50 protein-coding genes and 1 tRNA gene (2 of these 51 running past the window's edge) are annotated in these 57671 nt (G+C 57.8%); 22 read left to right on the top strand and 29 right to left on the bottom strand.

Annotation, left to right across the window (positions count from 1 at the left end):
• From ACR0M2_RS17915 to ACR0M2_RS17895, 5 genes are all read left to right on the top strand, one after another.
• Positions 1–2338, top strand: the 3' portion of a protein-coding gene (locus ACR0M2_RS17915) for a 2Fe-2S iron-sulfur cluster-binding protein (protein ID WP_480706370.1). Its footprint begins 875 nt before the window's first position; the window shows 2338 of its 3213 coding nt (coding positions 876–3213); its start codon lies beyond the left edge, outside the window; its stop codon occupies positions 2336–2338.
• A gap of 127 nt (positions 2339–2465) precedes the next feature.
• Positions 2466–3332, top strand: coding sequence for an FAD binding domain-containing protein (locus tag ACR0M2_RS17910; protein ID WP_170397958.1), 867 nt, complete (start codon positions 2466–2468; stop codon positions 3330–3332).
• Positions 3329–3808 carry a (2Fe-2S)-binding protein gene (locus ACR0M2_RS17905; protein WP_170350859.1) on the top strand — a complete coding sequence of 160 codons (480 nt, stop codon included), beginning with the start codon at positions 3329–3331 and terminating at the stop codon, positions 3806–3808. Before ACR0M2_RS17910 ends, ACR0M2_RS17905 begins: the two co-directional genes overlap by 4 nt.
• Positions 3808–6063 carry a xanthine dehydrogenase family protein molybdopterin-binding subunit gene (locus ACR0M2_RS17900; protein ID WP_480706367.1) on the top strand — a complete coding sequence of 752 codons (2256 nt, stop codon included), beginning with the start codon at positions 3808–3810 and terminating at the stop codon, positions 6061–6063. Before ACR0M2_RS17905 ends, ACR0M2_RS17900 begins: the two co-directional genes overlap by 1 nt.
• A complete protein-coding gene (locus ACR0M2_RS17895; RefSeq protein ID WP_170362067.1) occupies positions 6056–6301 on the top strand; it encodes a MoaD/ThiS family protein in 246 nt (81 codons plus the stop codon). Before ACR0M2_RS17900 ends, ACR0M2_RS17895 begins: the two co-directional genes overlap by 8 nt.
• Here the strand turns inward: ACR0M2_RS17895 and ACR0M2_RS17890 are convergent.
• Positions 6298–7005: a lysophospholipid acyltransferase family protein gene (locus tag ACR0M2_RS17890; RefSeq protein ID WP_480706365.1), complete on the bottom strand. Its 708-nt coding sequence runs from the start codon at positions 7003–7005 to the stop codon at positions 6298–6300. The two genes, ACR0M2_RS17895 and ACR0M2_RS17890, sit on opposite strands and share 4 nt — an antisense overlap.
• Positions 7006–7148: 143 nt before the next feature.
• Here ACR0M2_RS17890 and ACR0M2_RS17885 point away from each other — a divergent pair.
• A tRNA-Trp gene (locus ACR0M2_RS17885) sits at positions 7149–7224 on the top strand.
• Between the two features lie 88 nt (positions 7225–7312).
• Here ACR0M2_RS17885 and ACR0M2_RS17880 read toward each other — a convergent pair.
• The gene (locus ACR0M2_RS17880; RefSeq protein WP_480567516.1) at positions 7313–7747 is read right to left on the bottom strand and encodes a hypothetical protein; all 435 of its coding nucleotides are present in this window, start codon (positions 7745–7747) and stop codon (positions 7313–7315) included.
• 298 nt (positions 7748–8045) lie between these two features.
• Here ACR0M2_RS17880 and lptF point away from each other — a divergent pair, with 298 nt between their 5' ends.
• On the top strand, positions 8046–9185 hold the full coding sequence (gene lptF, locus ACR0M2_RS17875) for an LPS export ABC transporter permease LptF (RefSeq protein WP_480648538.1): 1140 nt from the start codon (positions 8046–8048) through the stop codon (positions 9183–9185).
• Here the strand turns inward: lptF and ACR0M2_RS17870 are convergent.
• The gene (locus ACR0M2_RS17870; RefSeq protein ID WP_480706363.1) at positions 9182–10006 is read right to left on the bottom strand and encodes a LysR family transcriptional regulator; all 825 of its coding nucleotides are present in this window, start codon (positions 10004–10006) and stop codon (positions 9182–9184) included. The genes lptF and ACR0M2_RS17870 overlap by 4 nt on opposite strands.
• A 101-nt stretch (positions 10007–10107) precedes the next feature.
• On the opposite strand from ACR0M2_RS17870, the gene ACR0M2_RS17865 reads away from it, so the two are divergent.
• Complete coding sequence (locus ACR0M2_RS17865; RefSeq protein ID WP_480706361.1) at positions 10108–10698, top strand: HD domain-containing protein; 591 nt, start codon at positions 10108–10110, stop codon at positions 10696–10698.
• On the opposite strand, the gene speB is transcribed toward ACR0M2_RS17865, so the two are convergent.
• The 10 genes from speB to ACR0M2_RS17815 form a co-directional block, all read right to left on the bottom strand.
• The gene (speB, locus tag ACR0M2_RS17860) at positions 10695–11537 is read right to left on the bottom strand and encodes an agmatinase (protein WP_480706359.1); all 843 of its coding nucleotides are present in this window, start codon (positions 11535–11537) and stop codon (positions 10695–10697) included. The genes ACR0M2_RS17865 and speB overlap by 4 nt on opposite strands.
• Positions 11534–12703, bottom strand: a complete 1170-nt coding sequence (nspC, locus tag ACR0M2_RS17855; RefSeq protein ID WP_480706357.1) for a carboxynorspermidine decarboxylase — start codon at positions 12701–12703, stop codon at positions 11534–11536. The genes speB and nspC overlap by 4 nt, the downstream gene beginning before the upstream one ends.
• A gap of 84 nt (positions 12704–12787) precedes the next feature.
• A complete protein-coding gene (locus tag ACR0M2_RS17850; RefSeq protein WP_480706355.1) occupies positions 12788–14011 on the bottom strand; it encodes a saccharopine dehydrogenase family protein in 1224 nt (407 codons plus the stop codon).
• 22 nt (positions 14012–14033) lie between these two features.
• Positions 14034–15923 carry a biosynthetic arginine decarboxylase gene (gene speA, locus ACR0M2_RS17845; protein ID WP_480706353.1) on the bottom strand — a complete coding sequence of 630 codons (1890 nt, stop codon included), beginning with the start codon at positions 15921–15923 and terminating at the stop codon, positions 14034–14036.
• Positions 15924–16023: 100 nt separating this feature from the next.
• A complete protein-coding gene (locus tag ACR0M2_RS17840; RefSeq protein WP_480706351.1) occupies positions 16024–17106 on the bottom strand; it encodes a DUF1513 domain-containing protein in 1083 nt (360 codons plus the stop codon).
• A gap of 4 nt (positions 17107–17110) precedes the next feature.
• Positions 17111–18121: an imelysin family protein gene (locus tag ACR0M2_RS17835; protein WP_480706349.1), complete on the bottom strand. Its 1011-nt coding sequence runs from the start codon at positions 18119–18121 to the stop codon at positions 17111–17113.
• Between the two features lie 3 nt (positions 18122–18124).
• Entirely contained in the window at positions 18125–19666 is a 1542-nt protein-coding gene (locus tag ACR0M2_RS17830) for a di-heme oxidoreductase family protein (RefSeq protein ID WP_480706347.1), read from the bottom strand.
• On the bottom strand, positions 19626–20111 hold the full coding sequence (gene bfr, locus ACR0M2_RS17825; protein WP_480706345.1) for a bacterioferritin: 486 nt from the start codon (positions 20109–20111) through the stop codon (positions 19626–19628). Before bfr ends, ACR0M2_RS17830 begins: the two co-directional genes overlap by 41 nt.
• Entirely contained in the window at positions 20059–20352 is a 294-nt protein-coding gene (locus ACR0M2_RS17820; protein WP_170350875.1) for a (2Fe-2S)-binding protein, read from the bottom strand. The genes bfr and ACR0M2_RS17820 overlap by 53 nt, the downstream gene beginning before the upstream one ends.
• A 133-nt stretch (positions 20353–20485) precedes the next feature.
• Positions 20486–21757, bottom strand: coding sequence for an imelysin family protein (locus ACR0M2_RS17815; protein ID WP_480706343.1), 1272 nt, complete (start codon positions 21755–21757; stop codon positions 20486–20488).
• 235 nt (positions 21758–21992) lie between these two features.
• Here ACR0M2_RS17815 and ACR0M2_RS17810 point away from each other — a divergent pair, with 235 nt between their 5' ends.
• Positions 21993–22526, top strand: coding sequence for a ZrgA family zinc uptake protein (locus tag ACR0M2_RS17810; RefSeq protein ID WP_480706341.1), 534 nt, complete (start codon positions 21993–21995; stop codon positions 22524–22526).
• A gap of 31 nt (positions 22527–22557) precedes the next feature.
• On the opposite strand, the gene ACR0M2_RS17805 is transcribed toward ACR0M2_RS17810, so the two are convergent.
• From ACR0M2_RS17805 to xdhA, 10 genes are all read right to left on the bottom strand, one after another.
• Positions 22558–23616, bottom strand: a complete 1059-nt coding sequence (locus tag ACR0M2_RS17805) for a 2Fe-2S iron-sulfur cluster-binding protein (protein ID WP_480706339.1) — start codon at positions 23614–23616, stop codon at positions 22558–22560.
• Positions 23617–23628: 12 nt separating this feature from the next.
• Positions 23629–24102 carry a hypothetical protein gene (locus ACR0M2_RS17800; protein ID WP_480706337.1) on the bottom strand — a complete coding sequence of 158 codons (474 nt, stop codon included), beginning with the start codon at positions 24100–24102 and terminating at the stop codon, positions 23629–23631.
• Positions 24103–24120: 18 nt separating this feature from the next.
• A complete protein-coding gene (locus tag ACR0M2_RS17795; RefSeq protein WP_480706335.1) occupies positions 24121–25272 on the bottom strand; it encodes an aromatic ring-hydroxylating oxygenase subunit alpha in 1152 nt (383 codons plus the stop codon).
• A gap of 9 nt (positions 25273–25281) precedes the next feature.
• Entirely contained in the window at positions 25282–25545 is a 264-nt protein-coding gene (locus ACR0M2_RS17790; protein ID WP_480648519.1) for a hypothetical protein, read from the bottom strand.
• Complete coding sequence (locus tag ACR0M2_RS17785) at positions 25542–26132, bottom strand: TetR/AcrR family transcriptional regulator (protein ID WP_170350882.1); 591 nt, start codon at positions 26130–26132, stop codon at positions 25542–25544. Before ACR0M2_RS17785 ends, ACR0M2_RS17790 begins: the two co-directional genes overlap by 4 nt.
• 230 nt (positions 26133–26362) lie before the next feature.
• Positions 26363–27700, bottom strand: coding sequence for a guanine deaminase (gene guaD / locus ACR0M2_RS17780; protein WP_480706333.1), 1338 nt, complete (start codon positions 27698–27700; stop codon positions 26363–26365).
• Positions 27701–27764: 64 nt separating this feature from the next.
• Positions 27765–29366, bottom strand: a complete 1602-nt coding sequence (locus tag ACR0M2_RS17775; RefSeq protein WP_170378010.1) for a xanthine/uracil/vitamin C permease — start codon at positions 29364–29366, stop codon at positions 27765–27767.
• Between the two features lie 43 nt (positions 29367–29409).
• Complete coding sequence (xdhC, locus tag ACR0M2_RS17770; protein ID WP_480706331.1) at positions 29410–30288, bottom strand: xanthine dehydrogenase accessory protein XdhC; 879 nt, start codon at positions 30286–30288, stop codon at positions 29410–29412.
• 3 nt (positions 30289–30291) lie between these two features.
• Positions 30292–32610, bottom strand: coding sequence for a xanthine dehydrogenase molybdopterin binding subunit (gene xdhB, locus ACR0M2_RS17765; RefSeq protein WP_480706329.1), 2319 nt, complete (start codon positions 32608–32610; stop codon positions 30292–30294).
• Positions 32611–32625: 15 nt separating this feature from the next.
• Positions 32626–34089, bottom strand: coding sequence for a xanthine dehydrogenase small subunit (xdhA, locus tag ACR0M2_RS17760; protein ID WP_480706327.1), 1464 nt, complete (start codon positions 34087–34089; stop codon positions 32626–32628).
• A 156-nt stretch (positions 34090–34245) separates the two neighbouring features.
• On the opposite strand from xdhA, the gene ACR0M2_RS17755 reads away from it, so the two are divergent.
• Positions 34246–35154: a LysR family transcriptional regulator gene (locus ACR0M2_RS17755; RefSeq protein WP_480706325.1), complete on the top strand. Its 909-nt coding sequence runs from the start codon at positions 34246–34248 to the stop codon at positions 35152–35154.
• Positions 35155–35212: 58 nt separating this feature from the next.
• Here ACR0M2_RS17755 and ACR0M2_RS17750 read toward each other — a convergent pair whose 3' ends face one another.
• A complete protein-coding gene (locus tag ACR0M2_RS17750; RefSeq protein ID WP_170362091.1) occupies positions 35213–36445 on the bottom strand; it encodes a urate hydroxylase PuuD in 1233 nt (410 codons plus the stop codon).
• 101 nt (positions 36446–36546) lie between these two features.
• On the opposite strand from ACR0M2_RS17750, the gene ACR0M2_RS17745 reads away from it, so the two are divergent.
• Complete coding sequence (locus ACR0M2_RS17745) at positions 36547–37464, top strand: LysR family transcriptional regulator (protein ID WP_170350890.1); 918 nt, start codon at positions 36547–36549, stop codon at positions 37462–37464.
• Between the two features lie 8 nt (positions 37465–37472).
• Here the strand turns inward: ACR0M2_RS17745 and uraH are convergent, their stop codons facing one another.
• Entirely contained in the window at positions 37473–37826 is a 354-nt protein-coding gene (gene uraH, locus ACR0M2_RS17740; RefSeq protein ID WP_170413473.1) for a hydroxyisourate hydrolase, read from the bottom strand.
• 147 nt (positions 37827–37973) lie between these two features.
• Here uraH and puuE point away from each other — a divergent pair, with 147 nt between their 5' ends.
• Genes puuE through ACR0M2_RS17725 form a run of 3 tightly spaced genes read left to right on the top strand, consistent with a single transcriptional unit; the run spans position 37974 to position 41347 of the window.
• A complete protein-coding gene (gene puuE / locus ACR0M2_RS17735) occupies positions 37974–39386 on the top strand; it encodes an allantoinase PuuE (protein ID WP_480690122.1) in 1413 nt (470 codons plus the stop codon).
• Entirely contained in the window at positions 39383–39868 is a 486-nt protein-coding gene (locus ACR0M2_RS17730) for an ureidoglycolate lyase (RefSeq protein WP_480706323.1), read from the top strand. The genes puuE and ACR0M2_RS17730 overlap by 4 nt, the downstream gene beginning before the upstream one ends.
• A 54-nt stretch (positions 39869–39922) precedes the next feature.
• Entirely contained in the window at positions 39923–41347 is a 1425-nt protein-coding gene (locus tag ACR0M2_RS17725) for a uracil-xanthine permease family protein (RefSeq protein ID WP_170350894.1), read from the top strand.
• Between the two features lie 175 nt (positions 41348–41522).
• Here the strand turns inward: ACR0M2_RS17725 and ACR0M2_RS17720 are convergent, their stop codons facing one another.
• Together ACR0M2_RS17720 and ACR0M2_RS17715 are read right to left on the bottom strand one after the other, a co-directional pair.
• Positions 41523–42392 (bottom strand): bifunctional allantoicase/(S)-ureidoglycine aminohydrolase, encoded by an 870-nt coding sequence (locus tag ACR0M2_RS17720; RefSeq protein ID WP_170517216.1) that lies wholly within the window; start codon positions 42390–42392, stop codon positions 41523–41525.
• Positions 42393–42547: 155 nt separating this feature from the next.
• The gene (locus ACR0M2_RS17715; protein WP_480706321.1) at positions 42548–43858 is read right to left on the bottom strand and encodes a tetratricopeptide repeat protein; all 1311 of its coding nucleotides are present in this window, start codon (positions 43856–43858) and stop codon (positions 42548–42550) included.
• Between the two features lie 210 nt (positions 43859–44068).
• On the opposite strand from ACR0M2_RS17715, the gene gntH reads away from it, so the two are divergent.
• The 7 genes from gntH (at position 44069) to ACR0M2_RS17680 (ending at position 53608) form a co-directional block, all read left to right on the top strand.
• On the top strand, positions 44069–45397 hold the full coding sequence (gntH, locus tag ACR0M2_RS17710) for a guanitoxin biosynthesis MBL fold metallo-hydrolase GntH (RefSeq protein ID WP_480706319.1): 1329 nt from the start codon (positions 44069–44071) through the stop codon (positions 45395–45397).
• Between the two features lie 129 nt (positions 45398–45526).
• Entirely contained in the window at positions 45527–47284 is a 1758-nt protein-coding gene (locus ACR0M2_RS17705) for a hypothetical protein (RefSeq protein WP_480706317.1), read from the top strand.
• Positions 47281–48531, top strand: a complete 1251-nt coding sequence (locus tag ACR0M2_RS17700) for a HupE/UreJ family protein (protein WP_480706315.1) — start codon at positions 47281–47283, stop codon at positions 48529–48531. Before ACR0M2_RS17705 ends, ACR0M2_RS17700 begins: the two co-directional genes overlap by 4 nt.
• A 394-nt stretch (positions 48532–48925) precedes the next feature.
• The gene (locus ACR0M2_RS17695; RefSeq protein ID WP_170350897.1) at positions 48926–49876 is read left to right on the top strand and encodes an ABC transporter substrate-binding protein; all 951 of its coding nucleotides are present in this window, start codon (positions 48926–48928) and stop codon (positions 49874–49876) included.
• A 77-nt stretch (positions 49877–49953) separates the two neighbouring features.
• Positions 49954–50991: a quaternary amine ABC transporter ATP-binding protein gene (locus ACR0M2_RS17690; RefSeq protein ID WP_170350898.1), complete on the top strand. Its 1038-nt coding sequence runs from the start codon at positions 49954–49956 to the stop codon at positions 50989–50991.
• Entirely contained in the window at positions 50984–52573 is a 1590-nt protein-coding gene (locus ACR0M2_RS17685) for an ABC transporter permease (protein WP_170362101.1), read from the top strand. The genes ACR0M2_RS17690 and ACR0M2_RS17685 overlap by 8 nt, the downstream gene beginning before the upstream one ends.
• 54 nt (positions 52574–52627) lie before the next feature.
• On the top strand, positions 52628–53608 hold the full coding sequence (locus ACR0M2_RS17680) for an arginase family protein (protein ID WP_480706313.1): 981 nt from the start codon (positions 52628–52630) through the stop codon (positions 53606–53608).
• On the opposite strand, the gene ACR0M2_RS17675 is transcribed toward ACR0M2_RS17680, so the two are convergent.
• Together ACR0M2_RS17675 and ACR0M2_RS17670 are read right to left on the bottom strand one after the other, a co-directional pair.
• Positions 53605–54576 carry an agmatinase gene (locus ACR0M2_RS17675; protein ID WP_170350901.1) on the bottom strand — a complete coding sequence of 324 codons (972 nt, stop codon included), beginning with the start codon at positions 54574–54576 and terminating at the stop codon, positions 53605–53607. The two genes, ACR0M2_RS17680 and ACR0M2_RS17675, sit on opposite strands and share 4 nt — an antisense overlap.
• 72 nt (positions 54577–54648) lie before the next feature.
• Complete coding sequence (locus tag ACR0M2_RS17670) at positions 54649–56169, bottom strand: trimethylamine methyltransferase family protein (RefSeq protein ID WP_480706311.1); 1521 nt, start codon at positions 56167–56169, stop codon at positions 54649–54651.
• Between the two features lie 182 nt (positions 56170–56351).
• Here ACR0M2_RS17670 and ACR0M2_RS17665 point away from each other — a divergent pair, with 182 nt between their 5' ends.
• Positions 56352–57671, top strand: the 5' portion of a protein-coding gene (locus tag ACR0M2_RS17665) for a GcvT family protein (RefSeq protein ID WP_480706309.1). The gene runs 1116 nt beyond the window's last position; only the first 1320 of its 2436 coding nucleotides appear in the window; it begins with the start codon at positions 56352–56354; its stop codon lies off the right edge, out of view.

The following is a 57671-nucleotide window of genomic DNA, read 5'->3' as shown; positions in this document are numbered from 1 at the left end:
TGCCAAGAACGCCTTGAACCGCGACGTTTACGCCAAACGGCGCTATGTGGACGGCGCACATCCGTTCGAAAAGCTTAAACGCGTTGAGAGCCCTACCACTTATATCGACGAAGAAAATGTCGCCCGCGTCCCCAAGCGTGCTGACATGTTCGCCCGTGCGTTGTTTGGCGATATGGGCAAACCGCTGCAGGACGCGGCAAAGGGTGGGCATTATGTCCGCAAATCTGCCCCCAGCTTTGCGCAGCGCCGGGCGCTTGGGGCCTTCGTGCTTTTGCAGGATGGTGAAAGTGCTGAGGTGTCGCAGCCTACCGATGCCGCGCGCAATGCCGCGAATATTAAGGCCGCAAGCTATTTTCTAAGTGCCGATGCCGTTGGCCTCAGCCGGTGCCCTGAATGGAGCTGGTATTCCCACGACGCTGCTGGAGAGGAAATCAACCCCCCGCATGATCAGGCGATCAGTATGATCATCGACCAGGGGCGTGAAACCATGGAAGGGTCCAGTGGTGACGACTGGATCGCGGTCAGCCAGTCCATGCGGGCTTACTTGCGGTTTTCCCTTCTTGGCGGCGTGATTGCGCAGCAAATCCGTAACCTCGGATACAAGGCCAAAGCGCATACCGTCATGGACGGCGAAGTGCTGCAACCGCCGCTGTTGCTTCTGTCTGGTCTGGGTGAGGTCAGTCGGATCGGAGAGGTGATCCTGAACCCCTATCTGGGGCCGCGCCTGAAGTCCGGTGTGGTGACAACGGATATGCCGGTTGGCCACGACAAGCCCATCGATTTCGGTCTGCAGAGCTTTTGTGAGGCATGCAACAAATGCGCGCGTGAATGTCCTTCGGGGGCGATCACGGCCGGGCCGAAGCTGATGTTCAACGGCTATGAAATCTGGAAATCCGACAGCCAGAAATGTGCCACGTACCGGATCGGCACGTCAGGTGGGGCCATGTGCGGGCGGTGCATGAAAACCTGCCCGTGGAACCTTGAAGGTATATTTCAAGAGCGGCCCTTTCGCTGGGCCGCGATCAACCTGCCGCAAGCTGCGCCTGTATTGGCAAAGCTGGATGATGCGGTCGGAAATGGCGGTTTGAACGACGTCAAGAAGTGGTGGTGGGATATCGAACTGCAGACTGATGGTGCCTATCGCCCCACCACTCACCCGCTGAACCGGCGTGGTCTGCAAACAGACCTTGACCTGAAATACGAAGATCAGACTTTGGCCGTCTACCCCGCCTATCTGGCGCCGCACCCGTGGCCCTATCCCTTTGCGATGGACCGCGAGGCCGGGATTGCTGCCTATCAGGCGATGGTCACGGCTGAGGAATACAAGACCCGCAAAGCTGCTGGCGATATGTCGGTAATCCACCGCTACACTATTGCGGGCGACGCGCCAGTGATGCGGGTTGAGCTGACCAAAGTCGACAAGATGACGGCGGATGTGACCAAGTACGAATTTGCGGCCATCGACGGCGCGCCCTTGCCCGACTGGACCGCAGGGGCGCATTTGGACGTGCTGGTCGCGCCGGAATTCCTGCGGCAGTATTCTATGTCTGGCGATCCGTCTGACCGGTCCTCCTATCAAATCGGAGTGCTGCGCGAGGATGACGGGCGCGGCGGCTCAGCCCTTTTGCACCGCATCTTTAACGAAGGGCGCAAGGTGTTCATCTCAAAACCGATCAACCATTTCGAATTGGATGAGACGGCCACCAAGACCTTTCTGATGGGCGGCGGGATTGGCATTACCCCTATGATCGCCTTTGCCCACCGTTTGCACGCGCTGGGCAAGCCGTTTGTGCTTCATTATTCCTCCAGCACCCGTGCCAGCGCCGGATATCTGGACGATCTGGCGGCGATGCCCTGGGCGGAACATGTACATTTTCATTTCTCGGACGAAGGCACCCGCGCCGATCTGGATGCGGTTCTTTCGGGCTACCAACCGGGTTGGCACGTTTATACCTGTGGGCCGGACCGCTACATGGACAGTGTGATACAAGCGGCCGAGGCGCAGGGCTTCCCCGAGGACGCGCGGCATCTGGAGTATTTCTCGGTCCCTGAACAGCCTGAATATGAAAACCATCCGTTCACCTTACGGCTGGCAAAATCGGGTCGGGAATTGATCGTACCTGTGGAAAAGGACGCCGCACAGGTGTTGACCGAGGCGGGGATTCACGTGGACGTCAAATGCTCAGACGGCATATGTGGGGTTTGCAAATGCGGTGTGATTTCGGGAGACATTGAACATCGCGATTTCGTTCTGTCGAACCAGCAACGCGCGGATGCGATGATCCTGTGCCAAAGTCGCGCGGCGCAGCCAGACGGCGTGATCGAGATCGACCTCTGACCTCAGGTCTGGAAACGACATCGGGTAACATGAAATTTGGTCGCTCCTGCCATGGACGCGGCCATGCTGCTGCACTAACGTCCCCTCTGAACCCAGTGAATCCTGATCAACAGGTGCGAGGTATTTCATGGATTATCACAGCCCCGCCAGCTTTGCCGAAGCTTCGGCACTGGCCGCAAACGCGACGGGCATCACACGGTTTCTGGCAGGCGGCACCGATGTTCTGGTGCAACTGCGATCAGAACTTGTGACGCCCGATACGCTGATCGACATAAAGAAGATCGACGGCGTGCGCGATATCAACAGCAACGCCGACGGCAGTTGGACGCTGGGCGTCGCTGCCACTGGCGCCGAGATGAGCGAACATCTGGAACTGGGTCGCGACTGGCCCGGCGTGGTCGAGGCGATGGATCTGATCGGCTCGACCCAGGTTCAGGGGCGCGCGACGCTGACCGGCAACCTGTGCAACGGCTCTCCGGCGGCGGATTCGGTGCCTGCCATGGTTGCGGCGGGTGTCACGGTCACGGTGACCGGCCCGGATGGCGACCGTGAGGTAGCGGTCGAAGACATCCCAACCGGACCCGGTAGAACGTCGCTGGCCAAGGGCGAGTTGATCTCGGCCGTCCACATCCCCGCACGGGGCGACAATGGCGGCGACGCATACCTGCGCTTTATCCCGCGCACTGAGATGGACATTGCCGTGGTTGGCGTTGGCGTCAGCCTGCGTCTGGACGGGGACACCGTCACCGAGGCGCGCGTATCATTGGGCGCTGTCGCGCCAACCGTGCTGCTGGTTGAGGACTGTGCCAAGGCCATCGTCGGCAGCGCGCTGGACGACGCTTCATTGGACGCACTGGCCGCTGCGGCATCCGCGGCCTGCAACCCGATTGACGACAAACGCGGCACTATCGAATTCCGTACCGAGGTCGCCGGCGTTCTGGCCAAGCGCGCCGCGAAAATCGCCTATGCCCGCGCCAAGGGAGAGGAAGCATGAGCAAGTTCCACGTATCCACCACCGTGAATGGTGACGCGGTCGATTACCTTTGCGATCCGCGCGAAACCCTGCTGGATTGTCTGCGCGACAAGCTGAACCTGACTGGTGCGAAAGAGGGCTGCGGCACCGGCGATTGCGGCGCATGCTCGGTCACGGTTGATGGCCGTTTGGTCTGTTCCTGCCTGATGTTAGGGGTCGAGGCCGATGGCAAGCAGATCGAAACCGTCGAAGGCATCGCGGAGGGTGACGTTCTGCATCCGCTGCAGAAAAAGTTCATCGAGCATGCCGCCCTGCAATGCGGTATCTGCACGCCGGGCATTTTGGTCGCGGCCAAATCGCTGCTGGAGAAGAACCCCAACCCGACCGAAGAAGAGGCCCGGTACTGGCTGGCAGGCAACCTGTGCCGCTGCACTGGGTATGACAAGATCATTCGCGCCGTGATGGAAACGGCCGAAGAACTGCGGGAGGCTTCATAATGGCACTCGACGATCGTAAAACGCAATTCACCTTCGTCGGCACGCGCCCGGATCGGCCCGATGGCCTGGACAAGGTCACTGGTCGCGCCAAGTTCGGGGCGGATGTTTCTGCGCCAGGCATGCTGCACGGCGCGATCCTCCGTTCGCCCCACGCCCACGCACGGATTGTGAAGATCGACACCTCGCAGGCCGAAGCGCACAAGGATGTCAAAGCCGTCGTCACACGCGCGGATTTTGCCGAAGTGCCGTTCAAACCCGGCCTTGAGGGTGAATTCTGGAATGTTCTGGAAAATGTCATGGCGGGTGAAAAGGCGCTCTATGACGGGCACGCAGTCGCGGCTGTGGCGGCGACCTCGGCCTTGGCGGCGCGCGATGCGCTCAAGCTGATCGAAGTTGAATACGAGGTGCTGCCGCACGTCACCGACGTAGACAAAGCGATGGAGCCGGATGCGCCGGTCTTACGCGAAGGTGCTGCGGATTATTCCGTACCCGAGGGGATGCACCCGAACGTCGTGCGGTACCACGAAAGCGGGCACGGCGATGTAGAAGCTGGCTTTGCCGAAGCTGACTTGATTATCGAAGACAGCTTTGTCACCGAGGCAACCCATCAGGGGTACATCGAGCCGCATGCCTGTTTGGGCATGTTGGGCAACGACGGTAAGGGTGAGCTTTGGTGTACCACTCAAGGCCACTGGATCGCACAAAAGACCTGTGCCGCGCTATTGGGTATCGAAACCTCGCAACTGCGCGTGACTGCGTCCGAGATTGGTGGTGGTTTTGGTGGTAAAACCACAGTCTTCATCGAACCTGTCGCGCTGGCACTGAGCCGCAAGGCGAACCGCCCGGTTAAGCTGGTGATGACCCGGTCCGAGGTGTTCCGGGCCACTGGCCCGACATCCTCGGCGTCGATGGATATCAAGATCGGGATGAAGAAGGATGGCACCATCTCGGCAGCCCAAGGCGTGTTCCGCCTGCAGGGCGGGGCGTTTCCGGGCGCCCCGGGTGACATGACCGCCATGTGTGCCTTTGCACCCTATAACCTGACCAATGTCAGCCAGATTGGGTATGACGTGATGGCCAACCGCCCGAAACAGGCCGCTTACCGCGCGCCGGGTGCACCGATGGGGGCTTTTGCGGTTGAATCGGTGATTGACGAGCTGTGTAAGAAGCTGGGCCTCGATCCGATCGAAGTTCGACTAAAAAACGCCGCCCATGAAGGCACCAAAGCCAGCTATGGCCCGACGTATGAGCGGATCGGTTTGGTGGAAACGCTTGAGGCCGCGAAGGCCCACCCGCATTACTCGGCCCCGCTGAAGCCGGGGCAGGGTCGTGGGATTTCCTGCGGGTTCTGGTTCAACCACGGGGGTGAAACGTCGGTTTCGCTGGCGCTGTCCGAGGATGGCTCGGCACAGTTGATGGTGGGCACGCCCGATATCGGTGGCTCACGCGCGTCAATGGCGCTGATGGCGGCCGAGGTTCTGGGCATTCCGTATGAGAACATCCGTGTGACCGTCGCCGATACTGCGACGCTGGGGTATAACGACGTTTCACATGGTTCGCGCGTGACCTATGCAAGCGGCTTGGCAACCATCAAGGCAGCAAAACACGCGGTTAAAAAGCTGTGCGAACGAGCTGCCGCCAGCTGGGGAATTCCGGCGGATGCGGTGAAATGGGAAAACGGCTGCGCTGTACCTTCGGGTCCAAACGCGGGTGATTTCGACCCGCGCCCACTGGCCGATATCACCGCGCACATGGGTCAAACCGGCGGGCCTATCTCGGGCCATTTCGAGGCCACGCCAGAAGGCGCAGGCGTATCCTTTGGCACCCATATCGTTGATGCTGAGGTCGATCCGGAAACAGGCAAGACTGCAGTTACCCGCTATACGGTCATTCAGGACGCCGGTAAGGCGATCCATCCTACCTATGTGGAAGGCCAGTATCAGGGCGGTGCCGCGCAAGGCATCGGCTGGGCACTGAACGAGGAATATATCTATGGCGAGGATGGACGCCTGCAGAACTCGATCTTCCTGGATTACCGTATCCCTGTCGCCAGTGACTTGCCGATGATCGACACGGTGATTGTCGAAGTGCCCAACCCCGGCCATCCATTTGGCGTGCGTGGTGTGGGTGAGACGGGCATCGTGCCACCTTTGGCCGCCATCGCAAATGCGGTGTCGCATGCGGCGGGCGTTCGGATGAAGCAACTGCCGATGTCACCGCCCCGCATTCTGGCGGCGCTTAAGGACAATGGTTGAGGTTCACCTCTGGTCCAGCCTCCGGTCACTGACCGGGGGCCAGCAGGTGGTGGAGGTTGAGGCCAGGACCACAGGTGAGATGCTGCGAGAACTGGTGAAGATTCATCCGCAATTGCAGGCCCCGATTGATGCGGGGGTGTCCATCGCCATCGACGGGCGGGTCATCGCCAGCGGGTTAACCGAACCGATCCCCGAAGGCAGCGAAATCTATTTGATGCAACGGCTGAGGGGCGGTTAACCCTTAGGCGACCACGGTTCGCGCCCGACCATGCGGTCGGCTTCGGCGGTGATGTCGTTCATGTGCTGCTCAAGGCTTTGGCGCAGGGTTTCGATCTGTTCTTCCGACGCTTTGCGCGGCACGGTTTCAGTCCATTCCCGGCACAGAAAGACACCCTTATTCCGCCAGGGGCGTGGCATCAAAAGACGATCCCATGTCCCCGCCTCGCGGCCATGTTCTACCGAAAAGGTGATGCCGAACACCCGCTTGCCCGAGGTGCGCGCCCAGACCAGAGGCACAGTGGACAGTACCCGTTCGGGACCGCGCGGACCGTCCGCGGCGATGCCTATGGAAATGCCCTGCTTAATCTTGCCGATCACTTGGCGCGATATCGCAATGTTATTTGCGTTTTTGCTGGTCATGGCGATGGTATCCATGCCGAACAGTTTCTGCACTCGGCCCACCATACTACCCGCTCTTGCGGATGAGGTGATCGAACAGATCGGCCCTTTTTCCAAAGGAAAGAAATAGGGGGATTGCGCCAGCCTTTGGTGCCACAGCACCACGATCACCGGCTCACCCTGTTCGACCAACTGGTCCAGTTCGTCGTACCCGATGCGTTGCCATGTGGTGTTGCGATTGACCATCCGGATATAGCTTGCGATGCGGCGCGCAGCCCAGTTCAGAACGGCTTCGCTGTCGGCGATCTTTTTGCGGATACTCACGGATGGGGTCCCTCGTACTGACCAAACCGTGTCTTATAGAACTCAACGCCGCACGCAACTTGTTTGTCGAATGCAATTGTCGCGCGGAATCTGAAAAAGCCTCTTGAGTCCGTCGCGCGGCTGGCATATCTGAGGCGCACCTTAGGGGTATAGCTCAGTTGGTAGAGCGACGGTCTCCAAAACCGTAGGTCGCGGGTTCGAACCCTGCTGCCCCTGCCATTCCACTCAAATCGCTGTTTCAATGGATGTGCAAGAGTCGTGCGACCTGCATATGGGTTGTTGTGAGAAGTGACAGCCTGCAGAAGTCTTACGCGCACTCTTGCACGCCGATGCTTATCAGATATTCACCGGACACATACAGAAACTCATCCGGGCCCACAAACCTTGCCTTGGACATGAACCAGTTTCTTATCGGTCGCGGGTAGTACGTGGCAAGCGAAGTGCTTTTCTGGTCGAATTCCTTTTCGGTCATCTTTGTCCGGTTTACACGGTACGGGCCGTGAAACCCGAAAAGCGTTTCGGAGGATACACACACATCGTCTGCCCCCAACAGCATGGTGCAGCTGGAGTTACAGTAATCCCCGACAATGTGTATGCGCGCGTTGGTCCTGTTGGCGATTTCGATCTGAACCTTGCGGTCCAGAATCCGCCCGCCTGGATCATTGCCAACCTGTATTTCTTTCGATGCCAATGGCGTGCTCATAGTCAAGAGCACTGCCAACGCTGCGGTTAGACCTCTCATCTGCTCGTCTGCTCAAGGATGTTTTTTTTTTTGTTTTTTTTGTTTAGCAGGAATTCGAAGAGGTAGATACACAGCGCCGAGATACAGCGGGATGGGCGGGTAAGGAGGACACACCTTGATCCGAAAATAATAGTTTACAGAGGCATAGTCCGCTTGAATCGACCACGCCACAGTCTTGGGTTCAGCAAGCCAGGCCATTGCCGCGCTTTTTGTGGTGGTGACAATTGGCCAATCCCGGTTTCCTACAGCGACGGAATGACATAATGTCCGACCACCACGAACACACGTAAGAGGACCCATGTCGCGCTTTGATGGATATTTCCTGCGGCAATTGCTGATTCTGTTCGGCTTTTTCACCTTGGTTCTGGTCGGTGTGTTCTGGATCACCCGATCGGTTAGCCTGTTTGACCGAGTCATCAGCGGTGGCCAATCGGCCATGGTGTTTCTGGAATTCTCGGCGCTGACATTGCCAACGCTGATCCGCACGGTGATGCCGATGGCGGTGTTTGCCGCCGCTGTTTATGCCACCAACCGGCTGAGCCGCGAAAGCGAGATGACGGTGATGCTGGCCACCGGTTCCAGCCCATGGCGGCTGGCCCGTGCGGTATTCCTGTTTGGGTTGGTGACCGGGCTGATGATGGCAGTCATCAGCGTCTTTTTGCGCCCCGCATCGGTCGAACAGCTTGAACAGCGCCAGGCTGAAGTAGCAGGGGACGTCACCGCGCAATTGTTGAACGAGGGCGAATTCCTGCATCCCGCCTTTGGCGTTACTGTCTATATCGGCAAGATTGACCTGGACGGCACGCTGTCTGAGGTCTTCGTATCAGATCGGCGAGATGCGCTGAACCCGGTCAGCTATTCCTCAAAAACGGCCTATTTGGTCAACAATGAATCTGGGATCCACTTGGTGATGTTGGACGGGATCGCGTTGCGTTTGGATCAGGAGGGCAGAACCTTGTCCTCGACGCTGTTCGAGGACGCCTCATATGACATTTCCGCACTGACGAATTCGAATGTCATGGCCGAGCGCAGTCTCGAAGCCATCCCCACCGTTGAACTTTTGCGAGACCGCGCCGCCATCAGTACGGCCGAAGGCTTTCCCGTCGGGGAATTGGTTGACGAATTGCATCAGCGGTTTTCGTGGGTTGCCATTTGTATCGCCGTGGCAATGGCCGGGTATGCCACGTTGATGTTGGGTAGCTTTTCGCGATTTGGTCTGTGGCCGCAGATTCTGGGGGCGTTTTCGATTCTGGTCGTGCTGGAAGGCGTGCGGGGCTTTGTTTCACCCGTTGTAATCGAAGAACCGAAATTGTGGATACTGTTGTATCTGCCGGCGGTCATCGGCATCGCGGTCGCCTGTCTGTTCTTGCTGGTTGCCGGGCGGCCGTTGCTGCGCAGGCGCCACAGAGATGCCTCGAGCGCGATCTCTCAAGCCTAGGCTGTGCGCAGCTCGGTCAGGCAGGTCAGAACATCGTCGCTGGTTGTGCTGTCACGGCGGGTTACCAGATGCAGCGGCAGCAGCAGGTCAATGGCCCCGGCCACGGGTGTCAGTTGACCCGCGGACAGATGATCTCGGATGACGTATTCCGGGAAATACCCGGTTCCGCCCCGCCGCAGGACATAACGCAGGGCCATCAGGCAATTGCCCAGAAACACCGTTTGCCCCGTGGCCTGCCGCGCAGCCGAACGGACGTGGTCCTGATAGACCTCTCCCAGTTCCAGATTGACGAAAACTGGATCGTCCGTTTCCGGAGTTTTGACAAGCAACAGGCGTTCGGGGTTTAACTCGTGCGATTGCACGCGCGGATCGTTGGGTGTTTCGTGGGTCAATGCGGCGTCCAGAACATGGGTGGCGACCGCGTCGACCATGTTCAGATCGTGGTCATAGTTCAACGTCAGCAAAAGTTGCCCGAGGCGCTGTTCGAACTGAACGGCCAGATCGACTAGCAGCGGGTCCCAGATGCTCAGTTGCGCACCAAGACGCAGCGCGATCCGGTTCTGCGTTTGGGCTGGCAGCTCGCGCGATGCAAATGACCAAAGCGACAGCATCTGTTCGGCATATGGTCGGAACTGTTGCCCGAATTCAGTCAGGCTGGTGCCGCCTGCACCGCGGGTGAACAACGCCTTGCCGGTTTCTTCTTCGATCAGCCGGATACGGGCGCTGACGGCGGTTTGTGTCACGTTCAGTTTGCGCGCGGCGGCATGGAAGCCCCCGGTTTCGGCCACGCATAAAAAGGTCTCGATTGCTTTGAATTGCATGGCGATACTATTTTTTCATCAGATTGATAAAATCAATTCATTTTTTTGAGTAGGAGGGATGCGTTACTCTGATTCCAACAGATCAGCCAAAGGACCGCGCCATGCTGGACAAAAGCCACAAACCCACCTGGACCAGTTTCGAAGAGGCCACCAAGGCCGACTGGGACGCCGTCATGGAGTATGAAGAGGCATACAATGCCGCTTTGCCTGACCGGATTCTGGACGCGATCCGGTCGCTGGACGAAGACTGGACGCCCTATCCCGTGAATCGCTATCAGCACAGCCTGCAGGCCGCGACGCGCGCCTTTGAAGACGGCGCGGACGAGGAAGTCGTGGTCGCAGCACTGATCCACGACACCGGCGATATTCTGTCACCCTATAACCATGGTGAGCTGTCAGCGGCGATGATGAAGCCCTATGTCAGTGAGAAGACTTATTGGATTCTCAAACATCACTGTGTGTTTCAGGGGTACTACTACAACCATCATCTAGGCGGCGACCGCAACGCCCGCGACAAGTATCGCGACAGCCCTTATTGGGAGGACTGCCGCTATTTCTGCCATGAATACGACCAAAAGGCGTTCGACCCGGATTACCCGACCAAACCGCTGGAGTTCTTCGAACCCATGTTGCGCAGTGTCCTGAACAAGGGCGAGGGGCACATGGAGTTGAACGAGACCGCCGAGGGTTAACAGGCAGACATCAGGCGATAGACGATCTGCGCTGCGGTAAAGTCCCAGGCGGCATTGCCATTGGGGGCTAGTTCGACCACGTCGAAGCCCACGCATTTGCGGCCTTTCAGGGTATGTTCGACCAACCGCAGCGCTTGATAGTAGCCCAGCCCACCGGGCACCGGTGTCCCGGTGGCGGGCATGATGGCGGGATCCAGCCCGTCCACGTCAAAACTGACATAGACCAGCTCAGGAAAATCCTCGGGCAGGTCGACGGCGTGGATATTACCGGTGACCAATTCCTCAGCATCCACGTGGAAAACGTGATTTTTCAGGCGGCTTTGCGCTTCTTCGGTCGAAAAGGCGCGCACGCCAAACTGGGCTAATCGGATACCTTCTTCAGCGAGCAGATGCATGACCGATGCGTGGGAGTGTTTTTCCCCCTGATAGGCATTGCGCAGGTCGGCATGGGCATCGATCTGGACAATGCCTATGGGTTGACCCAAGGCGCGAGCCACACCCATCACAGCGCCGTAACTCAGCGAATGTTCGCCCCCCAAAGTGACCGGCACCTTGCCCGCGCGGATGGCGGCCTCGGTGCGCTGGGCAAGGCGCTCCATGATCTCGGACAGGGACGCATCGCAATCCACGGGCTCTTCGGTGAAAATCCCCTCGACGCAGGGCTCGGCGTGGCCGGTGGTACGTTCCAGCTCATTGCTGGCTTCGATGATGGCCTCGGGGCCTTTGGCCGTTCCCGAACCGTAAGATACCGTGCGCTCCAGCGGTACCGGGATCACGCGGAACCGGGCATCTTCGGTGCGCTCAGATGCGGTCAGTTCACTGTCGAGGAAAATGCTCATGAGAGTCGGTCCTTAAAGTCGTCATAGCCGAACTGTTTGATGATCTTCAACTCGTCCGTTTCGCTGTTCCACAGGGCGATGGTGGGCAGGGGGACGCCGTTGAACGTGTTGGTTTTCACCATTGAGTAATGCGCCTGATCAAGGAAGGCAAAACGCTGGCCGATCTCCAGCGGTTTGTTCCATGTGTAGTCTCCGATCACGTCACCGGCCAAACAGGACGGGCCGCCCAGACGGTAGGTGTGACCTGCCTCGGCCTCGTCCATCAACGCGGGGCGATAAGGGGCTTCGATCACGTCAGGCATGTGACAGGTGGCCGAGATATCGGTGATGGCAAGGTTCATTCCGTTGGTGGGCAGGTCGAGGATTTCGCCGACCAGAATACCTGCATCCAGCGCGACAGCCTCGCCGGGTTCGAGGTAAACGTCGATGCCATAGGTTTCGCGGATGCTCTTGATGAAGCCCACCAGACCCTCACGGTCATAGTCGTCGCGCGTTATGTGGTGGCCACCACCAAAGTTCAGCCATTTGAGTTGATTGATATAGGGCGCAATTTTTGGTTTTACGGCGGCCCATGTCCGCTGCAAGGGATCGAACCCCTGTTCGCAGAGTGTGTGCATATGTAGGCCATCGACGCCGTTCATGGCCTCGGCGGTCAACTGGCTAATCGGGGTACCCAGACGTGAACAGGGCGCGCAGGGGTCGTATTTGGCAATCTCGCCTTCGGAATGCTCGGGGTTGATGCGCAACCCAACCTGCACGTTTGCGGCCTGTGCTTTGGCCAAAAACCGGTCCTTTTGTGCCGAGCTATTAAAGATGATGTGGTCGGACAGCGACAGAATTTCATCCATGTCGGCGTCTTTGTACCCGGCGCAGAAGGTTGCGACCTCGCCGCCGTATTCCTCACGGCCCAGACGCGCCTCGTAAATGCCGCTGGCGCAGGTGCCACCGAGGTGCTGGCGCACCAGTGGGGCCAACGAAAACATGGAAAACGCTTTGAGCGCCGAAAGGACATGCGCGCCGGACAGGGTGCCGATATCGGAGAGGATGGTCAGGTTTCGCTCGACCGCTTTTTCATCGACCACAAAGCAGGGGGTTGGCACACGGTTCAGGTCGAAATTGCGGAAGGCTCCGGCGTCGCCAGCCTGTGTGGTCATCATGTCGGACATGTCCGGCGTTTCCTTGTGGTGGAGAGGCCGGGGGCTCTGCCCCCGGACCCCCGGAGTATTTGGCAAAAGATGAAATGAGTGGACTTAGAACTCGACCGGGCCGTCGAGTTCGTGGACTTGCCAAGGCAGGCCATGCTCATTCAGCATGTCCATGAAGTTGTCGGGGTCAAGCTGTTCCATGTTCCACACGCCGGGCTCGGACCAGTTGCCTTTGATCACCTGCGCAGCGCCGATCATGGCGGGGACGCCGGTGGTGTAGCTGACGGCCTGGCTGCCGACCTCGGCATAGCATTCCTCGTGATCGCAGATGTTGTAGATGTAATAGGTCTTCTCACCCGAGCCGTCCTTGGCCTGACCGGTAGCGATGTCGCCGATGCAGGCCTTGCCTTTGGTTTCGGCACCCAGATCGCCGGGATCGGGCAGCAGAGTTTTCAGGAATTGGATCGGGATGATTTCCTTGCCATCATGCATGACTGGATCGATGCGTGTCATGCCGACGTTCTGCAGTACGGTCGCGTGTTTGATATAGGCGTCGCCAAACGTCATCCAGAATCGGGCGCGCTCGATCTCGGGGAAATGGGTCGAGAGCGATTCCAGTTCCTCATGGTACATCTGGTACATGTTTTTCCGCCCGATGGCAGGAAAGTCGTATTCAACCTTGTTGGTCAGCGCCGGGCTATGGTGCCATTCGCCGTTTTCCCAGTGGCGCACTTCGGCCAGCACTTCACGCAGGTTGATTTCGGGGTTGAAGTTGGTGGCGAACTCCTGATCGTTCGAGCCGCCATTGGCGTCCAGAACGTCGATCTGGCGGATGGTGTCCAGCTTGTGTTTCTTAAGCCATTTGGCAAAGACGCTGGTTACGCCCGGATCGAAGCCCGATCCAAGAATGGCGGTCAGCTCAGCCTCTTTGAACCGCTCCTCATAGGCCCATTGCCAGTGGTATTCGAACTTGGCCTCATCCTCGGGCTCATAGTTCGCTGTGTCGAGGTAGTGGATCCCGGCCTCAAGGCAGGCGTCCATCAGCACCAGATCCTGATAGGGCAGGGCGAGGTTCACGAGTAGTTCGGCCCCGGTTTCCTTGATCAGCTTGACGGTGTCTTCGACTTTGTAGGCATCCAACTCGGCCGTGGCGATATCAACACCCACGCGGTCTTTCACCGCTTTGGCGATGGCGTCGCATTTCGATTTGGTCCGGCTGGCCAGAGTGATTTCGGTGAAGATGTCCGAATTCATTGCCATCTTGTGCACGGCGGCGTGGGATACGCCGCCCGCGCCGACAACCAGTGTTTTGCCACTCAAAGTACCCATGGGGGTCATCTCCTCTCTGGGGTTATTCGTAATAGGTGTAGCCGTTGATCGAGTCGCGATAGGCACTCATCAGGGTTTTGCGATCCTTGGCCATTAGAGTACCGGTCGAGATCGCCTCGTCCACCATTTTGCGGAATGCGGCAACGCAATCCTGTGGATCAAACTCGACATAGGACAGGACCTGGCTGATCGTGTCGCCCTCTTGTTCGTGCAGCAGGTCAAAGCCACCGTCAGCGCGCAGGTCGATGGTCACGACATTGGTGTCCCCGAACAGGTTGTGCAGATCGCCCAGTGTTTCCTGATAAGCACCGACAAAGAACACGCCCATCAGGTATTCCTGATCTTCGGGCAGGGAATGCACCGGCAGGCTGGGTGAGACACCGTCGGCCAGAATGAACCGGTCGATCTTACCGTCGCTGTCGCAGGTGATGTCGGACAGGACCGCGCGGCGGTCGGGTGTCTGGTTCAGCCCCTGCAGCGGGACGATAGGGTGCAGCTGGTCAATGGCCCAGACATCGGGCAGCGACTGGAACAGCGAGAAGTTGCAGTGGTAGATATCGGCCACTTTTTCCAGTTGGTCGTCCACATCCGTTTCCAAATCATCGCTTGCTGCCAGCGCCTTGAGGCGGGCCATCAGCGATAAATAGATGCGTTCGGCGCGGGCCATCTGGCGCAGGTCGACATAGCCGCGGCGGAACAACGCGCGCAGCTCGTTGCGGTAAAAATTTGCGTCGTTCCAGCATTCTTGCAAACGCTCGGTACTGAGGTACCCGTTGATCGCGGCAAGGTCCGAGACCAGATGGTGATCGTCCGCTTCGACCTCGGGGCCGTTCGGTGCGTCATACAAGGTGCTTTCCAGCACATTGAACACCAGCATCGACGACGTCGCCACCACGGCGCGCCCGCTCTCGGTCACCAGCGTTGGATGTTCGACCTCGGCCTCGTCCATCGCGTAGGCCACGGTTTCAACCACGTTGGCGCAGTATTCTTCGACCGTGTAGTTGATCGAGTTCTCGGCAGCCTTTTTCTCACCGGTATAATCCACGCCCATGCCGCCACCGAGGTCCAGATGGGTCAACGGCACGCCCTCGCGCGTCAGTTCGGTGTAGTACCGGCAGGCCTCGCCAACGGCGCGGCGCACGTCGTTGACGTCCTGCACCTGAGAGCCTAGGTGTGAATGTTGCAGCTTCAAACAATGCAGCAAACCTGCCGCTTTCAGCTTGTCCACCGTGGCGACCAGTTGGTCAGTGTTCATGCCAAAGGCAGACCGGTCGCCCGAGCTTTCTTCCCACTTGCCGCTGATCTGATTGGTCAGTTTGACCCGCACACCAATCAGGGGTTCGATACCCAGTTCGTTATAGACCTCGATCACCGTGTCCGCCTCTTTCGGGCTTTCCAGAACGATGACCGTGTTGAAGCCAATCTTACGACTGAGGATGGCCAGTTGGATGAACTCGGCATCCTTGACGCCATTGCAGACAATCAGCGCCTCGCGGGCCAGACGGTGCGCCAGTGCGACAACCAGTTCCGGCTTGGAGCCAGCCTCGAGCCCATAGTTGTACTTTTTACCGAACTCGACGATCCGGTCGACCACTTGGGCCTGCTGGTTCACTTTGATCGGGAATACGCCGCGATAGCTGCCTTTGTAGCCGACACGTGCAATCGCATCGCGAAAGCTCTCGTTGATATGGGCGATTTCGTTTTCCAGATAGGAACTGATGCGCAGCAACATCGGTGCCTTAATACCGCGTTCGTCCAGATCATGCAGGATACCTGGCAGGCTGATTGCCGCCGCCTCGGGCACCAGGGGATTGCGCAGACCGATCTCGCCCTGCTCCGTCACCTCAATGAGGCCTTTGCCCCATTTCTCTACCCCGTAGATGGAATGCGGTGCGTCGGGCGTCTGTTTCAATCAGGTCAGTCCTTGCGGTTAAAGTGCCGGTTTAGCGCCCGCCAATACGGCAGCATTTTGATTCTTCCAAGTGTAATCTATGTGGGGGGATTTGCCGAGTTTATGCAGGCTTGCGAATTGGGATCAGGTGATTGTCCCAATGACAGTCTGGCCGGGCTGAAATGCGGGGGGTGGATGTCAGCTCTCCGACTATCCCGGTGCCGGTGGTGAAAACGAACCCTTTGGGGCCGGAGCCAAGGCCACAGACGTCTTCCAACGGGAAATCCCCGTTCAGTTGGCCATTCGCGACGTCGAACCGGTGCAAGGCGTTGCCGCGTGGGCAGGTGATGGCAACCGTGGTTTCATCCCCGGCAAAGGCGACACTGCCCGCGTAGCCTTGCAACGTGCTTTGCGAGGCATCAGGCGCTGAAAGCAAACGCGGTGCTTCGCCCCGACGATGTAGGCCCAGCAGAGGGGGGTGATGCACCTTGTCCCCCTGCCACTGCATCGCAAATGCCACCAAACCGTCGTGCCGTACAGCCAAATGGCGGATCGAATTCTTATGCAGCGCGCGTGGCAGTTCCATCTGTTCCAAAACCGTGCCGGACAAATCCAGATAGGTCAGCTGCGGCTGCATGGTTGGCAGGTTCAGCTTGGTGCGCCCTGTCTCGGGGTGGGTTTCGATGCCGCCATTGGCGATAACCAGCGTCTGACCATCGGGCATCAATCGCATGTCATGCGGACCGATCCCGCCCGAAGTGAACTCGCCTATGCGGGTGTAGCTGTCTGTGTTCCAGACGCCGATCACGCCGTCTCCGGAATCATAGTCGTTTTCAGTTGTGAACAGACGAGTGCCGTCGGGGGAAAAGACGCCATGGCCATAGAAATGGCGACCGTGTGGGGCGTTAAGTCGGGTGACTTCGGTGCCTGTGGCGCAATCGATGACCACCGCAAAGGTGCCGGGACGACGGGCAAAAGCCACGGCCTGTGCGCGGTGCGGATGGGCTGCCGCCGCGTGGCCGCGCGCAGGTAGAGGTATGGAAAACAGGATGTTTCCACCCGTATCCAGCCCGGCTAGTCGATAGCTGCCATCCGGGAACAGGGCAGCGGCGAGATAGTCGGGCGAACCAACTGCGGCCCAGCCTTGCAACGGCGAAAGGCTGGTCGCGGCCAGACCGGCCAGAAAATGACGACGGCTGGGCAACAGGTCAGTCCCCGTCCAGTGAATTGAACCCGGCGCTGATGCCTAGAGTCGGACCCAGCTCGGCCGAGGCAATCGCACGGATATCGTTGATGGCTTGCTGCAACGCCTCGACCCTAAGGCGGCCCTGCGGAGTGGCGACCCCGGCCAGCACCGGGTCGTCGAGCGATTGCGCGCGGATGATGGCCTTGTCAAAGGCGCTGTCCAGATCGGCGGCAATCTTCGGGTTGTCCGCTGACAGGCGCGCGGCCAGATCGCGCAGGGCGGTCAGCGACAGTTCCACATGACGAAGCGCGCGTTCCGAACGGCGTGCCTCGGCCCGGTTGGGGCGCGGGCGGTCGAAGGTGCCCATCGGACGACCAAGGCGGGTGTCGCCAGTGAATTCAAGTCCGGTCACCAACGCCTTGTAAAGCTCTTGCATGGCCTCATCGTCGGACCGATAGGGGCTGTCGTCGCCCGGTTGGGTTAGGGCAGTTGCATAGCCGCCCCAATCTGCGTTTATCGCGCGGGCATTGCTGACGATATCGGTGGTGATGGCCTGTACCAACGCGCAGCGATACGGGACGCTGCCCTGATCGGCAAAATTGAGCTCATAAAGCATCTGTTCTAAGGCAAAAAAGCCACGTCCGGCGACGGATGTCTCGGCGAATCTTTCGGGGCTTTCCACAGCCGCATCCTCGGTCGCGATCAGGCTGGACAGGGCTTTGGGGGTGAACCCTTTGGTGTCGGGCCAGAAGGCCAGCGCAAAGGCGCGGTCGTTAACCTCGGACGGGCCAAAGCGTAGATGGCTGACCGAGATCCAGTCGTCAAAGGCCGCGTGATAGGCGCCCCGCAATTCGGGCGAGGTTTGGGTGCAATCGGTTTGTGCTGTTTGGGCCAACACCTCGGTCGTTTCAGCCAGTGAGGCAAAGCCGGGAAGGATGTGCCCTTCGACCGCATCCGACAAGATCGGCCCACGGTCCTGCGCCAGCGCAGATAGGGGCAGCGTCAATGCAACAGCAGCAACAAGGATACGCATGTGTCAGAGGCTTTCCAGAAAATGGATCAGGGCATCGCGGTCGGGTTTGGGCATGGCCACGACCGTATCGCGGGCTGCCTGTGCCTCACCCCCATGCCAGAGGATGGCTTCCATCAAGGATTGCGCGCGACCATCATGCAGGAACTGGGTGTGGCCCGAAACCTGTTCAGTCAGCCCAACGCCCCAAAGCGGTGGCGTGCGCCATTCGCGCCCTGTGGCGCGACCCTCGGGGCGGTTATCAGCCAGCTCTTCGCCCATATCGTGCAGCAACAGGTCGGAGTAAGGCCAGATTAGCTGAAAACTCTGTTCGGGCCGGTCTGACATGCGATGGGTGACAAAGGCAGGCGTGTGGCAGGACACGCAGCCAGTGTCGTAAAACACCTGCTTACCGTGCAGCACCTGAGGGTCGTCCATGTCCCGCCGGGCGGGAACGCCCAGGTTGCGGCTGTAAAAGGCAACAAGGTCCATTCCGATCTGGTCGATCTCGAACTCGCGCACGTCACCGTCCCCGTGTGGGGCGGTCGCACAACCAATCTGAGCATCGGTGCAATCGCCGTGGCTGGCGGGGTAAAGTGGGCTTGATATGCCGATATCACCGGCAAAGGCCGCCGCCGATTGTTCCATGATCGTGGGCATCCCGGCCTTGTGCCCGAACCGACCCATCATCGGGGCGCTATATTCCATCGCCCAGACGATATTGGGACGCCCGGAAATCCCATCCCCATCGGCATCGTCGGGATCAGCGTTGGCCAGCAGATCCGCGACCGGGATCGCTTCGAGCAATCCAAGGCCGATCATTTGTGGCGCCACACGTGGACTGAGCATCGCCTCTGGATGCAGCGGCCCGTATCCAAGGTCAGCCGCCGCGTAGGTCGGTTTGCGTAAAGTGACGGTTTCGCCATCTGACAAAGTGACCGGGACGTCTTCGTAAGTGATATCCAGGCGATATTCAGCCGGATGACCGGGCAGTGCCAAATCCTGCATCTGACCGCCGTAATTTGGTTCGGGCTGGGTGGCGATGTAATCCTCGATCTCGTCATATCCGCCGCCACCGGGGATCGAGACCCGCAGGACCATCGAAATTGCATTGTCATCCGGACCGTTGGGCGTGTGCCCTCGCCCGTCCTTGATATGGCAGCGCTGGCACGAGCGGGCGTTGTACAGCGGTCCCAGCCCATCCGAGGCCAGAGTTGAGGCCGGAGAAGACACCCAGATTTTCTTGAACAGCCCGTTTCCAACCTTAAAGTCAAGCTCTTGCTCAAAGCTCAGGTTGCCCGAGGGCTGCGAAAATGCATCAGCGTCGGCACGGGTGCGAACGGTGGCGGCACCGGCGGGCAAGTCCTCGAACCTTTGGGGCGTGCTGAAATCGGTGGGCGCAGCGGTGACACGGGCGATGCGCGCACGTTCATCCTCGGTTCTGGGTTCGAAATTCAGGTGATAGTCCCGCAGCTCGGCGGCTGGGGTTTGGGTGGCTGCAAGGGCGACCACCGACAGGATGAAAAGGCTACTCGCCTTCGTCCATTTTCGATGCGTTGAGTTGCGCATAATTGGCGTCGCCAATCCTTTCGTACAGGTCGAGCTGCGTTTCCAAAAAGTCGATATGACTTTCTTCATCGCGGATCAATTCTTCGAACAGCGACATAGAGGTATAGTCTTGTGCTTCTCTACAGTAATCCCGCGCTTCTACGTACAACGCGCGCGCGTCCTGCTCGGCTGCCAGGTCGCATTCCAGTGTTTCCTTGGGGTTCTGACCAATTCTCAGCGGGTCCAGTTTCTGCAGGTTGGGATGGCCTTCTAGAAAGATGATCCGTTCGATCAGCTTGTCGGCATGCCCCATCTCTTCGATGGATTCTTCACGGCTTTTCTTGGCCATGTGGCCAAGGCCCCAATCTTCCTGCAGGCGGTAATGGAGCCAGTACTGGCTGACGGCTGTCAGCTCATGCCGCAGAGATTTGTTGAGGTATTCTATTACCTTGGGGTTGCCCTTCATCTGCTTTCTCCTGAGTTGCTCTGGTGCGTAGGGCACGGAGCTGCATGGGGACTTCCAGATTATCGTTCGATCGCATTGTGTCCAGAAAAAGCGGCATGCAGCCGCCACAATCCGCCGATTTTCCAAGGGCGTGGTAGACCTTGCCGGGGGTGATGATCGTGTGTGCATCTGCTGTCCGCATCCAATCGATCGCGGCGCGGATATCATGGTCAGTTATATTTGTGCAGTGACATACGATCATAGCGAATCTGTGCTCGATAGATTTCTTACTTAATTAGTAAGTTATTTGTTTCGGGTCCAGCTGCAAGTCACAATTTTGCGTGACAGGAAAGCCGGGGGCGTGAATTTGCGCACGCCCCCGATCCGGGGTTTGCTTAGTGGAAAACCGCGTCAGGGTTATCCAGGCTGTCGGAGCCTTCGAACTCGATCTGATCCAGTTCCAGAGCGGTCACGATACGCTCGATCGTTTTGGTTTGATCGACCAGACCGTTGACGCCGCCCATGATCAGTTGCTCGCCGCCCTCATTGCCGCGTTCCAGCATCTGGTCATAGGCGAAACCGGCCTCGGCGGTCGACTTCAGACGGCCCAGGGCTTGCATGGTATTGGCCAGCTTGACCTTCATCTCGGCGTCCAGCGACGGATCGGACGAGATCACCAAATCCGATAGCGAAGCGCCCGAAACCGGGGTGCCGTCGATGCGGGTATAGCTGCCCAGATACACGTTCTGAATGCCCAAGCCGTCGTAATAGTGGCTGTTGTGGGTGTTGTCCGAGAAGCAATCATGCTCTTCCTCGGGGTCGTTCAGCATCAAGCCAAGGCGCATACGTTCACCTGCTTGCTCGCCATAGGACAGCGAGCCCATGCCGGTTAGGATCGCGCTGACCCCAGCGGTTTCATTCGCGTTCAGTGCAGCACGCGCCTCACCACCTTCGGCCCATTGTGCGGCCATCCATTCCAGGTCGCTGACCAGCAGGGCGGTCGCGGCGCTCAGATACTGGGCGCGGCGATCACAGTTGCCGCCGGTGCAGGCGTCACCTTGAACATAATCGGTATACGGGCGGTTGCCCGCGCCTGCGCCGTTACCGTTCAGGTCCTGACCCCATAGCAGGAATTCGATGGCGTGGTAGCCGGTGGCGACGTTTGCCTCGATCCCGTCAGCCTCGTGCAGGGTTTCGCCCAGCAGTTCGGGGGTGATTTCGCTGGCGTCGATGGCGTCGCCCGACAACTCAAAGCTTGGATTGGCAATCACGTTCAGCGCGGCAAACTCGTTTTCATCAGTGGGTCCGCCATAGGAGGCATCGACATAATCGATCAGGCCTTCGTCCAGCGGCCAGGCGTTTACTTTGCCTTCCCAGTCATCAACGATGGCGTTTCCAAAGCGGTAGACCTCGGTCTGTTGATAGGGCACGCGCGCGGCGACCCAGGCGGCGCGGGCCGCGTTCAGGGTGGCATCGGATGGGTCGGCGATCAGGGCGTTTACGGCCTCTTGCAGCGCTTTGGCAGCGATCAAGCTATCGTCATATTTGGCTTCGGCGATGTTTGCGTAGGTATTCAGAACATCGGCTTTCGAGGGTGCGTCAGCTGCAAAAGCTGCGGTGGCAGCACCAATTGTAAGGATGCTGGTGGCGGTGAAAAATCGGGTCATGGGGGTGACACTTTCCAGTCAGAAAAAGGTTTTCATACGCCGGCTATGTGGCGCGTATGATGTATTAACTGAGTGAATTAGTCACCTATGTCAACCTGAGTTTTATAGTCGGATAATATTGGTCACCCCGATACTCCCCAATATTGGTGGGGCGCGATGCGTGGGGCCAAGATTGCACGGGATTTGAAACATATTAGAATAATCCGGGTGATTCTTTGTTTAGTGGTGCCTGTTTATGAAAAGCGCAGCTTTCGCCCTGATCCTGATCTCTGCGGTTTTTGTGTCGCAGGCGCATACCGCTGTCGCGCAGGATCATACCGCGGGTGATCTGGACATTGTGGTTTCCGAGGCCGAGTTCACCTTGTCGCTTGCAGTCCCCGCCGTCGGCATTCTTGGTACCGAGAAGCCTGTACAAAACGATGAAGGGCGGGATTCTATTGCTGTCGCCATTTCCGACCTGTCCAAGCCTCTGGAGTTGTTTGTTGTGCCCGAAGAGGCCGAGTGTTTTGCCGCGATGGCCAATGTCACACTTTCGGCCATAGGTTTGGGGCAAGACACAGACACCACGCGGACGGATGGTGATGACACAAACGAATTTCAAGCTGAATACCTGATAAGGTGCAAGAATATCGACGTGATTGAGGCCATCCACTTTGCATATTTCGAACGATTCCCGACGGCCGAAAAGCTGGCCGTGCGGGTTGATCAAGCTGGTAAAAGTCGCACGCAAAACGTCACACGCGGCGCACCTGATCTGACGTTCAAGTAAGGTGGGTTATGTCAAAACGCCCTGACATAACCTAATCTTCGAACCGCAGAGATAGATCTTTTTGTGTTGCGACGCTTTGACAACACAGGATCGACCCCTTCTCGACGTCACGATCCTCAAGAGCCATCCGGTTGCGCATATGAACGGAGCCGTCCTCAAGCTGGGCGACGCAGGCACCACACACACCGGATTGGCAGCTGAACGGTGGGTTCAGACCGGCTGCAATCGCCGCGTCAAGGAGGGTTTGCCCAGCAGCAACAGGCACCTCCGAGACCTTGCCGTCCAGCCTGATCCGGGCGGTTGCGGCCATGCCGGGTTCGCTCAGGTCGTCTTGGGCGTCTCCGCCGAAGCTTTCCATGTGGATGCGATCGTCTGGCACATCCAGATTCCGCAGCGCCGCCCGGATATCCGTATTCATACTGCCGGGGCCGCAGATCCAATAGTGAGTGTCTTGCGCCACCGGAGGCGTTTCAGTGATTGCCGCCTGAATGACATCTGCGTCCAACCGCCCTGTGCGCCACGGTGAAAACCAGCTGAGCATGGAGGGGTGCGACAGGACATGGCGCAGGGTGAACTGGTTCGGATGTTGTTCCAGCAACTGCTCAAGCTCATCCTGGAAAATGATGCTGTTCGCATTGGCATTGCCAAAGACCAGATGGGCCGAAGAATGGGGTTCATCTGCCAGAACGGAATTGATCATCGCGTAAAGCGGCGTGATGCCGCTGCCGGCTCCAAAGAAATAGTGGGTGCGGCGTTTCAGGGCTCCGGGCTGTAAGGTGAAATGCCCGAATGGGGGCATGACCTCGACCGTGGCACCGGGCGACAGGGTGTCGCCTATGTGGTTGGAAACGATCCCATCCTTTACGCGCTTGACCGTGATGCGCAGCGCCGATCCCGGCGGGTTCGAGATGGTATAGCTGCGCCTTTGCTCCGCACCGGCCATCTGAAACCTGAGCGTCAGATGTTGCCCGGCCGTCCATTGAAACAGATCGGTCAGATCGGGCGGGACGTCGAAAGTTACACTGGTGGCCGCGCCGCCGATCTCTCGGCGAGTGTCGGACACGGTCAGGGTATGAAAGTCACGTTGCATAACAAGGTCCCGTCATCGGTAATCATAGGTCGTGGTCAAGGATTGGATCACCGTCCCGCCAAGATAAGGCGCAAAGACAAAGTTGTCTGTCTGACGCATTCTGCCGCTGTATCCCTGCCAATCATAATCGACATCGGTCACGGCGGTGACGTGCGACACGCCATCCTCGGTGCGCGATGAAATCACGGGCGCTGATCGGGCTGTTTCTGAGTAACTTTCCAACGCCTTCGCGATCTCGGGGTCTTCCGCGTCGGTGTCATCCCCGACACGGTACGAGAACACGTCGTCCGGCTGCCCCATCCCGTATTTGAGGATGATCCGATGCGTGGCATCGGGGTGCCAATCGCTCCAGGTGGCAAGCAGGCTTTGTTCATCCTGCGCTTGTAGGATACGCGCGGCAATGTCTTCCGGTGCGTCAGCTTGCGCCGTCAGCACCAGAGCCGATGCAAGCGCAACTCCGATCAGGGTGGCTTGGATTGGTTTCATGATCAATCTCCGGGGCATTCAGCTGTCTTGCATGAAATCCAGCACCGCTTTCTGGTGCTGTGTGATCGGGCTTTCGCCAATCCCAGCGGGGCCGATTTCCAGATACGGACTTTTCAGCGATTTCTGCTGCTGTTCGCAGGCATAGATATCTTCGGTCGTGAAATCGCCCGATGCCATCGGATCATCTGCGCCTGCTGCATCGTCGCCTTGATATTTCGGGCCGCCAAAATCTCTCCAAAAGCCCGCGCTTTTCCACTGTTGCTTCTGGAACTCCCAGTTCGAAGCGTTGGCAACCTTTGTGCGGTTCTCGATCCGTGTCAGATCGGGGGCCAAAGGTGTGATGATGAACAGATTCCAGCTTTCTTCGCTGGCCCCGATACCAATGCCGGGAAACAGCATCGGAACCCACGCACCGGTATGAGGTTCAGCGATCACACGCGGCATCGGAAGTTTGGCTTCGTGGTCCTTCGCGTAGGCCTCGGACGGGGGTTCCCAAAAGTGGTAATGCGGCCCCTTCCATCCGTATTCCGCCTTGGCATGGTCATACATATGCAGCGTATTCGAATGCAGATGGCTCAAGTGGTAGACGTCGATGTAATTCTCGACAACGATCTTCCAGTTGGCCTTGATTTCATAGGTGTTGCGCCCGTCGGTATATTCGACCAGTTCCTCGGGCTTGTGCGGGCCCAACAGGGGATCGACCTTTCCGAACCATTCGGCAAGGGTGGGGGCGTCAGGGTCCGGATGCACGAACAGCATCCCGCGCCAGACATCCACGCTGGCCGGTTTGAGGCCAAGGCAGGATTTGTCGACGCCGCCGGGAAATTCAGAGGCCTCATCCGGGACCGAGATCAGGTTGCCCTCAAGATCATAGGTCCAGTCGTGATAAGGGCAGGTCAGCGCTTTTTGTGTCTTGCCGACCGCGCGGATCAACTGGGTACCCCGATGTCGGCAGATGTTGTGAAAGGCGCGCAGCCGGTGATCGCGCCCCATGACGATGAACAGATTATTCAGCCCGGCCTGAACCGACAGGTAATGGCCCGGTCCTTCGATATCTTCGACCAGCCCGGCAAAACGCCAAGTGCGCGAGAAGATCTGGCGCTGTTCGCGGTCGAACCAGTCCTGCGAGGTGTAAGCTTCAACCGGTAGATGGTGATACATTTTGGTCATCAGAGTACCTCAGGCAAGAAGATGGGCATATTGGGGAAACAGGCTGGCGGCGATCATCATCAGACCCAGCACAGCCCAGAGGCCGACGATAGCCCAGTACAAAACCGGGTCATCGTCGCGGTTGATTTCGAACACCAGAAAGGCTTGTCCGTTCATGATGGTTGGGACGATCCACCAGACAAAGAGCAACCCCCAAACCCAGTAGAGACCAAGCACAGTGGCCACCAGCAGGATGGGCAGAGCAATGTAGTTCACCGTTCGCGTCGGGGTCATACTTTAGCCTCCAGTGTCGATGCCAGTAGAGAGGCGGCCAGTTTCAATTCGGCGCGCCATGCTTCGGGCGGGTCCAGCGGGGACAGGGCGTCCATACTGACAAAGATTGCCGAAATGCCCTGTGTTGCTGCGCGTATGCTTGCGTCTGGTGCCATTGGTGCCGCGCGCCGCAGGATTGCTTCGACCACGTCGAAGAAATCTGTGAGGCTGTCCATCAGACCTTGGCGCAGATCGGGACGATCGGGCACTGTGGTGACCAGTGCCTGATAGGCCAGCATCAGCCGTGGATCGGTTCCGCTATCTTCGGAAAACAAGGTGTCCACCAGGTCCGAAGGTGTCGCCGTGTCTGGCAAAGCCTGACGCAAACCGTCCAATGACGCGGTAAATCCGGCAATCACGTATTCGGCCAGCGCGGTTATCATTTCGTCCTTGTTTCCAAGGTAATGGCGTAAGAGCGGTCGCTTGACGCCGGCTTCATCGGCGATCCGCGCCTGGGTCGCGCCTTCCAGCCCGAACCGCGCCACGCAGGTTAGATAGGCGTCGAGTATTTCGTGCGATCTTTGGTCTTTTAGCGAAGGTCTGGGCATCAGGATCCCGTTTATTGTCACGAATGACAAATAATCGAGAAATATACTTTGTCAACCATGACAATTTATTTTTCGAACTGAGAGCGGTGAAAACCCGATCTCGGTTAGTAATGATGAAAAGCGGAAAGGATCGTTAGTTGCGCCGGGCCGCATCGGGCTGCACCGGCAGTTCGTTGAAATGCTTGGCCGTTAACCGGTCACGGAACGGCCAAACACAGGTCAGTTATCATTTACGCGGGATCGAACGCAAAGTTGGTTTCGGAGGTTTGGCCGGTCACAGATTTGCTGGGCGTACCTGATACATAGACCTCTTCAACAGCGCGATCGTCTCCCATCATCTGCAGGACGAACAATTCTTCTGCAAGACTGCCAACGCGATCCATACGCAGGGCCATGGCGGGGGTGCTGCGGGCGTTCAGAACAACGACATCCGCCTCGGTTCCGGGGTCGAGGTTTCCGATTTTGTCTTCCAGACCCAGAACGCAGGCATTACCGCGCGTAGCCCAGTGGAAGGCCTGCAGGGGATGCAGAGCCAGCCCTTGCAATTGCAGAATCTTGTACCCTTCGTTCAAGGTTTGCAGCATCGAGTAGCTGGTGCCAGCACCGACATCCGTTGCGATCCCGTTCGAGATACCGCGCGCGCTCAGCCCGCCATGATCAAAGAGGCCGCTGCCCAGGAACAGGTTCGAGGTTGGGCAAAACACGGGATGTGCACCGGTTTCTGCAAGCGCGTCGATCTCGCGTGCCTCCAGATGGATCGAGTGCCCCAACAGAGTCTTTTGCCCCAGCAGACCAAAGGATTGGTAGACATCCAGATAATCGCGCGCCTGCGGATAAAGCTGCTTGGTAAAGGCAATCTCATCTTTGTTTTCCGACAGATGCGTCTGGATGTGACAATCCGGATGTTCCTTCACCAAGGCCTGCGCCATGGCCATCTGTTCCGGCGTCGATGTGATCGCGAACCGAGGTGTGATGACATAGCCGTTGCGGCCCTTGCCATGCCAGTCCGCAATCAGCGCCTTGGTGTCATCGTACCCGGTTTGTGGCGTGTCCTGCAGACCTTCTGGCGCATTGCGGTCCATCAGGACCTTACCACCAAGCATGCGCATGTTTCGTCTGGTTGCTTCTGTAAAGAATGCATCCGCTGAGGTCTTGTGGACCGAGCAATAGGCCACGGCGGTCGTGGTGCCGTGGGTGATGAGCTGATCGTAGAATGCCCGCGCCATGTTCGCGCTGTGTGCATCCGAGGCAAAACGGGTTTCTTCCGGGAAGGTGTAATTGTTGAGCCAGTCCAAAAGCTGTGCGCCCCATGAGGCGATCACCTGCACTTGGGGGAAGTGAATATGCGTGTCGATAAACCCGGCCATCATAAGGTGTGGGCGATGGTCTGTCACAGGCACATCCCCGGCTTTGGCGCTGATCTCGGCGAAGGGTCCGGTGTCCTGAATGATGCCGTCCTGGATCAGCAGGGCACCGTCCTCAAGATAGGTATACGCGCCGGAATCTTCGCCGCTTAGGGGTTCGCGATGAAAGGTCAGCAGACGACCGCGAAGCAATCTCTGTGTCATGAAAGGTCTCGTTTGTAGGATAGGGAAAGAGTAGGGGGCAGCCCTGCGACTGCCCCGCTATGGATTAGGCCTGTTGTGCAGGTGAGTCGTCGTCGATCAGATCAGGCTCATCCGGTACGATCACACGATGCTCAAGATCCTCTTTGGGTGCGAACATCGGATAGACGTAAAGGAACGCGCCGATGATCAAGTAACCAATGGTGATCCCGTCGAACTGAGGCACCTGCAACGTGTAGGAATGGATGATCCCGACAGAAGACATCAGCCCACCAGCGACAGCAAACGCGCCCGCCATCCGGAACCGACCGTCGATTACGTCGGCCACAATGGCACCCCAGACCAGACCAGTGATGATCGCGCCTTGGCTCAGGGCAAGGTGTCCTTCGTAATGGGCACCTTCCATCAGTAGTGCTGCGGTCAGGCCTTCGTCACCCAGCGAGGGCAGTCCCTCGACACCGGTGCTGCGCAGAGCGTTCATCAGAGACCCCCACTTAACCATCAGGAAGGCCGAGATGTGAGGCAGGATCGCAAAGGATACGGCAGCCATGTGCATCGGCTTTACAGCCCAGGCCGTGTTGGTGATCAGGCTGACCGAAACAAAGACCAGGACCGGAGCCGCGGCGGCAATCGGGATCAGGCCCGCAAGGAAGGACAAGAAGCCCAGGAAAGCGGCGGCAGCGATCACAACAGCCACACCAACGATGTAACCGGCATGTGCATCAAGCCGCTTGTAGGCAGGGTGCCCGATGTAAACGGTTGTCGGGAAGGGCGAACCAAAAAGCGCACCCAACATTGTGCCTGCGCCGTCCGTTACTTGGCACAGTCCAACCGGGTAGTGGTCGCCTGCAGCCTCGGCCGATTCCACGTTGTTCATGGTTTCGATGAAGTTGTAGATCTGTACCGGGATCAGCACCAGGAACAGCTCGGGGTTGGCGAACAGGTATTGCACTCCGGCGATGAGGTCACCGAAATAGGGGATCGGTGGGTAAAAGCCGATGCCGCTGACGTCGATTTTGGATTCACCAAGGATGATAGCAATCACCGTACCGGCAGCAATTGCGACCAGACCGGCCGGAACATTGCCCGGCAGGCGAAAACGCCCGATCAGACCCCACAGGATAAACAGAAGCGACGTGAAGCCGATGATGGGGTTTTCGAACACCTCGGCCAACGGAACGGAACCGATAAAGACCAGCGCAATACCGCACAGCGTGCCCAGCATCCCGGCGCGCGGCGTGATCCGCTTCAGATAAGGCCCGACAATGGCACCCAAGGCCGCAACGATGCCGCCCATGAACCCGGCGCCAATGCCCACTTGCCATGCCAGCATGGGATCATTGGTCGCCCAGTAGATGGGTCCGATCACACCGAACAAGTAGACGAACATAACCGGCGTCGAGATGCCGTAGGGCAAGGCGGTGACGTCTTCACCCCGTTTGTTTGCGGCCCATTTGGCGAGGTACGTATAAACGGCAACACCGGCCAAAATCGCGACGGCGGCACCGGGAACAATGCGGCCAAACACGATTTCGGCGGGCATCTGAAACACGAACTGGCAGACCCCGGAAAGGATCAGCAGATTCACGAGGTTGTCAGTAAACAGCGCCCAGAAAGCGCTGAAGTCGCTGCGGGTAAACAGCTTGTATTCGTAGGTCCTCCCGTCCATGACGGTCTCCTCCTCTGATGTGACCGGAATGGCCCGACAGATGTCAGGCCGATCTCCCTTTCCGGTCGTGATGGTGGCCCCGCAGGGGCGCCTGGTTTGCCCCGGTCGGGGCGGTCGCGGCAGTTTCAGAGGTCAATTCAGCCATCACCTCGGCCACCACGAAGGTGGCGATGACGCTGGGCCGCTTGTCGCGGCTACCGCTTGCCCCGATAGGGCATTTCAAGTGTTCGATAGACTGTCCGTCACAGTGTTTGTGCGCCCAGTTCCTGAGCTTTACCCGCTTGGTGGCGGACCCGATCATCCCCACATAAGCGGCGTCCTGACGTTCCAGCGCGGCGGATGTCAGCAGGAAATCCAATCCATGATCGTGAGTCAGAACGATAAAGGCGCTGCCCGCAGGCGCACCCCAGATATCCGTCTCGGGGATCGCGCTGACGCGGGTTTCGACATTGGCTGAGCAAAGCTCGACCTCTTCGGGTCGAGTGTCGACGAGGATGCAGCGCACCGGCAGATGCTGAAACTGATTGGCCAAAGCGCGCCCCACGTGACCTGCGCCCATGACATAGACGTGTGGCAAAGCCTCGTCGCGCTGGGTCGCGCGTTCTGTGGCGGCCCATTTGTCGGACGCACGCATGCGGGTCAGTTTCATCTCGACCCGCCCACCGCAGCACTGGCCGATTTCCGGGCCAAGCGGCACATCCAGATCCTGATGCAACACCCCGTCGCGCAGCATGTCGCGGGCGGCGTTGATGGCCATGAACTCCAATTGGCCACCACCGATGGTTCCCCACAGCGCCCCGGGTGCCACGAACATCTCGGTCCCTTCGTTGCGCGGCGACGACCCGCGCACGCGTGTCAGCGCAATGCAGATCACACTGTGCTGCGTGGACAGGAATTCGCTGAGGGAACCGGGGGCAGTCATGGCTCAGGGCCCCGCTTGCAGCCGCGCAACTGCCATCAGCACACGTTCGGGGGTGGCTGGCGCGTCAAGGCGCGGGCATTCGCGGTAATCAGCGACAGAGGCCACGGCCATCGACAGCGCCTCGAACACCGAAATGCCCAGCATGAATGGCGGTTCTCCGACAGCTTTGGAGCGTTTGATGGTCAGCTCGCGGTTTTCCGACCAGTCGGCGAGGTTCACATTGAAGATGCGCGGACGGTCGGACGCGAGCGGAATTTTGTAGGTCGACGGCGCATGGGTGCGCAGACGGCCCGCGTCGTCCCACCAAAGCTCTTCGGTGGTCAGCCACCCCATGCCCTGAATAAACGCGCCTTCGACCTGGCCCTTGTCCAGCACAGGGTTCAACGAGCGTCCAACGTCGTGCAAAAGATCAGTACGCTCTACCCGGTACTCACCGGTCAGGGTGTCAATTGTCACTTCCGAACAGGACGCGCCATAGGAGTAATAGTAGAACGGGCGGCCTTGTCCTTTGGCCCGATCCCAGTGGATTTTCGGCGTCTTGTAGAACCCGGCCGCCGAAAGTTGCACACGTGCTAGATAGGCCTGTTTGATGAACGTGTCGAAAGGCAGAACTTCGTCGCCGATATGCACCTGATTGGCGTGGAAGGCCACGTTCTCGGGTGTAACATCCCAGTTCTCAGCGGCAAATTTCACCAGACGCGCTTTGATCTGTTCGACCGCGTTCAACGCAGCCATGCCGTTCAGATCAGTCCCGCTCGAGGCAGCCGTGGCTGAGGTGTTGGGAACCTTCTCGGTGGTCGTTTTGGTGATCTTGATCCGGCTGAAATCGACCTGAAAGGCTTCGGCCACGACCTGCGCGACCTTGGTGTTCAGGCCTTGCCCCATTTCGGTGCCACCGTGGTTTAGGTGGATCGAACCGTCATTGTAGACATGCACCAGTGCGCCAGCCTGATTGTACCAAGTCGCTGTAAAGGAAATGCCGAATTTGACCGGTGTCAGCGCGATGCCTTTTTTCAGGATCGGCGACGTCTTGTTGAATTCGATGATCTCCTGACGGCGCTTGCGATATTCCGATGTCTCTTCCAGCTCTCCGATTAACCGGTCGAGAATGCTGTCTTCGACCTCTTGGTGGTAGGGGGTGATGTTGCGGTCCGTGGTGCCGTAGAAGTTGGCCTTGCGTACATCCAGCGGGTCCTGCCCGGTGGCATAGGCAATCTCTTCGATCATCCGCTCTGCCGCGATCACGCCTTGGGGGCCGCCAAACCCACGGAATGCGGTATTCGAAACCGTGTTGGTTTTCATCGGATGGCTGTTCAGGCGCACGTTCGGATAGAAATAGGCGTTGTCCGCGTGGAATAGCGCCCGGTCGGTCACGGGCCCCGAAAGGTCTGCTGAAAACCCGCAGCGCGCGGCAAAGCTGCCTTCGACAGCCTGAATGCGGCCATCATCGTCAAAGGCGACGTCATAATCGATCACAAAGTCATGGCGTTTGCCGGTCGCCGTCATGTCCTGATCCCGGTCGGGGCGGATTTTCACGGCGCGGTTCCACTTTTTGGCAGCCATGGCAGCAACCGCGCAGAACAGGTTCATCTGGCTTTCCTTGCCGCCAAAGCCACCGCCCATACGGCGCACGTTGACCACAACGGCGTTGGATGGCACGCCCAGGACATGCGCCACCATATGCTGCGCCTCGGACGGGTGTTGGGTTGAGCAATGCACGACCACATCGTCGTCTTCGCCCGGAATGGCAAAGGCGATGTGACCCTCGAGGTACATGTGATCCTGGCCGCCAACACTCATGCGGCCCTTGATCCGGTTGGGGGCGGCAGCCTGCGCCGGGGCGACATCTCCGCGCTCCAGCTTGAGCGGTGCCGTGACATGCGGGTAACCGGCCTCCTGCGCGGCAATCGGGGCCAGCGCATGGGGCAGAGTTTCGTAGTTGATTTTTGCCAGTTCTGCGGCCCGGCGCGCGATGTCGCGGGTTTCGGCAACAACGGCAAACAAAGGCTGCCCATGAAACTGAATGGCATCGGTCGGGAAAACCGGTTCATCGTTCAGATGTGTCGGGCTGATATCATTGGCCCCCGGCACATCATCCGCGGTCAACACTCCGACAACGCCAGGCGTGGCCAGAACGTCGGTGAAGTCGATGCCCAATAGCTTGGCGTGCGCTACGTCGGAGACGCCGAGATACGCGTGCAGCGTGCCTTCGGGCTGGGCAATATCGTCGGTGTAATCGGCCCGTCCGGTGACATGCTTGATCGCGCTGTCATGTTTGACATTGGTGTGGGCCGATCCAGTGATGGAAACGTTGTCTTTCATTTTGTCGTCTCCTGATTAGGCGCAAGCCAGTTGAACGGGGGCATCGGTTTGGGCGTCGTTTTCAAGGTAGAAGCGGCGCAGCAGGTTCTGGGCGGTCAGCATCCGGTAGTCGGACGATGCCCGCCAATCGGTCAGAGGAGAGAAATCTTGTGCCAGTGCCTCGGCGGCGGCCTCAAAGCTCTCCCGCGACCAGGATTGACCGTTCAGCGCCGCCTCGGCAGCAGCGGCTCGCTTGGGAGTGGCAGCCATACCGCCGAATGCGATGCGCGCATTGCTAATGGTGCCGTCCGTGACCGTCATGTGAATGCCAGCAGCGACCGAGGAGATGTCCTCGTCACGACGTTTGGAAATCTTGTAGGCCGCATTCAGATCGTCCGGTCCGGGCAGGGGCACATGGATGCTTGCGACGAACTCATCGGGTTGGCGGTCTTGCTTTCCGTAGTCGATGAAGAATTCAGCGAGAGGCAGCGTCCGGCTTTCGGAACCGCGCCGCAGCGTGATTTCCGCTCCAAGCGCGATAAGAACCGGCGGCGTATCCCCGATGGGCGAGCCATTGGCGATATTCCCGCCGACGGTTCCCATATTCCGCACCTGCCACCCTGCGATGCGATCCCAGTAGGAGGACAGGTGTGGCAGGTGTTCAGACAGAAGTTCCTGGCAATCGGTGTAGCTGGCGCCAGCACCGATCAGGAGGAGGGAACCCTGTCTTTCGACTGTTTTCAGGTCTTCGAGATGACCGGTGAAGATGGCAGGCCCGATGTTACGCAGGAATTTGGTGACCCAAAGACCCACATCCGTGGCACCGGCCACGATCGTGGCCTTGGGATAGGTCTGCAGGCAATCGGCAAGGTCATCAACGCTGGAGGGGATAATGCTCAGGTTGTTTTCCGGTCCGGATACAACGCGCCGATCGTCCTTGAGCGCGGCCAGACGTGCGGTCATGGTTTTACGTTCGGTATTCAGGTGGTCCGATGCCGGGGTGCCATAGCGGCTGACGGCAACGGCGGCACGGATGATTGGCTCATACCCGGTGCAGCGACACAGGTTGCCCTGCAGCGCGGTTTCAACCTGCGCTTTGGTCGGCTCGGGCGTTTGCATCCACAGTGCATACAGCGCCATGACGAAGCCCGGCGTGCAGAACCCGCACTGGCTGCCGTGGTGATCAATCATCGCCTGTTGTACCGGGTGCAGGCGACCGTCCGGGCCGGACAGGTGTTCAACCGTCACGACATGGCAGCCATCGACCGAGGCAAGAAACCGGATGCAGGCATTCACGGGAACATAGGCCAGACCTTCACCGCCAAGCCGTCCAACAAGAACGGTGCACGCGCCACAGTCGCCCTCGGCGCAGCCTTCTTTTGTGCCTGTCAGCCGACGCTCCAACCGCAGGAAATCCAGAAGCGTCTGGTCTGCTGATACGTTTGGAACGGACACATCCTTGCCATTCAGGACAAATTGGATGTCGGTGCGATGCGTCATGGTATTCTCCCTATGCCCCTGCCTTTCAGGTGGGTGATCGGGGGGACCATAGGCGCAACGATTGAGTCTTAAAATCGCCGGAAACGGCAAATACTTTCAACAGATCGTTGAAAAAGAAAACGCCATGGCGCAGTCTTTCCGCAAAGAGAGGATCGAATGTCGTACATCGAAAGCCTGCGTGTTTTTGTCAGAGTGATGGAGCTGGGCAGCATTACATCCGGCGGGCGCGACCTGCGGTTAACCCCGGCGGTGGCCAGCAAACGATTGAAAGAGCTTGAGAACCATTTGGGTGTGCGGCTGTTCAACAGAACGACCCGGTCGATGACTCCGACCGAAGTCGGATCAGTTTTCTACGAAGAGGCCAAAGCCGTTTTGCTGGCGATCGATCACGCCGAAGCGCGCGTTGCCAGCTTTTCCGATGCCCCGCGAGGGGCCATTCGCATCACCGCGCCGCTGGGTGTCGGGCGTAGAATCGTCGCGCCTCTGGTGCCGGAATTCTCGGATCTCTACCCCGAAACAGAGATTCGCATGCGTCTTTCGGACCGCAAGGTGGACATGATGGCCGACGGTTTGGACATCGCGTTCTTTATCGGTGAGCCCGGCGATTCCACCATGAAACTGCGGAAGTTTGCGGATTGCGATCGCGTGCTGTGCGCGTCTCCGGAATATCTGTCGAACTTTGGCGTGCCCAATACGCCGGATGACCTTCTGCATACGCCCCATAACTGCCTTTTGCTGCGGTATCCCAGATCGCCCGAATACTTCTGGACCCTCAACACCGACATGGGACCGCGAAAGCTGGAAGTTCACGGTAAATACGATGCGGATGATGGGGACGTGCTGACAGACTGGGCGCTGGCGGGCAAAGGGATCGTTAACAAACCACGCTTTGACGTGCGGGAATATCTTGAGGACGGTCGACTGGTCGAGGTCCTACCGAAGACACCCCCAGTGCCGACGATTTTCGGGTGCCTTTATCCGCATAAAAAGCTTCAGGACCCCAAGGTGCGCCTTTTCGTCGAACATATCGCGCAGCACAGCAAACGCTTTTTCGCGCCGGGCTGAAAAACAAAAAACTGGGTATGAAAACCCAGTTTGCCTGTCACCAATTTCTCTGTTGGTGCTATTGATCTCTGACTTCGTTGATCCACGCAACAATGGTCTGGCGTGCTTCTTCATCCATCTGAACCGCCGATGGTGGCGGCATCGCGTGGCTGATCCCAGCCTGCAGATAAATCTGGTCGGCCTGCCGGGCCACGTCACCGGGTGTTTCAAGGTAAACCTTCTTGGGTGCCCATTTCATGGTGCCGTAGACCGGCTCGCGCGCATGACACATGGAGCAATTGCCCAGCACCGTGTCATACGCGGCCTCAAAACCGGCGGCTGACGCATATTTCTGTTCATATGGCGTCAGCTCGCGGGCTTCGGCGTCTTCCCATGTTTCTGTTGGCCTGACCGAAGACAGCCAAGCGATTATGACCATGAGAATGACCGTGACAGCCCAGGTCCAGTGCGGGCCTTCCCCGGTCGAGTGCATGGTGTTGAAGTAATGCCGGATGGTCACGCCTGTTAGGAAGATCAGGCTGGCAATGATCCACGAATACTCGGTTCCGAAAGCCAGCGGATAGTGGTTTGACAACATCAAGAACACGACCGGCAAGGTCAGATAGTTGTTGTGCGTCGAACGCACCTTGGCGATCTTGCCATATTTGGCGTCGGGCGTCCGACCAGCCTTAAGGTCTTCGACCACGATCCGCTGGTTGGGCATAATCTGAAAGAACACATTGGCCGTCATGATCGTTGCCGTGAACGCACCAAGGTGCAAGAGCGCAGCGCGGCCAGTGAAGATCTGGTTATAACCCCAGGACATGATCACCAGGATCACGAACAGCAACAGCATCAACACGGTCGGGTGGTCGCTGAGCTTGGATTTGCACATCTGATCGTACAGCAACCATCCGATAGTCAGCGAACCGCCAGAGATCAGGATGCCTTGCCACAGCGCCAAATCCACCTTGGTTGGATCAAGCAGGAACAGCTCACCGCCGACCCAGTAGATGATCATCAGAAGGGCCGCTCCAGATAGCCAGGTCGTATAGCTCTGCCATTTGTGCCAGGTCAGATGTTCCGGCATCCGAGCAGGCGCCACAAGGTACTTGACGGTGTGATAGAACCCGCCGCCATGTACTTCCCATTCCTCGCCGTAAGCCCCGTCCGGTAGGGCAGGGTTTGGCTTAAGCATGAGGTCCAGCGCGATAAAATAGAATGACGCGCCAATCCACGCCATCGCGGTGATCACATGCAGCCAGCGGACAGAAAAGGCGATCCACTCCCACATTACGGCCAAGTCGTACATGGCATTGCTCCTAAGATTCTAAGTTCTTCGGCACTCTATGCGATAGAGTTTTCCTCTGGTATTGCTACGAAAGACCAAGCAGTATCAAAAAATGCAAAAAAATGTCCTACTTCGATAACATCCGCACTTTTGTCCGTGTCTATGAATTGGGCAGCATGTCTGCCGCGGGCCGCGATTTGCGGGTTTCACCGGCTGTAACCTCGGCTAGGATTTCCCAGCTTGAAGAACATCTTGGTGTACGTCTGTTTCAACGTACAACGCGCAGCCTGACGCCGACAGAACAGGGAAAATCGTTTTATCGGGGGGCGACGGAAATTCTTGAAGCCGTCCAGAACGCCGAAGCGCAAATCGTCAATATCACCGAGAACCTCAAGGGATCGCTGTATATCGCCGCCCCCTTGGGGGTTGGTCGGCGTCTGATAGCACCGCAGGTGCCAAAATTTCTGGCTGAATACCCTGAGGTGAATGTTCGGCTAAGGCTGACTGATCGAAATGTGGATATCACGACCGAAGGCCTGGATTTGGCTTTCTTCCTTGGCCAGCCCGAAGACAGCAATTTGCGCATTCGAAAGATTGCTGACGTGGAACGGGTTCTGTGTGCTTCCCCGAAATACATCAAGAAACATGGGATGCCAGAAAGTGGCGACGATATTGTCGCCAACGGGCATGAATGCCTCAGCCTGCGGTTTCCCGGTGCAACTGAATTCCAGTGGCTTTTGAGAACCGAAACCGGACCAAAGCGATTCCGTGTTTCAGGGCGGTACGAGTCAGACGATGGCGACGTGTTGACGGATTGGGCCCTGGCCGGGCACGGCATCGCGTTGAAGCCGGTATTTGAGATTTCAAAGTACCTCAACGCCGGTACCTTGGTTCCGGTCGCGGTTAAAACACCACCGGAACCAATTCAAATGGCGTGTTTGTTTACCCACCGTCGTATGCAGGACCCCAAGACACGCCTGTTCATGGAGTTCATAATCGAGCGTATTGGTTCAACGATTGCTGAGACAAACACGCCCTAAAAGGCGGCTCAGCTGCCGCGATAGGTTGAGTACCCGAAGGGCGAAAGAAGCAGCGGCACATGGTAATGCGAGCGTTCGGACATCCCGAAGCGGATTGGGATTACGTTCAGAAAACGTGGATCCTCGGGCGGAGTGCCAGATGCGTCCAGGTATTCCCCGGCGTAGAAAACCAATTCGTACTCGCCCAATGAAAACTCGGCTTCGGGCAGGATTTGTTCATCCGTGCGGCCGTCATCATTGGTGACCAGGGTTTTCAGCAATGTACGGCCAGTCCCCTCAATTCGAAAAAGTTCGATTTTCAGACCCTCGGCAGGGCACCCCCGCGCCGTGTCCAGAACATGTGTAGTTAGGTAACCTGACATTTGCGCCTCTCTATAAAACTTGGAAATTACTAATCCGAATACTCCCCAAGAGGCAAAGGCTGACTGGCCGAAACTCTTTGTTGTATTTTTTGAAAAACATCGTCGATTATCTGGGGTATTCATCATTTCAAGAAGAAGGAAATTGATGTGACGCGTTATCCACGAGATATGACCGGCTATGGTGGGCAAGTGCCCACAGCCAATTGGCCCAATGATGCCAAAATCGCGGTTCAGATTGTGCTGAACTATGAAGAGGGCGGTGAAAACAACATCTTACATGGTGATGCCGCGTCCGAGGCTTTTTTGTCCGAGGTCACCGGTGCCGCCCCTTGGCCGGGCCAAAGACACTGGAACATGGAGACGATCTATGAATACGGCAGCCGTGCCGGATTCTGGCGCGTTCACCAGCTTCTGCAAGACCTCCCCATAACTGTTTATGGCGTGGCCACTGCGTTGGCCCGCGCACCGGCACAAGTTGCGGCGATGCAGCACGCAGGGTGGGAAATCGCCAGCCATGGCTTGAAGTGGATCGAACACAAAGACATGAGCCCAGACGAAGAACGCGCGCAAATCCGCGAAGCGATCCGTCTGCATACCGAGGTCACGGGCCGGCCGCCGCGCGGTTGGTACACGGGCCGTTGCTCGATGAATACAGTCGATCTGGCTGCCGAGGAAGGCGACTTTGCCTATATCGCAGACAGCTATGCCGACGATTTGCCCTATTGGACAAAGGCCAGTGGCAAAGATCAGTTGATCATGCCCTATACGCTGGATTGCAACGACATGCGCTTTGCGATTCAGGCGGGGTTCACCACTGGCGACCAGTTCGAAAGCTATCTGAAAGACAGTTTCGACATGCTGTATGCCGAAGGCGAAGCCGGTGAGCCCAAGATGCTCTCAATTGGTCTGCATTGTCGGTTGATTGGTCGGCCGGGCCGCGCCATGGCGCTGAAACGCGCGTTGGAGCATTTCATGAAACATGACGGTGTCTGGTTCGCGACGCGCGAACAGATTGCCGATCACTGGGCAAAGGAACACCCCCCGATGCAACGCCTCACCCCGTCCGAAATGGACCAGCCCACCTTTGTTGCCGAATTCGGCGGCATATTCGAACACAGCCCGTGGATTGCCGAAGGTGCGTATGATCTGGAGCTTGGGCCGACCCATGACAATGCTGCCGGAGTTCACAACGCGCTGGCGCGGGTGTTCCGTACGGCCTCTGCCGAAAAACGTCTGGGTGTTCTGACTGCCCACCCGGATCTGGCGGGCAAGCTTGCCGCGGCAGGTCGTCTGACCAAGGAAAGCACGGCTGAACAGGCCGGGGCCGGTCTGGATATGCTGACGGACGAAGAACGCGCGAATTTCACAGCGCTGAACGAGGCATACACAACCAAGTTCGGCTTTCCCTTCATCATTGCGGTCAAGGACAACACGAAAGCCAGCATTCTAGACGCCTTCCACCGCCGTATCGATAGCGACCGCGACACCGAATTTGCCGAAGCCTGCCGCCAGGTAGAACGGATCGCGGAACTGCGCCTGATCGAGAAGTTCGCGGGATGACGACTGTCCTGAATCTTCTGCCCCTGACGTCCGAGGCCTTTGCGCCATTCGGCGATGTCATCGAAGTGGCTGGTGACGTGGACAAATACATCAATCAGGGCAAGTGCGCGCGGTATCATGACCGCGCCGCGCTGGATTTCCATGACGGGCGCGCCGGGATCAGCGTGTTTCAGTCCGAGGCGTTCAGCCTGCCGATCAAACTGGACATGGTCGAACGTCACCCGGATGGAAGTCAGGCCTTCCTGCCCTTGTCGGACAAACCCTTTGTTGTGGTCGTGGCGCCCGACGAAGATGGAGTCCCCGGACAGCCTATCGCATTCAAAACAGCACCGGGGCAGGGCGTGAATTACCACCGCAACACGTGGCATGGGGTTTTGACCCCTCTTCACGCGCCCGGGCTTTTTGCAGTGGTCGACCGAATTGGAACCGGGCCCAACCTTGAGGAGCATTGGTTCGAGGAGCCCTTCACAATCACAGAATGAGAAACCTAGCCGGAAGAGGAGCCGGTTAACGTCTCTCAAGGGAGGAAAGACAAAATGTCAGATGCAACCATCGGAACGCCGGAGCAGCTCCGCGATCCGAATTACTCACCACCACTTATCAAAGCGGTCCCACTGGGCATTCAGCACGTGCTGGCGATGTTCGTTTCGAACGTTACGCCAGCCATTATCGTTTGCGGCGCGGCCGGATTTGGGTTCGGCTCGAACAGTCCTGATTTTCCGCAGATGATCTACATGATCCAGATGTCGATGTTCTTTGCGGGCGTCGCCACGTTGTTCCAGTCCATTGGTGTGGGTCCTGTCGGAGCCCGTTTGCCCATCGTGCAGGGGACATCATTCGCCTTCATCCCGATCATGATCCCGCTGGTGGTTGGAAAGGGCGTTGATGCCATTGCTGTCCTGATGGGCGGCGTTGTTGTTGGTGGGCTGTTCCATGCGTTCTTGGGGCTGTTCATCGGACGTCTTCGATTTGCGCTGCCGCCACTGGTGACAGGTCTTGTGGTGACCATGATTGGTTTGGCGCTTGTGAAGGTCGGCGTTCAATACGCCGCTGGCGGTGTGCCCGCCATTGGTACCGAGGAATACGGATCGGGCCTGAACTGGTTTATGGCCAGCACCGTGATCGTGGTCACGCTTGGTCTGAAGTTCTTTGCGCGGGGTATGTTGTCTGTGTCGGCGGTGCTGATCGGCCTGTTGGTCGGGTACGCGGTGGCATTTGCACTTGGTCAGGTGAATCTGGGTAATGTTGGCAACGCGGCTTCCTTCGCACTGCCGAACCCGCTGCATTTCGGCATTGAATTTTCGGTCGCGGCGATCATTGGCTTCTGCGCGATGTCCTTTGTATCAGCGGTCGAAACGGTGGGCGACGTGTCCGGTATCACCAAGGGCGGCGCTGGACGAGAAGCGACCGACAAGGAAATTCAGGGCGCGACCTATGCCGATGGTGTCGGCACCGCAATCTCGGGCCTTTTTGGCGCGTTGCCAAATACGTCGTTCAGCCAGAACGTCGGTCTGATCGCCATGACCGGTGTCATGAGCCGCATGGTTGTCACCATCGGTGCGCTTTTCTTGATCATTTGTGGTCTGATCCCGAAAATTGGTGCGATTATCTCATCCATCCCGATCGAAGTGCTTGGCGGTGGCGTAATCGTTATGTTCGGCATGGTGGTCGCGGCGGGTGTCTCGATGTTGTCGGACGTGAACTGGAACCGTCGCAACATGGTGATCTTTGCGATTGCGCTGAGCCTTGGCCTTGGATTGCAGCTTGAGCCCGGTGCTTTGCAGTATCTGCCCGGCACATTAAAGGTTTTGGCCACCTCGGGTATCCTTCCCGCCGCCGTCATCGCGATTGTTTTGAACCTGGTTCTGCCCGAGGAACTTTCGGACGAGGCAACCGAAGAGGTTTCAGGTGGTATGGCGGGTCACGGTCAGGGGTCGATTGGACATGACGATCACGTCTAATGATGCCTGAAATGGCATTCCACGTGACACAGTAAAAAAGCGGCGTGCCGAGGTGCGCCGCTTTTGTTTGTTCGGAAATCCCTCTGCCAGAATCAGATTTGAGGATCCAGAGACCGAACGATCAAGCCGCCCCGAAATCGAGGCGGCCCATCGTATGTTCCTGGCTATATAGTTGCTATTCAGCCGCTGTACTGAGGCGCTTTTGCTGAGGGTAGGCAACCGATCCCGGTCTCAGTGCCATGTGTCGATTTACATCCTTGTAAAGAAGATACCGGAACTTGCCCGGACCACCAGCGTAACAGGCCTGGGGGCAAAACGCGCGCAACCACATGTAATCGCCAGCCTCAACCTCGACCCAGTCATTATTCAACCGGTAAACAGCTTTTCCTTCGAGGACATAGAGCCCGTGCTCCATCACATGCGTCTCGAGGAATGGGATGACTGCACCCGGCTCAAACGTGACAATCGTGACATGCATGTCGTGACGCAGGTCACTTGGGTCGACAAACCGTGTTGTGGCCCATTTGCCGTCTGTGCCGGGCATGGTTGTCGGCTCAATATCGTTTTCGTTGAGGATCAGAACATCGGGCTTATCCAGCCCTTCGACCGCCTCATAGGCTTTTCTGATCCAGTGGAACCGCAGCGTTTCTTCAGCGTGGTTGTGCAGCGTCCATTCACTTGCACAAGGCAAATAGGCATAGCCACCAGGGGTCAATTCGTAGGTTTCGCCTTCGACGTTCAACGTCGCTGTTCCTTCGACAACGAACAAAACGCCTTCGGCCTCGGGGTCGACCTCAGGCCGGTCAGAACCCCCGCCCGGCTGCACCTCCATTATGTATTGCGAGAATGTTTCGGCAAAGCCGCTCAGCGGGCGCGAGATTACCCACAAGCGCGTGTCGTCCCAAAACGGCAAGAAGCTGGTCACGATGTCCCGCATTGTGCCTTTGGGAATGACGGCATAAGCGTCCGTAAAAACAGCGCGGTCAGTCAACAGTTGGTCCTGCGCGGGATGGCCCCCGTGCGGCGCGAAATACTTGGTGTTCATGTATGCTCCTGAAGAATAACCGTTTGCTCTAAAATATGCGCCAGTGACATCCATCGACCACCCGCAAAGAGGCGACAGCTCTATTCGAAAAGATTTGAAAGTGCCCGCTGTCAAAACATGCCTCGCCCAATGGTGGTTGCCTTTGGACAATTGGGTCAGTTTGGATTGCTTTCCAATGCCTTCATGCTTTTGATAACCTTTTTGGCGTGTGACGGGTCTTTGAAGATGCCAGTCAGCATTTTTTCCACATCCGCATCGGGCCATGAACTCTTTAACTCGGCATATTTGCGCGCGGCCTCTTTGGTTTTACCCAATTCGTAAAGAGCGGCGGTCTGATAGGCGAAAGAGGGCGCGCTGATCGGATCCCCGTAACTCGCTGCTGCCGAAAAGGCATCCAAAGACGTCTGGTAGTTTTCAAGATGGAAATTCGCGGCGCCAAAAATATTGCGGTTCGCAAATCTCTGGTTGCTTCGGCCGCCGTTCATGGCTTTTTCCGCATGGCTTGCAGCCTCGGCAAAATGACCGGAGAACAGCGCGATCGAACCGTGAATGTCCAGAACATGTTCATCGTCAGGGGCTAGTGCTACGGCCCTTTTCGATATCCTCATGGCCTCGTCATATTCTCTGTTTGCAAATTTGGCCCATGCCTGGGCGGACTGAGCCCACGGGTCAGCGGGTGCCAGACGCAACGCGTTGTCAGCCATGGTCATGGCTTCACTGGTCAACTCCGATTTTTCAGGGCCTGGCGGTGTCACTATGGCAAGTGTCGCAAGCGCCTGAGCTGCCCCCGCATAGCCCCCGAAATAATCAGGGCCCAACTCGATAACGCGGCGGAATACCTCTGTCACCAATTGTTGGCGCGGGCGGTCAAAGATAGGAAACATCATGCTTCTGGCTTGATCGGCCAGGTTCATGGCTTGCAGAGAAGATGCCGACTGTTCGATCACGGCCTGACGTCTCAACGACTCCTGCGTTGGAATGTGAGTGCTCTGGTGAACCTGTGTTTCGGAATTTTCCCCCAGGCCGATGATTGCGATACCTATACCGATCCCGGTTCCGACAACAAAGGACAGCGCCGCCCACCCGAAGGTGCGATGAGGGTTCTCACCCATATCACGCGAGGCAATCGCGACCCGTTCGAACCGCGGCCTGTACCCTCCTGTGTCGACGAAAATCCTGACGGGATCAGAGCGTCCTGCCGTGTCGTAGTAATGTTCGAGGGTTTGCCGCAGGCGTCGCGCGTCCACCCTGACGACATTGTTTATGTCGCCTTCTTCGGCAGGGTCCCGATCATATACATCTTGGGCGATGGTTTTGCCCATGATTAGCGCGCCGCGGCCTTCCAGTTCCTCAGTGACGATGTATTTCAAAAAGGCACACAGGCGGTCAAGATGGGCGAATAGTTCGCTGTCGCAAACCGCTAGCATTGCGTTGGTCTTTTCGGTGTTTCGAATATCTGACGCCATTAAACCCCTATGTTCGCAAGGTTTTCAGATCGTATTCGAATATAATAATGCACCTGAAATCAGCGTGAGTCACCCCTGTGTCACCGTGATTCCGTTACCTCGAAGAAAAACCTGCGGGACACTGACCTTGCATCGCGCACGATGCCCTGCCGACGACGACTTTTCTTTTTCACCGAAGCTGTCGGCGATTTCAGCAAGGGAGTGCAAATCATGAATAGACGAAAACGGCTATTGAAGTACTCGGTCTATTTGGCCGCCGGGGTGACGTTTGGATTCTGGCTGGCCGCCCCGAACGGAGGGCTGAAAATCCTTGGTGACACGTTCGGCCCTTCCATGGCCTTGGCGCAGGAGACACCCGAGGTGTCGCCGGTCAAGGCGAGGGAGAGAGATACGTATTACCCAAACAGTGAGGACCTGAAACCGGACGAAATGCGGGTGATTGCCTGTGGCACCGGAATGCCAACGACCCGCGCCGCGCAAGCCGCAGCCTGTTTCCTGGTCGAGCTTGGGAATGGCGACAAGTTCCTGTTCGATATCGGGTCGGGTTCAGCCGAGCGGATTTCGTCGCTGCAAATCCCGTACAACTACCTCGACAAAGTGTTCATCGGTCACCTGCATACCGACCATTTTGGCGCGCTGCATGACCTGTTCATCGGTGGTGCCTTGATGGGACGCAATGTTCCCCTTCGGGTGTGGGGGCCAAGTGGCGCTGTACCGGAGCTTGGCACGGCTTATGCGTTAGATCGTATGCAGGAAATGCTATCGTGGGACCTAGCAGGTCGGGCCGGAAACGTGGACTTCCGTGGCTATGTCATGGATGTGACCGAATTCGACTACAAACTTGAGAACGAACCGATCTACGAGGAAAACGACGTTGTCATCCGCACATTTCCCGCAATCCATTCCATCGACGGTTCAGTCAGTTACGCCTTGGAATGGAATGATCTGAAGTTCGTCTTTAGCTCGGACACGTATCCCAACAAATGGTTCGTTGAATATGCCAGAGACGCTGATCTGGTCATCCATGAGTGCTTTATTGCTGTGCCGGAACTGGTCAGCAAAATGAAGTTCACACCGGAATCGGCCCTTCAGGTTGGCACGCAGGTTCACACCGCCCCCGAGGCGTTCGGCAAGGTCATGAGCGAAATCAAACCCCGCATGGCGGTCGCCTATCACTTCTTCAATGACTTCGACACGGTCAACGGTGTGTATGAACGCATCCGGTCCACTTATGATGGCCCGCTTAGCCTGTCAGAGGACTTCATGGTCTGGAACGTGACCAAGGACGACATAGTCGTTCGTATGGCCGCGACTGAGGAACGAACATGGGCCCCCCCGTTGGCCGCCCCAGCAGAGCCGCCAAATGTGGAAGACAAAACGGCGATGGCTGACAAACTGGGTGTAGAGACGCTGGATTTCAGCGACTTTGTCGCCGGTGGTGTCTGGGACGTCGAAGATGTTTTGCGGCCGATTTACGAAGAGGCCAGCGAAGCATTGGGACAGGATTTCCCTTACCCGGAAAAATCCGAACCCAAATAATCCCTCAAGACCAACCGGCGCTTTTAGGCGTTGCCATCTGGCGCCGGTCTCTGTGCTTCTTTTCTTCAGGCTGAACCTCGGGTTTGGGGCAAGAAGCACAGAGTGGATCCAGCATAGGAGGTCTCTCTGATGGCGAACCTTAAGCGTTTGATCATACTAATATTTTTTCTGGTCTCGCATCCGCTGATCACACGCGCCGACCTGTTGCCGGCGAACGGTGCAGAAACCGCGGCAAATTTTGCGGAAATCTCGGTGCTGAAAGATCGGGTTCGGGTCGCGTTGGAACTTGATTTGGGCGATGTGCACGGATTTTTGGCGAAAGCACCGCAGGATGAAGGCCCAGCAAGCAACTTTTCAGAACGCACGGGCAAAGCCTTCGAGGTTCTTGCCGACGGCGCAGAACTTGTTCCGCAGACGGTTCAACTTGAGGTTCGGCCAAGAAAACCCCGAGTGACGGCTTTCAGGCCAAGCTACGGCCTGACCCGGCAGGACGGGCGCTCCGCCCAAGTCGTGTACGTTGTTCTTGATTATCCTTTTGATCACAAACCAGCGGAAATAACCTTTAAGCCACCGCTTACGTCTGATGGAATTCCAACTGCGGCCATCGGTGTAATTTTCGATCACCTTGGCGTAGCTGTGACCGATTACCGTTATCTGTCCCGGTCTGAAGTCTTTTACCCCAACTGGAACGACCCGTGGTACAGCAGGTTCGAGAATCCGAATCTGACCCGGCACCACAAATCTGCATTGATGTCGTTCGTGTCCGTTGAGCCGCGCGAGGTTCGACACGAAGTGATCTTCCGCCTGCGCGATCTGGAGGGCTGGCTTGATCTAAAACTCGGCGACGAAACGCTACTTGATGCCAACGCCATGGCGAAGATCAAGCGGCAGGCTATCGACCTGTTTTCGCACAGCAATCCGCTGACAATCGACGGTTCGGTTGTGTTGCCAAGCTTGGCAAAAGTTGAACAACTGTCCGTGGGTGTCGAAGGTTTGAAAGTTCTGGAAAACCCGTCGGAAACAAACCGGGCCACCGCCATTCTGGGCATTGTTCTGTCATACGCGGGCGATGCGTTGCCCAATTATGTTTCCCTGAAATGGGATTTGTTCACCGAAGAGACAGACACAATTCCGGTTCAAATCACAGATCCCGCCGGGGCAGTGCCCGGCCAAGTGACCCGCGAGGCACCTAACATCACTTGGAAAAACTATATCCTTAAGTGGAGCGACCCCAAAACTCAGCCTGTTACAGTCGCCGCAATGCGTTCCATTTCAGTGCCACTTATGTCATTCGGTCTTGTTTTTGTCGCGGCATTTCTTGCGGTGTTTGCTTGGCGAAACCGTTCGCATCACTGGCAGGGGTGGGCGGCAGCCGCCCTGTTAATCTGTCTCGCTTCTGGCGCTCTGAAAACAATGACGGTCGAGGTGACAACTCCGACCAAAACTCTTTCGGATATAACCGCGGCAGCGCAAGTCACCGAGGTAATCGTTTCAAATCTGGCCATTGCGCGATTGGAAACGCAAGGCCCGCAGATGTCGAAGGCACTGCGCAAATTTGTCATGGCAAAAGCGCTGAAAGACGTTGAAACCGAAATCCGTAGGGGCTTGTCTGTGACTTTGCCGTCGGGGGCGATGGCTCAGATAAAATCCATCGACGGGCTGGTCGTGGAGCGCATCGAACCCCTGGTGGATGGCGGAAATCGAATTCTGGCCCGTTGGGATGCTTTGGTCACTGGCGGGCATTGGGGGCACATGCATCGCCGCACCGTGTCGTATCGCGCGTTGATGGATGTCGAACATGATGCCGACGCGTGGTTTTTGTCAGGACTGACCATCCTTGAAGCTCGAATTGACCCTCAACCTTTATCGGCGGGAGGCAACTCATGATGCCTGTTTTCATTTTTCTAGCGGCTCTTTTCGGTTTGCTTAGTCATCCGGTGCTTGCGCATTTCAAGCTGAATCAGAACGTGCGGGTGCATCACGTGACGCATTCCGACGAGGGCTTGGACGTCTATCTGCGCATGCCCTTGTCTTATCTGTTGTCGGAACTAGTAGGGCCCGAAGGGCAAGACGGACTGCCTGTTCCCGCGCCCTATACCTACAATCAGATCGAAGACGGCGCGCTGATGCATTACCTGGATCAAGCCGCATTGCTGAGCGATCCTGATAGATTGGCCATTCTGGCGGCTGACACAGTTGATCTTTCCGCCATCGGGCAGCTCCAACCAGCAACCGTAATGTCCATGCGCCTGTACCCGCTGGGGTCTGAGCCGGGCTTTGCAACCCTCTCAGAGGCGCAAGATGCGACCACCGCAGGGGACGTGTATCCAACAGCAGTTGGTGAGACCTATGTTGGCGACGTCATGCTGGACCTGCATATACGCTATGCCGCTGGGCCTGTGGGCACCTACAGCATGTCCCATAGATCAAACCCTGGTCTGCCGGGGCAAGACGAAACAGCGAACCTGATCCTCGACTACAATAACGGGCAAACCCGAACCTTCCGCGCAACTGGCCTAATGCGTGATCCGATCACAATATCCGGGTCGGCCACCGCTGCGGCTTCGACCTTTGTGGTCGAAGGTATACGGCATATTCTGGAAGGCCCCGATCATGTGCTGTTCGTGCTGTGCATGATCATCGGTGCGTTGAATCTGAAAAGTCTCCTGGCGCGTGTCACGGGTTTCACCCTTGGCCATACAGTAACGCTGATCCTTGGTTTTTTTGGTATCGCCCCCAGTGGCGCGTGGTTCATCCCGACCGTCGAGCTGGCGATTGCAGTGTCGATCATCTACGCGGCTGTGATGGCTGTTCAACCTCCTGACCAAGAACACGGGGACCTGAAGGCATTTGCGATCACCTCGGGCATTGGCCTGCTGCACGGGTTCGGGTTTTCCTTCATGTTGCACCAGATTTTGCGGGTGGATGCACCCAACGTGTGGCAAAGCCTGCTGGCTTTCAATGTCGGTGTCGAGCTTGGGCAGTTGATGATTGTTGTGCTGGTATGGCCGCTGGTTCTGTTTTTGCGCAAACAGCCGGGTCGTGTCTGGATAGGTTCTCGCGCTGCAGTCGCAGTCTGTGCCAGCTTGATCGCGATGGTCTGGGTCGTGGAACGGGCAGAATTTTTCCTGTGATGCGCATTTCCCAAGCGGTCGCGATGCATAGCGCGAAGGGATCAACAGTGTGAAACGCAACTTTTTCGTGGATATCATTACGGTGGTTTTCTTCCGAAACAAAATCGACAAAGCTATGCCAGAAGCCTTCATGCGAAAAATTCAGGCGTCACAGCCATTCAATTTGCAAAAAAGCGAAACTAACCTACGATAATGTCGTATTAAGGAAATTGTCGCGCGAAGCTCTTGATGGGCGGCGTGCTGGCATGTTTGAATTTTCGGGCAATCCCGGAGTAGCAAGTCGTTTACCTAAGAAGACAGGTAATTCGGCTTTCCGGCATTTGTTCGAAAGGTGCGTCTCGGTCAGACCGGGGACAACAATAAGCACTAAAGACGACCAACATGGAGATATCAGATGAAAAAATTTGCAACGCTACTGGGAGGCGCATCAATGGCGATCGCCGGGCCTGCTATGGCTGCGGACATCGTGATCGGTGTGCCGAACTGGCCATCGGTGAATGCGACAGCGCATATCCTGAAGGTAGCGATTGAACAGAACCTCGGGCTTGAGGTCGAACTGCAGAACGGTACCAACCCAATCGTTTTCGAGGCGATGGATTCCGGTGCGATGCATGTTCACCCCGAAGTTTGGATGCCGAACCAGCAGAATCTGCACGACACCTATGTGACCGACAAAGGCACCGTTGCGTTCAACCCCAATGGTGTTGAAGCGTTCCAGGGCATGTGTGTCGACAAGGCGACAGCGGATGCCAACGACATCCGTTCGATCGACGATCTGACCAACCCCGACATTGCCGCGCTGTTCGACAGCAATGGTGACGGCCAGGGTGAAGTATGGATCGGTGCACCGGGTTGGGCCTCGACCAATGTCGAAAAAATCCGGGCCAAGTCCTACGGCTACGATCAGGTTATGGAGCTGACCGAGATTGACGAGACCGTCGCCTATGCGAACCTCGACAATGCGATCAAGGCAGGCGACCCATGGGTCGGGTTCTGCTACACGCCGCACTACGTGTTTGCCCTGCACGATATGCAGATTCTGGAAGAGCCGGCCTATGACGCATCCAAGTGGAATGTGCTTCAGCCCACCGACGATCCGGATTGGCTTGAAAAGTCCGAGGCCGGTGTGGCCTGGGATCTGGCCTATCTGCACCTGCACTATGCAAAGGCGCTTGAGGATGAATATCCCGAGGTTGCCCAATTGCTGGCCAACATGAAGCTGGATACCGATTCGGTTTCCGCCATGACCTATGCGCTGGTGATCGAAGGCAAAGAGCCTGCTGCCTATGCGGAAGAGTGGGTGGCAGCCAACGAAGATGCCGTTTTGGACTGGATGTCACAGTGAGTGACGCCAATCAGGGCTGAAACTCGGACAGGCCGCCGGAGTTGACCGGCGGCCTGTTCTGCATCGAAGGGACAAAAATGACAGAAACAGTCGTAAAACTGACGGATGTCTGGAAGATCTTTGGCGCACGGGCCGAAGAAGCCATGACCGCAGTGCGGAACGAGGGTATAGGAAAGCCCGAAGTTCTGGAAAGATTCAATTGTGTCGTGGGTGTGCAGGGTGCCACCTTCGAAGTGCCTCGGGGAGAGATTTTCTGCATCATGGGCCTGTCGGGCTCGGGCAAGTCGACGCTGGTGCGGCACGTGAACCGCCTGATCGAGCCGACCGCAGGCAAGATCGAAATTCTGGGGCACGACGTGTCCAAGATTTCCGAAAATGAACTGCGGCGCATTCGGGCACAGCAGATCGGGATGGTGTTCCAACATATGGCGCTGATGCCGCACCGTTCGGTGCGCGATAACGTGGCCTATCCGCTGGAAATTCGAAAGGTTTCCAAATCGAAACGCTGGGCGGTTTCCGATCACGCGCTGGGTCTGGTGGACCTGACTGGATATGAGGATCGCCTGCCCAAAGAACTGTCGGGCGGTATGCAGCAGCGGGTGGGGATTGCCCGCGCGTTGGCTTCGGACCCGGAAATTCTGCTGATGGACGAACCGTTTTCGGCACTTGACCCGCTGATCCGCTTGCAATTGCAGGATCAGTTCAAGGCGTTGGTGGCGCAGTTGCAGAAGACGACATTGTTTATCACTCACGATCTGGATGAGGCCATTCGCATCGGTCACCGGATTGCGATCATGAAAGACGGCGTGATCGTTCAGATCGGCACGCCGGAAGATATCGTCATGAACCCGGCGGACGACTATGTGCGCGAGTTTGTGCAGGGCATCTCCAAGCTCAAACTGGTCAAGGCGCATTCGATCATGGAACCCATGGAAAGCTATTCCGGCCCGACCGAGGGCGCGCCACGTGCAGACGAAGGGGCGGATCTGGATCAGTTGATCGACCTGGCCGTCAATACGGATATGCCAGTGATCATCACTGACGCGGGTGCCGATGTGGGCGTCGTGACCAAACCACGCCTGCTGCGCGGAATTCAGGGGGGCAAAAATGACTGATGCAACCACAGAGGTCAAAGTAACGGCCGCCTCAGATATCGAGGTCGACCGCGAGGCGCTGGACCAGTCCATTCACGATTTCGTCGGGCCGAGCGGTGATTACTATGTCAACGCGTTCCACAAAATCCATGATGCGACCAGCCCGGTTCCGAACACGTTCAACCTGTGGGCAGCGGTGCTTGGGCCTTTCTGGTCGGCGTCGCGCGCAATCTGGGGCATGTTCTGGACCTTCTTGATCCTGGAAATCATCGCGTGGGTTCAGATCGGACGTGGGGCCTGGGGCAATCCCGGGGCCGACCTGGCCGAGCGGGCCGAGCGCCAGCAGGCCCGCGCGAACGAGCTGCTGGAACGGGCTGGGGAAGCCACGGAAAAGGCCGACATAGACCGATTCACCAAACTGGCTGAAAACATCCAAAAGGCCGCCGATTCCAGTTTTGAAAAGGCTGCTGCTGCACAGTCCGAGGCTGTGGGTATTATGGTCACTGGCCTGCTGATGCTGCTGGTGTTCAAACTGGTGCAGGGATTTTACGCAGATCGGGTCTATGAAAAGCAGTATTCCAAATGGCGGACGGATCCGGCCAGTACGGAAAGCGGCCGTTCCACGCGCAACACAGTGATGGGTGCCATTCTGGTGGCCGCGATTGCGCCATTGATCGTCTATAAGTTCACGGTGAACGCTTCGTTGCCTTTGTTGGATGCCTTCCCCGAGGAACAGGTGTCCGAGATCATTTTGGGCCCGGGCGAGGGAACGCTGTTTTCTAACCTGGCCAGTTGGATGGAGGCAAGGATTGACGCTGCTGCCGCTGCTGGGGGAGACGTCTTTGACGGGATTGTCGCTGGTGTCCGTTCGGTTCTGGATGCGTTGACGGTGGCGTTGATCGGGTCGCCGTGGCCGGTTGTGATGCTGGTCATCTGCGTGACCGCATGGCGTGCGGCGGGTCCGCGCGTGGCGATCTTCACCGCGTCTTCGCTGGCTTATATCGCCTTGCTGGGCTACTGGGATGTGGCGATGGAGACAGTGGCCCTTGTTGGGGCTGCGGTGCTGCTGTGTGTTGTGTTCGGCATCCCGCTGGGCATCTGGTTTGGCAAGTCCAAACGCGCCTATCGCGCAGCGGAACCTGTGCTGGACTTGATGCAGACGCTTCCGGCCTTCGTCTATCTGATCCCGATCATTGCCTTCTTTGGCACGGGTAACCCGCCGGGCATTCTGGCCACGATCATCTTTGGCATGCCACCGGTGATCCGTCTGACTGCGCTGGGTATGCGCGGGGTTCCGGAAAGCATCAAGGAAGCGGCCGTCGCCTTTGGCGCGTCTAAATGGCAGTTGCTGAAAGATGTGGAAATCCCGCTGGCCTTGCCGTCCATCATGACCGGGGTGAACCAGACCATCCTGATGTGTCTGTCGATGGTGGTGATCATCTCGCTGATCGGCGGTGGTGGTTTGGGCAAGGAAATTCTTGAGGCGCTGCAATACGCCGCCAAGGGTCCGGGCCTGCTGGGCGGCTTTGCAATCCTGTTCCTGGCCATGGTCATGGACCGGATCGTGCAAGGGGCCTTCCGGCGAGAAGACGAGAAACTCTGAACATACTCGCCCCCGGTTTCCGCCGGGGGCGTTTTTCTTTTACCGGGGACAACAATGACAGACCGTTATGAACAATCCATGATGGAAAACCTTTACTGGTGGGGGGTGCCCACCCTGTTCCGCTGCCCGAATGTCGGGCCTGAAGGGCAGGATATCGCGCTGGCTGGCGTGCCCCATTCCACCGGCAATGGCACGACCGAGCGGGATCAGCATCTCGGTCCGCGCGCCTTGCGCCATGTCTCGGCCGTGCAGCGCCGTGTTCATTCGCTGTTTGGGATCGATCCCTGGAGCACTGCGCGGATTGCCGATGTGGGCGACGTGCCGTTCCCCAGGGCCAATGACAACGAGGACTGCATCGAGCGCATCACGCAGTTTTACAAAGATATCGATGCAGCTGGTGCGCGGCCTGTTTCGGTCGGTGGCGATCACTCCATTACGGGCGGGATCGTGCAAGCGCTGGGCCGGGGCAAGCTAGCGGGCGGTGAGCCGATTAGCTTTCTGCATCTGGACGCCCACACGGATGTGTTCACCAAGGTCGATCACTTTCTGGGTGCCAAGAAATCGGCGGCGCATTGGGGGGCTTATCTGGCCGATCAGGGGCAGGTCGACCCGACACGATCCATGCAGATCGGTCTTCGTGGCCATCCGCGCAGTCTGGATTGGCTGCAACCCTCATACGACTATGGCTATAACATCGTCACCATGCGCGAATTCCGCCAGCGCGGGCTTGCAGATGTGGTGGCACAGACCAAAGAGGTTCTGGGTGATCGCCCGGTCTATATCACCTTCGATCTAGATTGCCTCGACCCGACAGTTGCGCCTGCGGTGTCCAATCTGGAACCCGGCGAAAAGGGGTTCGACATTGACGAAGCCGTCGGCATTCTGCACGCCGCGCGTGGGTTGAACATTGTGGGCGGCGACGTCGTCTGCATGATGCCCACCAAGGACAGCCCCAACAACATCACCGCCCTGACAGCAGCGGCGGTGATGTTCGAGATGATCTCGATGATCGCTGAGAACGTCAGCGCGGCCTAAGACCGCCGCGCATCCACTGCCTGCGCCAGCACGCAGAGCAGTTCGAACATCAGCGAAATACCAAGCCAGGCTGTGCCGCCCTCGGGATCGAAGGGCGGCGCGACCTCGACCAGATCGGCCCCGACCAGATTGACGCCAGCCATCTTGCGAATGACCTGCTGCGCCTGAAAACTGTTCGGTCCGCCGATTTCGGGCGTGCCGGTGCCGGGCGCATAGGTCGGGTCGACGAAGTCGATGTCATAGGTGCAATAGGTCGGTGCCGTTCCGACAATACTGCGCACTTCGGTCATGACGTCGTCGATGCCGCGATCGAACAGTTCCTCGATTCGGATGATGCGGATGCCCTGCGCCTCGCCCCATTCGATGTCTTCCGTGTTATAGGCGGTACCGCGAATGCCGACCTGAACAAAACGTTTTGGGTCGACCAGTCCTTCTTCGACAGCGCGGCGGAACGGGGTGCCGTGGGTGAACTTATGACCACCGAAATAGGTGTCGAACAGGTCAGTATGGCTGTCAAACTGGATCAGGCCAAGCGGGCCGGATTTGGCCATCGCGCGCAGGACGGGCAGGGTGGTCAGGTGATCCCCTCCAGCGGTCAGGGGGGTGATGCCGCGATCCTGCAAATCCGAGTAGAACGCGGTCACCCGCTCCAGCGTATCCCCGATATCCACCGGGTTCGGCGCGACGTCGCCGAGATCGGCGCAATTGACCATTGAGAATGGCGCGACCCCGGTCACCGGGTTCATCGCGCGGATCATTGTCGAGAAATCCCGCAGCTGACGCGGACCATGCCGCGCGCCTGGGCGGTTGGTGGTGCCGCCATCCCAAGGAATGCCAACAAGACCCAGTTCAACCTCGGCAATGCGGTCGTGATCCAGTGTCATGCTGGGCAGCCGCATGAAAGTGGGAATGCCGGCGAACCGGGCAAGCTCCATCGCCGAGACCGGCTGAAAAAACGAATTGGTCATGAGGTCCCCATTCTCTGTCGGTTGCGGGTGAGCCTAGCGGCAGAATTGTCGATTGAAAATGGTCTGGCGCGTTCAGATCAGAATGCGAAAGCGTTTGCGGATTTCGGCATCCTGAGCGTCGGTCAGATACTTCGGATGATGCGTGGCCAACACCTCTTTGGCCTTTTCGCGTGCCGCCGACCAAGCGTCTGGTGCGCCTTCTTCCTGCCACGTGCGCGGCTCGTTCCTATCGGCCAGATCCGGGTAGAAGTAATCCCGCTCCATCGCCGCGTACGTATGCGAACTGCCCAGAAAATGACCGTCTCCCAGAACCGAATGGCAGATCGCGTCGAAGCCCAGGTTTTCCTCAGTCACTTCGATCCCACGCAACGCCCGGTAGGTGTGCGAGTGCATTTCGTTATCCAACACAAAAGCCTCGAAACTGACACCTAATAGCGAGGCAGTCATGCCCGAGCTTTCATAGATCAGGTTGCCCCCGGCCAGTGCGGCAGCCAGCGATGTCATCCCCTTTTCCGCGCCGTATTGCGCGTCGATGGCCTTTGCGTCGGCCATCGACGCCGCGACACCCGAGGGCAGACCCAGCCAGTTTGTGATCTGCGCCGAGGCGGCGTTCAGGATGGCGGTTTCACCGCTGCCCCCGGCAAACGAGCCGGTGCGCAGGTCCACGATGAAGGGCCAGTTGGAAAACACCATCGGAAAGCCGGGCTGGATCGCGTTGACCATGACCAAACTGGCCAGTGTCTCGGCCAGCGATTGCGCCAGAAACCCCGCGAGTGTTGCAGGGGCGGTTGCACCTGCTTGCGCTGCGGTGATGCAGGACATGGGTATGTTGTTTGCGATACATTCATAGACCACGTCCACAGCATCTTCACCGTAACGCAGCGGAGATATTACCGGGCTGATATGGGCCTTCAGAAAGGGGCGTTTTGCGAACTCACCCGGCCCGCCGGCCACGATATCCAGTATCTCGACAATCGGGGCGACATTCTCGGCCAGCGTGAATGAAGTTGCCACTGGTTTGGTCGTGTTGCGCACCAGTGCATAGACTGTGTTGATGTCCAGATCGCGCACATCCGGCAGGTCGGTTGCCACACAACAGCGTGTGAACCAGCTGACATTGGCCAACGTGTCCTGCATCCGCGCGAAATCATGCAGATCAGCCAATGTCGAAGGCCGGTACAGACCGGTATCCATGTCCAGGGTCTGTACGGCGGCCCCTCCGGTGCCAAAGAACACGCGGTCGCCGCCAACCTGAATGGATCGGGTTTCGTCCCGACCGTGGAGGGTGAATGTCTTGGCGGCGCCCTGGATTACGCGCTCTACCATTTCATGTGGAAACACCAACCGACCCTGTTCACCCGGCTGCGCGCCAGCCGCCCGCAGATCTGTGGCCAGCCGATCCGGCACCTCGCCCATGCCCAATGTTTCCAGCAGGCGCAGGGCGGTGTCGTAGATTTGTGTGATCTCGGGCTGCGTCAATGGCTTGAACGCGCCGCCTTTTTGACCGGGCGGACAGGGATCGATCACAGGCTTGGCCGCGCGCTGCGCATGCCGGGCCCGCCGACCGCTTCGTTTGGCACCTTCCGAGGACATCCCTTTCCTTTCCCGCGCGTCTTTCGGAAACCCTAATCGGCAAATCCAGTCTACGGCAAAGGGGATTTGCGAATTTCAAAATCCTCAATCGCAGTTTCGATTTTTCAATACAGTCGATGCCTCTGTTGTCGGCTCAGCCCTTTTTTCCGCAAGACTTGTCGGGGACAAGAGGGAGCAGAGCCATGAAGTCGCGCACCAAGGTCGTTGTCATCGGCGGCGGGATCGCCGGATGTTCAACGCTGTACCACCTGACGCAAGAAGGGTGGACGGATGTGGTTTTGGTGGAGCGGAACGAGCTGACCTCGGGCACGACATGGCATTCGGCGGCACAGGTTACGAATTTCGGCATGAACCAGACAATGGTTGCTCTGAAATCTCATTCGATCCGGTTGTACAAGGAACTGGCCGAGGACCCGGATTATCCGATCAACTATCATCATGGCGATGGTGGTATCCGTCTGGCCAATACGCAGGCGCAGATGCAAGGCTATCGCCATTTCGCATCGATGGCACGCGGGATGGATGTGGAATTCGAAGTGATCGACGCCGAGGAATGCGCTCGCCGTCACCCTTTGATGTCGACCGAGAACCTGATTGGCGGGCTGTGGGATCCCATGGATGGAGACATCGACCCGGCCCAGCTGTGTCAGGCTCTGGCGCGCCGGGCGCGCAAAGCCGGGGCCGAGGTCTATCGCAACACCCCCGTTACGGCCTTGACACAACACAGCGACGACACTTGGACCGTGCATACCGAACATGGCGACATCGACTGCGATGTTGTGGTGAATGCCTGCGGCTACAGGGTTAACGAGGTTGGCGCGATGATGGGGGTTCACCATCCGGTCGCGTCGATGGAGCATCAGTATTTCCTGACCGAAGAAATCCCCGCCATCCGGGACGCAGGACACCGTATGCCTCTGCTGCGCTGCCCGATCAGCGACTATTACTGCCGACAGGAAAAAAACGGACTGCTGCTGGGGTTTTATGAGCAGGGTTGCAAGACCTGGGGGATGGACGGGATCGACCCAAACTTCGTCAACGCCTTGTGCCCGGATGATCTGGACCGGGTGACTGACGTGCTCGAAGGCGCGTTTGCCCGAATGCCCGCACTGATGGAGGTCGGGGTCCACACGATTGTCAACGGGCCGATCACTTATACCATTGACGGCGCGCCTTTAGTTGGGCCGATCCCCGGCAAACGCAATGCGTTCTGTATCATCGGGTTGCGTGCGGGGTTGGGCGAAGGCGGTGGCCATGGCTGGTTGCTGGCCCAGCAGATCGTGCATGGAGAGGCCTGTTATGACACTTGGTGTCTGGACCCGCGCCGGTTCACGGGTCATGCGAATGTGGAACTCACGGCGCTGAAAGCAATTGAAGACTATCAGAACGAATTCCGGTTTCACTTCCCCCATGAACACCGCCCTGCCGGACGACCAGCCAAGACGACGCCGTTAACGCCGGTGTTGGCGGCAGAAGGGGCGGAATTCACCGTGGTCAACGGG

This window comes from Ruegeria sp. BE10, from assembly GCF_056538905.1.
This window is presented reverse-complemented; position numbering and strand designations above follow the sequence as displayed.

Coding starts and splice junctions, on each gene's coding strand:
- bfr (WP_480706345.1), bottom strand. CDS start 20,111: ATGAAGGGCAACCCCAAGGTAATAGAATACCTCAACAAATCTCTGCGG.
- xdhC (WP_480706331.1), bottom strand. CDS start 30,288: ATGACTGCCCCCGGTTCCCTCAGCGAATTCCTGTCCACGCAGCACAGT.
- ACR0M2_RS17850 (WP_480706355.1), bottom strand. CDS start 14,011: ATGGGTACTTTGAGTGGCAAAACACTGGTTGTCGGCGCGGGCGGCGTA.
- xdhB (WP_480706329.1), bottom strand. CDS start 32,610: ATGAAAGACAACGTTTCCATCACTGGATCGGCCCACACCAATGTCAAA.
- uraH (WP_170413473.1), bottom strand. CDS start 37,826: ATGTCAGGTTACCTAACTACACATGTTCTGGACACGGCGCGGGGGTGC.
- ACR0M2_RS17720 (WP_170517216.1), bottom strand. CDS start 42,392: ATGAACACCAAGTATTTCGCGCCGCACGGGGGCCATCCCGCGCAGGAC.
- ACR0M2_RS17805 (WP_480706339.1), bottom strand. CDS start 23,616: ATGCAACGTGACTTTCATACCCTGACCGTGTCCGACACTCGCCGAGAG.
- ACR0M2_RS17700 (WP_480706315.1), top strand. CDS start 47,281: ATGATGCCTGTTTTCATTTTTCTAGCGGCTCTTTTCGGTTTGCTTAGT.
- ACR0M2_RS17870 (WP_480706363.1), bottom strand. CDS start 10,006: ATGCAATTCAAAGCAATCGAGACCTTTTTATGCGTGGCCGAAACCGGG.
- ACR0M2_RS17705 (WP_480706317.1), top strand. CDS start 45,527: ATGGCGAACCTTAAGCGTTTGATCATACTAATATTTTTTCTGGTCTCG.
- ACR0M2_RS17675 (WP_170350901.1), bottom strand. CDS start 54,576: ATGACCAATTCGTTTTTTCAGCCGGTCTCGGCGATGGAGCTTGCCCGG.
- ACR0M2_RS17785 (WP_170350882.1), bottom strand. CDS start 26,132: ATGCCCAGACCTTCGCTAAAAGACCAAAGATCGCACGAAATACTCGAC.
- ACR0M2_RS17715 (WP_480706321.1), bottom strand. CDS start 43,858: ATGGCGTCAGATATTCGAAACACCGAAAAGACCAACGCAATGCTAGCG.
- ACR0M2_RS17910 (WP_170397958.1), top strand. CDS start 2,466: ATGGATTATCACAGCCCCGCCAGCTTTGCCGAAGCTTCGGCACTGGCC.
- lptF (WP_480648538.1), top strand. CDS start 8,046: ATGTCGCGCTTTGATGGATATTTCCTGCGGCAATTGCTGATTCTGTTC.
- ACR0M2_RS17685 (WP_170362101.1), top strand. CDS start 50,984: ATGACTGATGCAACCACAGAGGTCAAAGTAACGGCCGCCTCAGATATC.
- guaD (WP_480706333.1), bottom strand. CDS start 27,700: ATGACACAGAGATTGCTTCGCGGTCGTCTGCTGACCTTTCATCGCGAA.
- ACR0M2_RS17830 (WP_480706347.1), bottom strand. CDS start 19,666: ATGCGCAACTCAACGCATCGAAAATGGACGAAGGCGAGTAGCCTTTTC.
- ACR0M2_RS17905 (WP_170350859.1), top strand. CDS start 3,329: ATGAGCAAGTTCCACGTATCCACCACCGTGAATGGTGACGCGGTCGAT.
- ACR0M2_RS17820 (WP_170350875.1), bottom strand. CDS start 20,352: ATGATCGTATGTCACTGCACAAATATAACTGACCATGATATCCGCGCC.
- ACR0M2_RS17900 (WP_480706367.1), top strand. CDS start 3,808: ATGGCACTCGACGATCGTAAAACGCAATTCACCTTCGTCGGCACGCGC.
- ACR0M2_RS17680 (WP_480706313.1), top strand. CDS start 52,628: ATGACAGACCGTTATGAACAATCCATGATGGAAAACCTTTACTGGTGG.
- ACR0M2_RS17725 (WP_170350894.1), top strand. CDS start 39,923: ATGTCAGATGCAACCATCGGAACGCCGGAGCAGCTCCGCGATCCGAAT.
- xdhA (WP_480706327.1), bottom strand. CDS start 34,089: ATGACGCATCGCACCGACATCCAATTTGTCCTGAATGGCAAGGATGTG.
- ACR0M2_RS17880 (WP_480567516.1), bottom strand. CDS start 7,747: ATGAGAGGTCTAACCGCAGCGTTGGCAGTGCTCTTGACTATGAGCACG.
- ACR0M2_RS17755 (WP_480706325.1), top strand. CDS start 34,246: ATGTCGTACATCGAAAGCCTGCGTGTTTTTGTCAGAGTGATGGAGCTG.
- ACR0M2_RS17865 (WP_480706361.1), top strand. CDS start 10,108: ATGCTGGACAAAAGCCACAAACCCACCTGGACCAGTTTCGAAGAGGCC.
- ACR0M2_RS17690 (WP_170350898.1), top strand. CDS start 49,954: ATGACAGAAACAGTCGTAAAACTGACGGATGTCTGGAAGATCTTTGGC.
- gntH (WP_480706319.1), top strand. CDS start 44,069: ATGAATAGACGAAAACGGCTATTGAAGTACTCGGTCTATTTGGCCGCC.
- ACR0M2_RS17800 (WP_480706337.1), bottom strand. CDS start 24,102: ATGAAACCAATCCAAGCCACCCTGATCGGAGTTGCGCTTGCATCGGCT.
- ACR0M2_RS17695 (WP_170350897.1), top strand. CDS start 48,926: ATGAAAAAATTTGCAACGCTACTGGGAGGCGCATCAATGGCGATCGCC.
- ACR0M2_RS17835 (WP_480706349.1), bottom strand. CDS start 18,121: ATGCGTATCCTTGTTGCTGCTGTTGCATTGACGCTGCCCCTATCTGCG.
- ACR0M2_RS17815 (WP_480706343.1), bottom strand. CDS start 21,757: ATGACCCGATTTTTCACCGCCACCAGCATCCTTACAATTGGTGCTGCC.
- nspC (WP_480706357.1), bottom strand. CDS start 12,703: ATGTCCGACATGATGACCACACAGGCTGGCGACGCCGGAGCCTTCCGC.
- ACR0M2_RS17810 (WP_480706341.1), top strand. CDS start 21,993: ATGAAAAGCGCAGCTTTCGCCCTGATCCTGATCTCTGCGGTTTTTGTG.
- ACR0M2_RS17895 (WP_170362067.1), top strand. CDS start 6,056: ATGGTTGAGGTTCACCTCTGGTCCAGCCTCCGGTCACTGACCGGGGGC.
- ACR0M2_RS17795 (WP_480706335.1), bottom strand. CDS start 25,272: ATGACCAAAATGTATCACCATCTACCGGTTGAAGCTTACACCTCGCAG.
- ACR0M2_RS17745 (WP_170350890.1), top strand. CDS start 36,547: ATGTCCTACTTCGATAACATCCGCACTTTTGTCCGTGTCTATGAATTG.
- ACR0M2_RS17730 (WP_480706323.1), top strand. CDS start 39,383: ATGACGACTGTCCTGAATCTTCTGCCCCTGACGTCCGAGGCCTTTGCG.
- ACR0M2_RS17775 (WP_170378010.1), bottom strand. CDS start 29,366: ATGGACGGGAGGACCTACGAATACAAGCTGTTTACCCGCAGCGACTTC.
- speB (WP_480706359.1), bottom strand. CDS start 11,537: ATGAGCATTTTCCTCGACAGTGAACTGACCGCATCTGAGCGCACCGAA.
- ACR0M2_RS17790 (WP_480648519.1), bottom strand. CDS start 25,545: ATGACCCCGACGCGAACGGTGAACTACATTGCTCTGCCCATCCTGCTG.
- ACR0M2_RS17670 (WP_480706311.1), bottom strand. CDS start 56,169: ATGTCCTCGGAAGGTGCCAAACGAAGCGGTCGGCGGGCCCGGCATGCG.
- ACR0M2_RS17750 (WP_170362091.1), bottom strand. CDS start 36,445: ATGTACGACTTGGCCGTAATGTGGGAGTGGATCGCCTTTTCTGTCCGC.